We start from the raw sequence: 57,671 nt of genomic DNA, 5'->3' as shown, positions 1-57,671 counted from the left end.
TTCGGCATCATACGAGCTTTGTAATTTCTCTAAATCTGCTTGTGCTTGTTTGTACTGTGGCATTGAAGTTAACAATTCTTGAGTAGCAATATGAGCAACTTTAAGATCTTGAGCCTGCATAAATCCTGTTGTTCCTAAAATTAAAGCTATGGCTACAACTAGGGTTTTAACGTGTTTCATTTTAAGTGATATTAAGTGTTTAATTATTTAAGTTTTGAGGGGCCATTATTAAACCTAATGGCAAGGTATTATTTTTAATTAATTGAGTCTTTAATTTTTTTTCTAGATGCTAATATTGAATCTTTTCTGCGTTGTCTTTCTTCTAAAATTTGCTGTCTGCGTTGCTCAGGGGTTAATCCGTCTGCACTTTTAACTCCATTAGGAGGTAATCCCGGCGGGTTACCTGCATTTCTGGTACCGCTTCTGGCATCTCTAATAGAATCCTTTTTACGTTGACGCTCATCTAATAACTGCTGGCGGCGATTGTCAAATTCTTTTTGTTTTGCTGCCTGTACAGAATCACGTAGTGCTCTTCGTTCTTCAATTATGCGTTCGCGTTCAGATAACTTAGCAGCATCTTCTGCTTCTCTTGCTTCCCGCTCTCTTACTTCTTCTAGATCTAAAGACTCATCACGTGCTAATTGTTCTCTGTCTGCTTTAGAATTTACCTGACTGCGTTTTGAAGAACGTTTTATACTTAATAAGACCTGATCACTAATGTCGTTACGTTTATCTGCATACAACATTACTAAATCTGCAGATTTATCAAAAACAAAATCATACTGTCTATTAGCAGAAATTTCCTGAACCGCATTAAAAACCTGATCCTGTATAGGTTCAACTAAAACACTACGTTGTTTCATTAAGTCACCTTGGGGCCCAAATCTCTTTTGCTGATATTCTAAAACTTCGTTCTGAAGAAAACGTATTTCTTCTTCTCTTTCTTTTATAAGTTCTTGTGTTAATAGAACACGCTCATTTTCTAAAGCCGTCTTCATTAAATCAATTTCCTTATTGCGTTTTTCAATTTCATCTTTCCATCCTCCGACTTTAGAATCTAATTGGTTTTGAGCTTCTTGATATTCAGGAATATTCTCTAGAATGTAATTCATATCAACGTAACCTATGCGAATACTACGTTGTGCTTCTGCCAAGAATCCCGTAAATAATACGGTTAAGCTTAGTAAGATAACGTTGTTTCTCATAGTTAAGAGTATATTAGAAAATATCGTGCCAAATTAAAATTGTTGACCAATTATAAAGTGAGTTTCCCATCCGTTAGGGCCACCTACTGTTCCTGGTATAGGATCAAACCCATAACCGAAATCAATACCTAGAAGACCAAACGCTGGCATATAAATACGTACACCGGCACCGGCAGATCTATTCATTAAAAACGGATTGTAATCTTTAAAATTATCAAAAGATGATCCTGCTTCTCCAAACACTAAAGCATAAATAGATGCTGAAGGTTTTAAAGTTATCGGGTAACGCAATTCAAATTCAAATTTATTAAAAACGGTAGCACCATCACTTGCATCCAGGCTAGAATTATCTACACGGTCCTGAGGAAGTACAGATTGATTAGGATATCCACGTAATCTAATTACTTCCCTACCATCTAAGGCATAACCACCTAGACCATCACCACCTAAGAAAAATCGGTCAAAAGGAGGAATACCTCTGTCGTTATTATAGGCTCCTAAGAAACCAAATTCAACTTTAGAACTCAACACTAATTTACCTACCAAAGAAGTAAACCATTGTCCTTCAAATTTAATTTTATAGTACTCTAACCAGTTAAAACGCTCTTGGTCAATTTGTGATATTTCAGTTTGATCTGCAACAGGATCTAAAGAAGCACGTGTGTCGGCTAATTCTTTGTAATCTGTTCCATTCCAAAGCGAGTAAGGAGGTGTTAATTTTGCGGTTAAATTAAATTTAGATCCTGTACGTGGAAAAATAGGGTTAACATCACCTTCATTTCTAGAAATTCCTATTGTATATGCTAAATTTTCTGAAGAACCATTACCAAAGGTAAATAGACCTACATTATAATTTCTTAAATCAAAATGTTGAAAGCTTATAGCATGTGAAATCGTAAAGTAGTTATCAGGAACCTCAAGACGCTTAGCAAGCCCTATAGAACCACCGGTAATTAAGAATCTACTGTCCTTATCTGGTCGTGCATTATTACCACCATTAAAATTATAACGATACTGTATACTGTGCGAAAAGCTTAGTTGTAATTGTACCGGTTTTTTGCCACCTAACCACGGTTCAACAAGTGAAGCGCTATAAGTTTGATAGAAAGTACTGGCCTGAGCTCTTAAACTAAATTTTTGACCATCACCCATAGGTAAAGGTTGGTAGGCATCTTTATTAAATAAATTCTGAATAGAAAAGTTATTGAAAGAAAGACCTAAGGTACCTACAAAACCACCACCACCATAACCACCTTGTAATTCTATCTGGCTGGCTCCTTGCTCAACTAAAGCGTAGTTAATATCAATAGTGCCGTCGTAAGGGTTTGCATTTAAAAACTGAGGATTTAATTGCTCAGGATCAAAGAAACCGGTCTGGCCTAATTCTCTAGTTGTTTGTAAAACGGCTGCCTGGCTATAGCGTTGACCAGGTCTGGTACGTAAATTACGGTAGATAACACGATCTTTAGTCTTGTCATTTCCTGTGATTGTAATACGGTCAAAATAAGCGAGCTTACCTTCTGTAATACGTATTTCAAAATCTATAGTATCGTTTTCTACATTTACTTCTACGGGGTTAATAGAAGAAAATAAATATCCGCTGTTTTTATACAGATTAGAAAGGTCATCTGCATTAGGATCGCCGTCTTTTGCAATACGTTCCTTAAGTAATACACCATTGTAAACATCACCTTTCTCAAGACCCAACTGGCGGGCAAGTTCACGATCTGAATACACAGTATTTCCTAAGAAATCAATGTCTCCTATGTAATACTTGTCACCTTCTTCAAGACTTATTTTCAATGTGATTAAATCTTCGCCACTGTGAATTAGAGTATCTGTAACAATACGTGCATCTCTGAACCCGTTTTCTTTGTATTTATCAACAATTGCAACTTTGTCCTCGTCGTAGTTTTCAGAAATATATTTTGAACGTTTCCAGAAACGTATAAGGTTTTTCTGCTTCGTGTTTTTCATCTGCTTGCGCAGTTTAGCATCAGAAAGCTCCTCGTTTCCTATAAATTCAATGTCTTCAATTTTAACACGGTCACTAAGCTCTACGTTAACTAACATATCTACACGCTGTGACTCTGTAGAATCTTTAGTAGGCCTTGTTAGTATGGTTACTTTAGAATTTAAATATCCCTCTTTCTTATATTTATTTTCAATATAATACTTGGTTTTAGTTATTAAGTTTTCAGTAACCTTTGTTCCTTTATTAAGATCATTATCTTTTATAATGTCTTTTGTTTTCTTCTCTTTAATACCGGTTATGGTAACCTTATTAAGCTCGGGAACTTCTTCAATCTCAAATTTGAGATCTACTTTATCACCATTAATAGTGGCATATAGATTTATATCACTAAAAAGATCTAAATCCCATAGTTTTTTAATGACATTACTAATACGATCGCCGGGAAGATATACAAGGTCTCCGCTTTTGAGTCGCGTAAAGGCAATAACAGTTTGCTCGTTATATTGTTTTGCACCTACAACAGAGATAACCCCTATCTCGTATTGTTTACCATTAGAAACCGGTAAATCGTTTTGTGCTGTTGCTGTTGTAAAACTTATACAACTTAATAAGAAGGCCAAAATTAACCCTGTTTGTTTAGCCATCTGCTTAATTAATTTGCTCACTCGTCTTTCCAAATCGTCGTTCTCTTTTCTGATAATTATAAATTGCTTCGTACAGATGTTTTCTTGTGAAATCTGGCCAGAGCACTGGTGTAAAATAGAGCTCGGCGTAGGCTATCTGCCATAATAAAAAATTACTTATGCGTTGTTCACCGCTGGTGCGTATAAGTAAATCAACATCAGGCAAATCATGAGTGTACAAATGTTCCTTAATGACTGCCTCATTTATTAAATGTGGCGAAATTAGGTTATTTTTAACTTTAAGACTTATTTCCTGCACTGTTTTTATGAGTTCCTCCCTAGAGCCATAGCTGAGTGCAAGCGTTAATCGTAATCTTGAATTATTTTTAGTTTTTTCTATAACCTCGGTTAATTCACGTTGCGCTTTATCAGGTAAACTAGATAAATTTCCTATTGCGTGAAGAGATATGTTGTTGTCCTGAAGTGTTTTAATTTCCTTCTTTAAGGAGGAAACTAAAAGCTTCATCAAGGTGTCTACTTCGAGTTTTGGACGATTCCAGTTTTCTGTTGAGAAAGCATAGAGTGTTACGCAAGGAACACCAAGTTCTGCACAAGCCTCAATGGTTTCTTTAACCGCCTTTGTGCCTTTCTGGTGACCTTTAACACGTAATAATCCCTGGTTTTTAGCCCAACGACCATTACCATCCATAATCACAGCGATGTGATGGGGTAGTTTATCGTGATTTATTTCGTCTAAAAAATCCATTGTATATACTTAAAAGCCGCAATAACACGGCTGCCTTCCAAAGGTATAGGTTACTGTAAAACCTGTAAACATATACCAATCTTTATTATTTATGTTACCAAAATAATTAATGTTATCACCATCACCGGGATAGCTTCCATCTAAATTATCCGTAAATGTATAACGGGCTCCAATTTCTGCAGCAACTACTATAGATGTTGTCACTAATGCCTTAAACCCGATAACCATTGGGATTGCAATATTTCCTTCAGAACCTATATTAACCAGTGCATTTTGATCTGGGTCTAAGGCAAAATTGTCGTGGTAAAAGTAAGTAAAACCGCTATATAAATAAGGAGTAGCAGGTTTACTGAAACTTTTATGCATATCAAACTCCCAAAACGTGTATTCTATACCTAAAGAAGCTTCAATAAATGTAGAGTTAAATTTATAATCGCGCTGTTGCCTTCTTGCGTCATCACTATCGCTATCTGCAGCTTCTAAATTTGCAACCACGACACTGGCTCTAAATGCGTGACGCGGACTACGATTCCATTTTGCAATACCACCTATAAAAGGAGCGTTAGGAGCTATGTAATTTGATTTTCCTACATCACCTATAAAGTTAGTACCCCCGCCATACAAACCTATTTCATAGGTCTGGGCCTCAACAGCTAGGTGACAGAGCAAAGCAATTAGTAAAATTGATAAATTCCGCATAGGTTTTAAAAGTTTGCAAATATAGCAATATTGTTTACGCAGACTCAAAATGATTCTGTAGTCTTTTGGTAAACAAGATAAGAGCGTTTTTATTGCCTAGTTGCGCTTGTCTTCACCCCAAAGTAGTTTTTTTCTGAGGGTGGTTAAGAACGTGTCTTCTTCTAGAAGTACCAGCTTAATTTTGAATGGTGCTTTGGTAAGTGTGATTTCTGTTTCAATAGGGAGTGTGGCTATTCTCGAATCTAACGATACAAGATGCTCGTGTTCTCTACCACTTACTATTAATTTTATCTCTGTTTCGTCAGGAACTACAATGGGTCTTGCATTTAAATTGTGTGGTGCTATAGGTGTTATGATAAAACTAGAAGTCATAGGTGTAATTACCGGCCCACCGCAACTTAAAGAATAACCTGTAGAACCTGTAGGTGTAGAAATGATTAAACCGTCTGCCCAGTAATTTGTTAATTTCTCTCCGTTTAAATAAGTGTCTACAGAAATCATAGATGTTGAGTTCTTTCGGCTTACGGTTACTTCATTTAGAGCAAAGTTTAACTCTTCAAAGTTTTCATTAGGGCTGGCAGTTTTGATCGCTATTAGTGAGCGTTCAGAAATACTATAGTTATTTTTCAGTATTTCTTCAACAGAACTTACCAGTTTTTCTTTTTGAACAGTAGCTAGAAATCCTAATCGTCCTGTATTAATACCTACGATAGGTATGTTTAAATCGCGCACATAGGTGACGGTTTGCAGTATAGTACCATCACCCCCTATGCTAAAAAATAGATCATAACTTGTGTCTAATTCTTCAAAAGTGCTAAAGTGTGAATATGTTTTATTAATGTCGTCATTCTCGTGAATAAGACGTAGAAAGTTCTCTTCAATAATAACTTCGACACCTTTTTGATCAAGCAGATCGAGTAACTGTTGTACATAATGACCTGAATTCTCGTGGTAAAATTGACCGTAGATACCTACTTTCATATTGGGCAAGTTTAAACTTATATGTTTAGGTATTTTTCAAGGTATTGAGAGCGTTCCCTCAAATCTTTTATAAAGGCATCTTCCTGATGTTCTGAAATTACCACATAGCCATAGCGTCTAAATGCTTGAAGAATGGTATTAAAACTAGTATTGCCTCCTATCTTGATTGAGATTTGAGCAACCTCGTTTTTGATTTTTGAAATAAAAGCTCCTAATACTTTACCATCATTGCTTTCAACAATTTGGCTTATTTCGCTAAAACTATAATCGTGAATACCGTGTTCAATAACAAGAATGCTTCCGGGTTCATTAAGAAACGGAGTGTTATTAAAATAGGTCATCACATCTGCCAGTTCATAATATCCCAGATAAGCTCTCGTAGTTTCATCAAGAACAGGCATTAAATTTGTGTTATTTTGAGCAAAAGCTTCTAAGACATTAAGCCAGTTTGTATCTGTGCGCACAAAAAAGATTTCATACATATGTGCATTGTCTGCTATAACCCCATCAGCCTCGTGGCAATGTACATCATTTTCATTGAGGCATCCTACGTAAACACCTTCTCTAGTAATAGGTACGTGCGAATAGGTAGTTTGGCTAAAGAGTTCTTGCGCATCTCCCATAAGAAGGCGCTCATCTATAGGGTCTATATCTTTTATTATGAAGTCTGTTATTTTCATAGCTTAGGCTAAATGCAATTTAATTAAAAAAAAGTAAGGTGTTAGGCTGTGCTACTTCGTATTTTTGCAAGCAAAGTTACAATTATTGAAATGACAAAATTAAGTGTAAATGTTAATAAGATAGCCACTTTGCGTAACGCAAGAGGCGGTGATGTTCCTAACCTTATTAAAACCGTCAAAGATATAGAAGGCTTCGGCGCACAGGGTATTACGATTCACCCGCGGCCAGACGAGCGACACATACGGTATCAGGATGCTCGTGATTTAAAAAATGTGGTTACGACAGAACTTAATATTGAAGGAAACCCGGTAGAAAAGTTTATAAACCTAGTGTTAGAGGTGCGTCCAGATCAGGTAACACTTGTGCCAGATTCTGTAGATGCAATTACCTCAAATGCGGGTTGGGATACTGTAAAAAATAAGATTTTTCTGAAGGAAGTTATAGACGAATTTAGGCGTAACGGGATACGAACGTCGATATTTGTAGATCCTGTTCCTAAAATGATTGAAGGAGCAAAGCTTACAGGTACAGACCGCATAGAGTTGTATACTGAAGATTTTGCGACTCAATTTAAAAACGGACAGTTAAGCGCGGTTAAGCCTTATGTTGAGGCCGCTTTACTTGCTCAGGATTTAAATTTAGGTTTAAATGCGGGACACGATTTATCATTAGATAACATTCAGTTTTTTGCAGATAGTATACCAGATTTACTAGAGGTTTCTATAGGGCATGCACTAATTGCTGAAGCGCTTTATAATGGTTTAGAACAAACTATTAAATCCTATTTAAAAGCATTGTCATAAATGATTTTACACAGTAATATTTCTGGAGAAGGTAAGGCTTTTGTTATTCTACACGGTTTCTTGGGTATGGGCGATAATTGGAAAACACTAGCCGGTCAATTTGCAGATACCGGTTACGAGATGCATTTAGTTGACCAGCGCAATCACGGCAGAAGCTTTCACAGTACTGTTTTTAATTATGAAGCGCTTGCGGAAGACTTAAAAGCATACTGTGATTATAAAGGGTTGACAAAAATTATTCTTTTAGGGCATTCTATGGGCGGTAAAACTGCCATGTTGTTTGCTATGCGTTATCCAGAACTAATAGATAAATTAATAATTGCAGATATAGGTCCTAAAGAATACCCACAGCATCATCAACAAATTCTCGAAGGTTTACAGGCATTGTCAGCTAGTTCTGACGCTAGATCTTCACGTGGTAATGCAGATACTTTTTTAGAAGCCTATATTTCGGACTGGGGTACGCGCCAATTTTTACTGAAAAATTTATACTGGCAAAAAGATAAAACACTTGCTTTACGTGTAAATCTTCCGGTTTTAGTAAATGAAATAGAGGCAATAGGTGAAGCACTTCCTACGCAAACTATTTATGAAGGTGATACGCTGTTCTTAAAAGGAATGAAATCAAATTATATCACCGAAAGTGATGAGAATTTAATACACGCTCATTTTCCTAATGCTGAAATTATAGGTATTAAAGATGCCGGTCACTGGTTGCACGCAGAAAATCCCGAAGATTTTTACGACGCAGTTCTGAATTTTCTAAATTAGAAAGTTAGATACATAGAACGATTTTTTAATGGTGATTTGTTAATTTATTAAATAGTTAGGATTAATATTAGTCCTATTCTCAATGGTGTTTTGTAATTTTTAATTGAGAATGAAAATTTTATACGGTTAAGATTAATAAATTATTAAGAATAGTTATTACAACTCCCGAATTTTTCATAAAATTGCTTTCTCATATTTATTATGCATACATAATAAATATCGTGATAAACCTGCTTAAAATTTATAAGATTCCTAATTTTAAGCGTTCAAAATTTAGATTTTAATTTTTAAACCCCTTTAAAGCATGAAGAAAATTTTATTTACGTCTTTATTCTTGTTCTCTTTCGCGATAACGTTTGCGGGAGGCTATAGAGTAGGACTTCAAGGGCAAAGAGCTCTTGCGATGGGTCACACGGGTGTGGCTTATGTAAACAGTGCTGAGATTGCATTTTTCAATCCGGCAGGTTTAGTGTATTTAGAAAATAAGATAAATGTTTCAGCCGGTGGTTTTGGCGTTTTTTCTGATGTAGCTTGGCAAAACACAAGTACGGGTCAATATTCTAGTACAGATAGCCCGGCAGGTACTCCTTTTTACGTATATGGTTCGTATGCATTAAATGAAAGACTCAGTTTAGGTTTGGCAATTTATACACCTTACGGTAGTGGGGTAGAATGGCCTACAGACTGGGCGGGATCACATTTAGTTAATAATATTGATCTTGCTGCCATATACATTCAGCCTTTAGTTTCGTTTAAAATTAGTGATAAATTTAGTGTAGGTGGTGGTCCTATCTTTGTTACCGGTAGCGTTAACTTCAATAGAAATGCAGATAGAACATTAACAGATTTAGAAGGAAACCGATCTAATATCACTGTAGATGATTCTGGAGTTACAAACTGGGGCTGGTCTGTAGGAGCTATGTTTAATGTATCTGATAATTTTACGCTAGGTGCAAATTACCGTTCTGAAATCATATTAAAATCTACTGAAGGAACTGCAACATTTGCAAACTTCCCAGATTCTCCTTTAGTGCCTGCTAATGGTGATACAAGTTTCACAGCTTCGCTGCCACTTCCTGCAGAGTTAACAGTTGGTGCAACTTACGAGCGCGAAAAATGGGCGTTTAACGTAGATTATACTCGTACCTATTGGGATGTTTATGAAGATCTTGATATTGTTTTTGGTAATGGTCGCGAGTCTATAAATCCACGGAATTATAAAAATTCATCATTGTACAAATTTGGAGTAGCGTATGAAGCAAGCGAAAAATTCTCGTTAAGAGCTGGTTATTATTTTGATGAGTCACCAGTGCGTTCTGGTTATTTTGCTCCAGAAACTCCTCGTAATGATGGTAACGGATTTACTGCTGGGCTTTCTTATCAGGTTTCTAACAGCTTTGCAATTGATGCATCTTTCTTATACCTGCGTTTTAAAGAAATTGATGAATCCTATGATTATGTAAGTGATGGTTCTTCTTTTGGAGGTACTTATAAATCAAGTGCATTTGTTCCTGGGATTGGTTTAACGTATAAAATGTAAAAAATAGAAATGATGAGAAATTATATAAAATATATGGCGCTGTCTGCCGTGTTATTAACAGCGTGTGAGGCAGAGTTAGACAATCCTATCGAAGATGGTGGGGTTTATACAAGTGGTTCTGCAGACTTTTCAAATTTTGTTTCTGTAGGTAACTCATTAACTTCAGGTTATGCTGATGGTGCATTATATCTTACGGGACAACAAAATAGTTTTCCTAATATTCTTGCAGGTCAGTTTGCATTAGCCGGAGGTGGTGAATTTAAGCAGCCCCTGGTAAATGACAATCTAGGCGGGTTATTAGCGGGAGGTAATCAAATTACTGAAAATCGTTTTGTATTATCGGTAGGTGCCAGCGGTAATCCTGGTCCTGTACGCCTAAGCGGGTCACCAACTACAGATATCTCAAACGTACTTACAGGGCCGTTTAATAATATGGGTGTTCCTGGAGCTAAAAGCTTTCATTTAGTAGCGCCAGGTTATGGTAATATTGCCGGTGTTACTGCAGGAGCTTCAAACCCTTATTTTGTGCGTTTTGCTTCAAGTGCAAATGCAACTATTATCGCAGACGCTGCTGCTCAAAGTCCTACTTTCTTTTCGCTATGGATAGGAAATAACGATATACTTAGTTACGCAACCAGTGGTGGAGTAGGTGTAGATCAAAAAGGAAATTTAGATCCCTCTACTTATGGGGCAAATGATATTACAGATCCTCAGGTATTTGCAAGTGTTTATTCTCAGGAGTTAAACGCACTTACTGCAACAGCAACAGGAGGAGTAGTGTTTAATATTCCTGATGTAACTTCTATACCTTATTTTACAACTGTTCCTTATAATGCTATTCCTTTAGATGCTGCAACTGCAGCTGGAGTTAATCAGGCGTATGCACAATATAATGGTGGGATGGCACTTTATGCAGCAGGAGGAGCTATAACTGCAGCAGAACGTGATGCACGAACAATAAATTTTGTTGAAGGTCAAAATGCTGCTGTTATCTTAGACGAGAGTCTTACCAATTTACCAAACCCTGCAGCTCCAGGCACATTTTTACCAAAGCTTAGACAGGCAACGCCAGATGATCTATTCGTATTAACTGCCTCAAGCATATTAGGTACTCTTGCAAATCAAAATGATCCTAACAGTGTTATAGGTGTAGGCGCACCTGTAACTGATCAATATGTTCTAACTCCTTCAGAACAAGCATTAATATTTGCGGCTCAGGCATCTTATAATACTACAATTGCTGCTTTAGCTCAGGCTAATGGTTTAGCTTTTGTTGATGCTAAGGCAATTTTAAACCAGTTAGCGACAGGAGGTATTACATTTGATGGAGGGTCTTTAACATCAACATTTGCTACAGGTGGTGCTTTTTCTTTAGATGGTGTACATCCTACTCCTAGAGGTTATGCGTATCTGGCTAACCAGGCGATTCTGGCAATTAATGCAACCTATGGTTCAACAATTCCTACAGTAAATGTGGGTGATTATAATACAATTTCAGTAAGTCAAAGCAACTAAACTGTAATTATTTAAAATGCAATTTTGAAGAAATCGCTGCTCTAATGAGCGGCGATTTTTTATTTTAGGGTTAAATATTAAGATATTATGAAAACGCTTGTAAAATTAATTCTAACCGCTCTTGCAGTAATTTTTTTAGGGTATTTACTTCCGGGTGCCAGTGTAACTTCATTTATGACTGCGCTAATCGTGGCTATAGTAATTGCACTTTTGCGACTAATAGTAAAACCCATTCTCGTGGTTTTAACATTGCCTATAACCGTGTTAACATTTGGTATTTTTTTATTGGTTATCAATGCGGTTATTATACTACTTGCAGATTATTTTGTGAGCGGTTTTGCAGTAGATGGATTTTGGTGGGCGCTAATTTTCAGTCTTCTTTTGTCGCTCTTTCAATCGTTACTTTTTGCGTTAATTAAAGAAGAATAGAAGTCAACTGAACGCCAAAGCCTTAAAACTTTGTAAGGATGCAAAAAAGATGTACTTTTGCACTCCAAATTTTATAGGAAAATTCCACTAGAAGATGAATATTACACGAGAGAATATTGATGAGTTAAATGCAGTATTGAAGATAGATATTGCTAAAGAAGACTATAACGAGAAAGTACAAAAGGTACTTAAAGATTACCGTAAGTCTGCAAACATTCCTGGATTTAGAAAAGGTCACGTACCTATGGGGCTTGTTCAAAAGCAATATGGTAAGGCGATTTTAGTTGATGAAGTAAATAAGCTTTTACAAGATAGCTTACAGAAATATCTTACAGAGGAGAAGCTAGATGTTTTGGGCAATCCATTACCTAAAGATCAAGGAGATTTAAATTGGGATTCTGATGATTATTCATTTGAATTTGAGTTGGGCTTAGCTCCTAAGTTTGAAGTTGATCTTAAGCCAAAAAAGGCTATTAAAAATTATACAATAGTTGTTGATGAGGCAATGGTTGATAATCAGATAAAAACGATTCAGAAGCAATTCGGAAAACTTACAAGTAAGCAGGAAGTAGCTGCTACAGATGAGGTTACGGGTAGTTTTGTAAATGAAGAAGAAGGTTTTGATAAGAAAACCACTTTTGAAGTAGAAAAACTAAAGGGTAAAGCGAATACTTCAGCTTTTGTAGGAGCAAAAGTAGATGATGTTGTTACCGTTTTTACTAAGGGTCTATTTAAAGAAGCGGGTGATTACAGAACATTTTTAGGTTTATCTGAAGAAGAGGCTACAGAGAAAAACCTTGAAGTTTCTTTTAAGATTGAAGAAATCAATCACAGAGAAGCTGCAGACTTAGATCAGGAGCTTTTTGATAAATTATACGGTCCTGGTGTAATTAACAGCGTTACCGAATTAAAAGATAAAATTAAAGAAGAAGGAGAAGGTCAATTTAAACAACAGAGCGATCAGCAATTGCTTAATGATGTTACCGAAGCTTTAATTGAAAATACAAAATTTGATCTTCCGGCAGAATTTCTAAAAAAATGGATTCAGCGCAGTGGAGAGAAAGAACTTACTGCTGAGCAAGCTGAAGAAGAATATGCACGTTCTGAAAAGGGATTGCGTTACCAGCTTATAGAAGGCAAAGTTATTTCAGAAAACAAATTGCAAATCACCTTCGAAGAGATCAAAGCGTATGCTAAAGAAATGATCAAAGCCCAGATGGCTCAGTTTGGTCAAAATGATCCGGCAGATGAAGAGTTAGAAGGTATTGCGGCACGTATTTTAAGTAATCAGGATGAGGTTAAGCGTCTTTCTGAGCAGCTTATGAATAAGAAATTGCTTGATTTCTTCAAAGAAAATGTGAAGCTAGAAGAGAAGGAAGTGACCTTTGACGCATTTGTGAAAGAAGTTTACAACTAGTAATTCTCTGATATAAATAGTATATTTAGGCGTTTTAACTGTAAGGTTAAGACGCTTTTTTTTACTAAGGATATAAAGGTGTTACTCGCACCTTTTTTAATGAAATTTAATTTTAGGATTATAGTGAACCTAGAACTTTGAAAAGATAACTATGAATTACTCAGAAGAATTTAAAAAATACGCAGTTAAGGATCAGGGTATAAACAGCATGTATTATGATAAAATCATGAGCAGCATGTATCCTGTGGGGCTTACCCCAAATATTATAGAAGAGCGCCAGATGAATGCGGTTGCTATGGATGTGTTCTCACGTCTAATGATGGATCGTATTATATTTTTAGGTACAGGTATTAACGACCAGGTGGCAAACATTGTACAGGCACAATTATTATTCTTAGAGAGTACAGACGCTTCAAAAGATATTCAAATCTATATAAACTCACCGGGAGGTAGTGTTTATGCAGGACTTGGTATTTATGATACGATGCAATTTATAAAACCAGATGTAGCGACAATTTGTACAGGAATGGCAGCCTCTATGGGAGCTGTTTTACTGTGTGCAGGCGCAAAAGGTAAACGTAGTGGATTAACCCATTCACGAGTTATGATTCACCAGCCTATGGGTGGGGCACAGGGTCAGGCCAGTGATATAGAAATCACAGCAAAAGAAATACTAACCCTTAAGAAAGAGTTATACAATATTATAGCTAAGCACTCAGGACAGTCTTACGAAAAAGTCTATGAAGATAGCGATCGTGACTACTGGATGAAAGCAGATAAAGCACTTGAATACGGAATGATTGATGAGATTCTTGCAAGAGAATAACATTAGTTTAGTACTAGTTGAAGTGAATTAATACTGGTTTTTAAATAGGTATTTAAAAATCGAATTGAAGAATTATGGCGAAAGAAGAATTAGAATGTTCCTTTTGCGGCAGGAAAAAGCCGGAAACAAGTTTGCTTATTGCAGGACTTGATGCGCATATTTGCGATAGATGTATAGAACAGGCTCACGGAATCGTTCTGGAAGAAGCAAAAGACACTAATAAAAAAGGATTAAACAGCGATCTTACATTAAAGAAACCTAAAGAAATTAAAGAGTTTCTTGATGAGTATATAATAGGTCAGGACTTTACAAAAAAGGTCATGGCTGTTGCGGTTTACAATCATTATAAGCGGCTGCTGCAACCAGATTCTGATGATGATATTGAGATACAGAAGAGTAATATTGTTATGGTAGGTCAGACCGGTACCGGTAAGACGTTAATGGCTAAGACCATTGCAAGAATGCTCAATGTACCTTTGGCTATTGTTGATGCAACAGTATTAACTGAAGCAGGTTATGTAGGTGAAGACGTAGAAAGTATTTTAACACGACTATTACAGGCAGCAGATTATAATTTAGAAAAAGCAGAACGTGGTATCGTATTTATTGATGAGATTGATAAAATCGCTCGTAAGGGTGATAATCCTTCAATCACACGTGATGTAAGTGGTGAGGGTGTGCAACAGGCGCTTTTGAAACTTCTGGAAGGTACCGTAGTAAATGTGCCGCCAAAAGGGGGGCGTAAGCATCCAGATCAGAAATTTATTGAGGTTAATACAGAGCATATTTTGTTTATTGCAGGTGGTGCCTTTGATGGTATAGACCGTGTAATTAGTAAGCGTCTTAATATGCAGGCTGTAGGTTTCAGCGCAAGTAAGAGCGACGATGTTATAGAGCGTGATAATCTACTTAAATATATTATACCTAAAGATCTTAAAGACTTTGGACTAATACCTGAAATTATAGGAAGGTTACCTGTGTTAACACATATGGATCCTCTTGATGCTGCAACGCTTAGAGCAATTCTTACAGAGCCTAAAAATGCAATTATCAAGCAATATGAAAAGTTATTTCATATGGATGATATTGAATTTGAAATTACAACAGATGCCCTTAATTATATTGTTGAGAAGGCAATTGAGTATAAATTAGGTGCTCGGGGATTACGCTCTTTATGTGAAGCTATATTTACCGATGCAATGTTTGATCTGCCAAGTTCAGATATATCTTCTTTTAAAGTAGATAAAGAATACGCAGAATTTAAATTGGAAAAATCTACAATTAAAAAACTGAAAGCAGTTTCTTAATTTTAGATTGTAAATAAAAAAAAAAAGGGCTGTTACTCGAGTAACAGCCCTTTTTTTATGTGTTCTATTGATTACGGCTTCACCGAAAAACTATAAATATTCGGGTTTTTGCTCAATGCATTTTCGTTAGAGCTAAAATACCCAGTAGTTTCTGAGGTAGTAATAAAGCCAAATTCATCAAAAATGCTATTTATACTAGAGCCTAGATTTTTTGCTCTGCTATAGTTTCCAGAGCTTACATAACATTGAAACAAATCAAAACCTCCATAACTTTCTTTTCGGTTTGAGGCAAAATAGAGCTTGGTGTTGTTAACGTTTAATGTTGGGTAGTTTTCATCATGTTCACTATTAATAAAAGCTCCTAGATTTTCAGGTTTACCTACTATTCCATTTTTAAAAACTGTCACAGCATAAATATCATAACCACCGTAACCACCCGGCATATTACTCGCGAAATATAATTTTTTACCATCTGCACTTAACCAGGGATTTTCAATAGAGTATTTGCTATCTGCAAGAACAATTAATTTTTCATTTTGCCAGGATTTGGCAAATTTACTTGATCGTTCTGCAGTGTAGATTTGATAACTATTGGGTCGTTCGGGTGAAGTTTTTGTGAAAAAGACGCGGTTTTCATCTTTTGAAAAGGTGATTCCCCCGTGATTATCTGTTCCCATAAATGCATCTTTTAAAATATGCGGTTGTGACCAGTTATTATCATTTTTTGTAAATCCTATTAGCTTAAAATCACTTTGATCTAGTATGGTGGTGATGCCGCTTCTGGCTGATCCTATTTTGCGTTTTGACACTACAATAAGTTCATTCTGAAAAATACAACTAGCGTACTCAAAGGCAGCGGTGTTTAAAGAAAGCTCTTCGGTTTCAAAAGCAATATCTGCTTCAGCGTTATGGTTTATTTCGGGAGATGGGTTTGGTAGAATTGTATAAGCCAGATCGCCTTTTTTAGACTTACTTTGGCCCAGCAGTAACAAAGAGTGTAATGTTACTGCTAGCGTCAAAGTTGCTAACTTCTTAAAGTAAGCGTGATGTGAGTTATGATTTGTTAGGTTCAAGTTAGGAGAAGTTTAGAACGTAAAATAATTTTTTGGCTAAAGTGTTTTAATATTCGTTAAAAGTAATGGCCTATTAACCTAATGATGATAGGAGGAAGTGTTTAGCGTTAAGAGTTCGTCAACAAACTCTCTGGTGTTGCTTAACCGGGGTATTTTATGTTGACCTCCTAATTTGTTTTTAGACTTAAGCCAATCGTAAAAAAGATTTGTACGCGCATAATGTATAGTGGGTGGATTAAGAGTCATGTTGTTTTTGCGCTTTGCCTCATAATCACTATTAATTTCCTGAAGAGCGACGTCAAAAATGCGGTTAAATTGCTCCTTATCTTTTGGTTCAACTTTAAATTCTATAAACCACTCATGAGCTCCTTTTTCTTTATTAATCATAAAGATTGGGGCTGCGGTATAATCTATAATTTCAGATTGTGTTAATGCGGTGGCTTTCTTCAAAGCCATTTCTGCATTCTCAATGATTAACTCTTCTCCAAACGCATTAATATGATGTTTAGTGCGCCCACTCACGCGTATTCTATAGGGGTTAACCGAAGTAAAACGTACCGTATCGCCCACTTTATAGCGCCATAAACCCGAATTTGTGGTAATAACAATCGCATAGTTTTTACCTACTTCAACTTCAGAAAGCGGTATGATTTTTTCACCTGCCAGACCGTATTGATTCATAGGTATAAACTCGTAGAAAATACCGTAGTCAAGCATAAGCAGTAAATCATTAGAATCGTTTTGATCCTGAAGCGCAAAAAATCCTTCCGAAGCATTATAAATCTCGTAATATTTAAAATTAGGATTGGGAAAGAGCTTGTGATACTGTTGTCTATAGGGTTCAAAACTTACCCCACCATGAAAATAAACTTCCAGGTCTGGCCAAATTTCCATTAGCTGATTTTTACCTGTAGTTTCTAAAATATTATTTAACAATACCAGCATCCAGGAGGGTACACCGGCGAGGCTGGTTACTTTTTCTTCAATAGTTTCTTGTACGATGGCTTGCATCTTTACTTCCCAATCACTCATTAAAGAAACTTCATTGCCGGGAGTACTGCTAAATTCTGCCCAGAAGGGCATATTGTCTATAAGTATCGCAGAAAGGTCTCCATATGACGTGCCGTTGCTCTCATATAGGCGTTTGCTACCTCCTAATCGTAAACTTTTCCCTGTAAATAATTTTGAATCGGGATTGTTGTTGAGGTAAACACACAACAAATCTTTACTGGCAGCATAATGGCAATCCTCAAGAGACTCTGGGCTTACCGGGATGTATTTACTTTTTGCGTTTGTAGTACCACTACTTTGTGCAAACAGCTTAACAGGCGAGGGCCAGAAAATATTATTTTCGCCCTTGCGACCGCGTTCTATAAGGTCCTGAACGCCTTCATAATTGCGCACAGGTACTTGCTCTACAAAATCTGCATACGAGCGTATATCTTTAAAGCCATATTGTTTTCCTATTTCGGTGTTCCGGGCTTTTTGAATCAATTTATGTAATAGCTCAAGCTGAACATCGTGAGGATATTTGAGAAACAATTCCATCTGGTGGATGCGTTTTTTGAGAAACCAGCTGGCGATAGAATTGACTAAAGGTATGGGCATTTGTTAGTATATTTGAGCACTCATTCTTTGTAATTAGCGAAAAGCGCGACTAAAATTAAGTTTTTTTTAACTCAAACAAATCAAGTAAGATTATTTTTATGCAATATCAAGGAGTCCTCACAAAAATGCAAACCGAACTTGATAACCCTATTCAATATTATTTAGTTTTTGAAGATGATTTTATTCATGTAAATCAGCTCTTAGACAGGGAAATACGTATAGAATTTTTAAAGTATCAATGTTTGGCATGTGGGAAAAACAAAAAGATTTATCGACAGGGATATTGCTATGATGATTTTTATAAAGTGCCTCAGGCTGCAGACTGGATAATGCGCCCAGAATTGAGCAAAGCACATCTAGATGAAGAAGATCGTGATCTCGATTACGAGAAAAAAGTGCAATTGCAACCCCATATTGTTTACCTCGCAAACTCAAGTAATATCAAAGTAGGGGTAACCCGTAAATCGCAGGTGCCTACCCGATGGATTGATCAGGGAGCACACGAAGCAATTGAAATCGTAGAAGTGCCTAACCGCTATCTTGCGGGCATTACTGAAGTTGCCTTAAAGGAGTATATCGCAGATAAAACCAACTGGCGTAAAATGCTAAAGAATGAGATTGAAGATGAAGATCTTGTCGCTAAGCGTAATGCTTTAAAACAATACATACCTACAGAAGCGCTGGAGTATTATCTAGAAAACAATCAAGAGACGCATATAGAATTTCCGGTATTGCAATACCCTACAAAACTTAAAAGTCTCAACCTCGACAAAACTCCAGAGTATCAAGGGAAACTCAAGGGTATTAAAGGACAATACTTACTATTTGAAGACGGTACTGTTTTTAATGTGCGCAATTCAGAAGGTTATGTGGTAAGCATTTCTGTTTCTGCATAAATAAAATATACTTTTCTAAAGATCTAAGCTGATTTTGAATCGGCCTGGATAAACTTTTTTTAAATTTATACAACTAATTTGTTAGTTTAACTAAATAATTAGTTATATTTGAAGTGTTCAAGAACTACTAATCCCTAATTAGATACGTATTATGAAACAATTAACCAAGGCAGAAGAAGAAGTAATGCAGATCCTTTGGGATCTTAAAGAAAGTAACGTTGCAGCAATAATTGATGAAATGCCAGAGCCTAAACCGGCATATAACACAGTTTCTACCATTGTACGCATTCTAGAAACTAAAGAGTTTGTAGGATTTAAAAAGCAGGGTAGAGGTCATATTTATTTTCCGCTGGTAGCCAAGTCTGATTACAGTAGTGCTTCGATGTCAAAAATGGTAAACGATTATTTCAATGGGAGTTTTAAAAGCATGGTTTCGTTTTTCGTCAAGAAAAAAGAAATGAGTGCGGGTGAACTCGAAGCTATTTTAAAGGAAATTAATAAAGACGACTAATCATGATACGATATATACTTGAGGTTATTGTATTTCAGGCATTGTTTATTGCAGTGTATCAACTTTGGTTGCGCAAAGAGACGTTTTTTAATGTCAATCGCGCCTATTTGATAAGTACAGTGTTAGTTGCTTTTGCCTTACCGTTTATGCAGTTTGAGTTTTTTCAGAATCAAATTCCGCTACGCGAAAATTTGCAAATGCTCCCCGAAGTGTTTATTGGTAGGCAACCTTTAGAAAATAGTCCGTTGCTTGTAGCAGAACCCGGAATAGATTATGCGTTTATAAGTATCCTTATCTACGCAGCCGGGGCACTTTTTAGTGCAGGAATCTTGTTCAGAAAATATCAGGAGATCAAGAGGTATTTCCGCTTTAAAAGAAAATCTGACTCTAATGTGATCACCATTCCTAATAGCGATGCGGCATTTACCTTTCTGGGAACTATATTTCTAGGCGATAAAATTACTGCTGAAGCTAAAGCCCACATTTTGGCACACGAAGAAGTGCATTTAAAGCACAAACACGGGGTAGATCTCTTCTTATTTGAAGTTTTACGCGTTTTGTTCTGGTTCAATCCACTGGTATATATCTATCAAAATAAAGTAGCCGAATTGCACGAGTTCATCGCAGATGCCCACGCCACTAAGAAAACCGAAATCAAATCTTATTACAATCAGTTGCTCAATACCGCATTTGGTACGCAACATATTTCATTCATCAATACATTTTTCAATCATTCATTAATCAAAAAACGAATCATTATGTTACAAAAAAAATCAAGAAACAATGCAAAATGGAAATATCTGTTAGTGCTTCCTCTTATCGCCGGTATCTTAACCTATGTAGGTTGTACTGATGATAATGAAGACGCTCAGAATAATACGGCACTTACATTAGAAGAACAAGTTGCAGATTTGCAAGCCACCATAGATGCCAAAGAAGACCTTACAGAAGAAGAGAAAAAACTTCTACTGAAGGTTGGGATGGCAGGGTATATGAAAGGGAAGGGGATTGAAAAATCAGCAAGTACTAAGAAAACTTCCACTAATGAGGAAGAAGTCAATGACGTTCCATTTGCTGTAATTGAAGAAGTGCCCGTTTTTCCAGGCTGTGAGGGTTTAAGCAATGCAGAGCGTAAAGCTTGCATGTCTGAAAGTATTTCTGCATTAATCAATAAAAATTTCAATACCAATCTGGGTAAAGAACTAGGACTTACCGGCGTCAATCGTATTTATGTACGCTTTAAAATTGACACTCAGGGGAATATAGTTGATATAGCGTCAAGAGCACCTCATTTAAAGTTAGAAGAAGAAGCAAAACGTGTAATAAATCTTTTACCTCAAATGACTCCGGGCAAACAACGTGGTGAGGCTGTAAATGTTTTGTATTCTCTACCCATTGTATTTCAGGTGCAGTAACTCAACTTTATAAGTATCAATGAGCAGATTTTATCTATTTATTTTTTTACTAATTGCCAGCCAGGCCGAAGCTCAGGAAGTTTCGGCTTTGGCCGTTGCAGATAGTTTGTATGCAGTAGGAAATTACAGCGCGGCTATTGAAAATTATGAACGTATTCCGTCTAAAGAAGAATCTGTTTATTTAAAATTAGCACGTGCGCATCAGGCAAAAGGTACACTTGACGATGCGTTAATTAATTATGTAAAAGCTGCGAGTAGTACAGATGAAGTGATAGCAATGAATGAGTATGGTAAATTACTCATTACTAAAGGTAAGTTTAAAGAAGCAGATAGTGTTTTTACTAAATTGATTTCAGTATATAAAACTAATCCTGAATTTTATTACCAGCGTGGGCGTGCAAGCGAGAATATGCCCAGTGATATAAAGATTAACGCTTCAGATTCAACGCAAGAAAGAACTACGACCCTTTTTCCTTACCTGAAAGATTACCAAAAAGCAGTTGCACTTGACAGCACCCATCAAAAAGCACTTTCAGAACTGGCTACCTTTTATCTGAAGCGAAAAGATTTTAGAATGGTAGAAAAACTAGCTTTTAAAGCTCTGGAAAGTTACCCGACTAATGTAGAAATCATCGGCACACTGGCTCAAAGCTATTATTATAAAGGCTGGAATGAAGAAACCATAACCTGGTTTGAAAAATTGCTTGAACTCGGTCAAAGCACGCAGTTTATTCACGAGAAACTGGGCAATGCGTACTTTAAAGACCGTATGTATGAAAAGTCCATCGAGCAGTATTTAGAAGCTTTGGATTTTTCGCCTGAAGACTGGTATTTGCACAGTATCCTGAATAAACTGTACAATTACACCGAAGATGTTGATAAAGCCGAAATGCACGGCTTAGCAGCTTTAGAATTTAAAGATCTTCCTTTAAGTGACGAGCAATATACGTTGGCGCGTACCTACGAACTCAAAAAGGATTGGAAGAACGCGATGAAATACGTCAACTTTTCTCTGAAAGAAAATCCCAAAAATAAAAACGCCGAATACACCAAAGTTATCGTAGCCGATAATTATTATGAAGACCGGCGTGCAGTTTTAAAACTCTACGAAGATTTTATTAAGAAATACAGCGATAGTGAGTATGCAAAATACGACCCGGTACTGCGCCTCGCCCGCGAACGTCGCGACAAACTTACCCGCGAGATTTTTATGGCAGACGATGAGGAAGAATAACCTACTTGTCACATCGAGCGCAGTCGAGATGCCTTATTTCTTGTTTCAAATAATAATAACAATATCAATAATAATTGAAGCAGTTGTGTATTTTTAGCCATTCTAAAAAATTGGCTTTGAAAAACGTTCTATACCTATCTCTCATCTGTCTTTTTGCACTTTCCTGTAACTCTGAAAAGGGACTCAATTGTATTCAGGCAGAAGGTGACCGCATACTGAAAGAATTTACAGTAAGCGACTTTACTTCAATTATCGTTGAAGAGCGTTTGCAGCTTATTCTTAAAGAGGGGCCGGTTCAAAAAGTAGAGGTTGCAACTGGTGAAAATTTATTGAATGACATTGAAGTAAGTGTTACAGACGGTGTTTTAACGGTTTTAGATAATAATGGCTGTAATCTAGTTCGGGATTTTAACATCAGTCAGGTGTATGTAACATCTCCTAATATTGAGCAAATACGTAATGCTTCAGGATATGAAGTGCAAAGCGATGGTATACTCACGTATCCTTCATTGACCTTAATAAGTAATGACGGGGAGGAAGAAGATTTCTACCACAAAGACGGTGATTTTAGATTACAACTTAATGTGGGAGAATTAAATATTAGCGCAAACGGACTCAGTAATTTCTATATTTCCGGCGCAGTCGAGACTGCGAATATTGAATTTTTAGAAGGCGATATTCGTTTTGAAGGTGCTGATTTTAGAATACAGAACCTCAATATCTACCACCGCGGTACAAATAAAGTTATTGTAAATCCTATACAATCGCTACGCGGAAAAGTATTGAGTACCGGCGATCTCATCTCAGTAAATCGCCCACCTACTGTTGAGGTAGAAGAAACCTATACCGGCCGACTAATATTTCAATAGTATGAAGGTCTTTAGGGATTTCCGCTTAAACGTAAAACTCAAACGCTAATTTTTTAAACGTATCTTTGCAGCTTAAAACCTCAAAATACCATACGTTTGGAATCTCAAAATAACAATCCGTTAGCACCAGAATCACAAGAACCAAAATCGCATAAGGCCGGTTTTGTAAATATTATAGGTAACCCTAACGTGGGGAAATCTACGTTAATGAACGCTCTTGTAGGGGAGCGTCTTTCTATTATTACGTCAAAGGCACAAACTACGCGTCACCGTATTTTAGGTATTGTAAACGGGGAGGATTTTCAGGCGATTTTAAGTGACACTCCGGGTATTATTAAACCAGCTTATGAGTTGCAGGCTTCGATGATGGCTTTTGTAAAGTCGGCATTTGAAGACGCAGATGTATTAATTTACATGGTTGAATTGGGTGAAAAAGAATTGAAAGACGAAGCTTTTTTCAATAAAATAAGAAATACAGAGATCCCGGTTTTATTGTTGATTAATAAGATTGATCAGGGAAATGAAGAGCTTCTTGAAGCAAGTCGTACCCATTGGAAAGAACAGGTGCCTAATGCAGAGATTTTTGCAATTTCGGCTTTAGAGAACTTTGGAGTAGCTGAGGTTTTTAATCGCATATTAGAAGCTTTACCGGTATCACCGCCTTTTTATCCTAAAGATGCTTTAACCGATAAGCCAGAGCGTTTCTTCGTAAACGAAATCATACGCGAGAAGATTTTAATGCATTACAAAAAGGAGATTCCTTATTCTGTAGAAATAGATACCGAAGAGTTTTTTGAAGAAGACAACATTATTAGAATGCGTAGCATTATTATGGTAGAGCGCGAGAGCCAGAAAGGTATTATTATAGGCCACAAAGGTGCAGCCTTAAAGCGTGTAGGTATTGAAGCGCGTAAAGACCTGGAGGTTTTCTTCGGAAAAAAAGTACATATGGAATTGTATGTAAAAGTCAACAAAAACTGGAGAAGCAGCGAGCGTGAATTACGTCGCTTTGGGTATAATGGGAAATAGTGGCGGCGCCACACGTAATTAAATTAATATACAGCTCAACTGAGTGACGTGCTAAATTAAAAAGCCCCGCAATGCGGGGCTTTTTTTATTTGCTACTGGATGCCAGCCGGCGGTTAGCAGCAGCCACCACCATCGTAATGAAACGTGCTTTCACTAATAAAAATATCATCACGACCTAAAGAAGCCAGTGCACCTGCAGTCTTATCACAAACGGCCAATGGCTGATTTTTAACTAGCACGTGTCCTTTTTTGTCATCAAAATGATTTTCAGAACCGTAATAAATTGCCGCTTTACCGGTAAAGATACACGGGCCATCTTCAGGCATTGGATCTTTGATGGCAGCTACCTCAATAGATTCGATATAAATGAGTTCGTCTGTAGGATAATTTTTCGGATCCAGAATACGATAAGGTTTACGGGCACGAATTTCAATAGTACCAAAACCGGCATCAGTTAATGCTTTTACATATTCTTTGATAGGTAAACTTCCGCTGAGACAAAGTGCACGCAGCCGCTCGTCCTCGCGCAACGTTTCATTCATTTCTTGCTCACAGGTAGGATCGCTCATTACCAATCTACCTTGTGGTTTTAAAACACGGTACATTTCAGCAATAGCTTTCTTTAAATCTTCCGCCTTAAAAATATTGAACAGGCAGTTTTGAGCCGCTACGTCAATACTGTTATCTTCAACCGGAAGACTCAGTGCATCTCCTTTTTTAAGATCTACAAACTCACTTTTAAACCATGGATTTAGCGCTTCTGCTTCGATAAAATTTTTGCGAGAAGCTTCCAGCATTTCATCTACAACATCGACACCAATAACGCCGCTTTTTTGACGAGAGAAATAGGCGAACTGTAGCAGCTCCATTCCGCCGCCGGCACCAACGTATAAAATACGCGGATTGTTAGTGAGATCACGAGCATTTACTGTGCTTCCGCAGCCGTAATTCATCTCCTGCATAATCTTTGGGATTTTTAAACCCGGTAATTCCCAGATTGGGTTTGTGGTACAGCACAAGCCTACATCAGGCGTAAGTGCAGCATCACGATACACATTTTTGGTAGTTTCTAAATAGCTCATAAGTACATGTTTTTTTATGGAAACAGCTGAAGCCGTCGCCGGGTTAAAATCTTTATAATTGAATACCGAAACCCTGCAAACCGCTTTCATAAGGCGGCAGAATTTCGGTGTTGTCCCATATTCCTGTAATTAATGTACGCGCATATTCCTGCGGTAAAAAGTCATTTTGCATTTTGGCATTTGCCAGCTTGTAGTTGTAATCCATCGTATGATGCGAAAACCTCAACTCCCCATTTTGCTCTTCTAAAGTCGCGTACCAAACATTAGGAGTACCATCGTTTGCCGGCATCCCGATCACTCCGGGATTCAGCCAAAGCTTATCCTCGTTTTCATGATGAAATGGTAACCCGCAATGCCCTGCAATAATCACATCGGCCTGAGTGGTTTCAAAATTGGCTTGCTTGAGTTTCCAGTCGGTTGATTTGTAAACGAATTCTGATACATTAAAAAAATCGCCGTGAACAACGGTAATATCTTTTCCCGCAAAGTGGAAGTCGATATGATTAGGCAACGTTGCAATATAATCGAGTGAATTTTTACTGAGTTTACTTTGCGCATACGGAAACCACATTTGGGAGAAGCCATCACAGCGTGAACCTTTTCTGAAGTCGCAACCGCAATCTTCGGCACCATCTCGCAACTGAATTTCTACGTTGCCCAAAATACTGTGAGCGCCCCAAATTTTAAAGAGTTGCACGACTTCTTCCGGCTGTGCACAATAGCCCACAATATCGCCGGTACAGATACAATTTTCTGGTGGGATATTTTGAGATTCAGCAATCTGCTTCAGTTTTTCTAAAGCCTGAAGATTGCTGTACACGCCACCAAAAAGCAGTGCTTTTCCGCTTAGCGAACCTAAATTCACGCGATTATCGAGATGGGAATGCTTAGAGGCTTGCCCCGAAGTCAAAGGCTGTTTGCTTTGAGTTCCCTCCTGGCCTGACCTAAGCTGATTTACCACAGTTTTATCCATGCCGGAATCATATATAAAATTAAACATGAAAATATGCCCCAAATATTTACCCAAAGCAAATCTGCATAAGGGCCGGTGGTTAAAATCCACGATTTTGGGATGAGGTTAAAAATCAATAAAAATCCAAAGCCAATTCCACAAAAAATACTGAGGTAGAAACTGATTTTAGGCGCAGGTAATTTCCAGAAAAAGAAAATAGGAGTAAGGCCAATAACCATGGTTCCGGATATGGTGGTTGCCGATAAAATTTCAGCATCCAGAAATATCGGAATGGTTCCTAAAACCACCAGAATACACATGGCAATTCTACCCACCGAAATACTTTCGCCCAGTTTTAAATCAATCGCTGCCAGTTTAGAAAATGACGAAAACGTAGAGTCTAAAGTAGAAGCTGCTGAAGTGATCATTATAAAATTGATAATCAATAAAATAACCGTACCAAAAGCTTTACCCACTTCTACAGCAGCCTGACCCTGCATTCCCATTGACTTGGCGTAAATACCTATGATGCTAAAGAGAATGATACAAGCTCCGCCCAAAACGCTTGCCAGAAGAAAACTTCTTAGGGTAACTTTTGGCGAACTTAAAAAAGCACGGTCTGTTAAAACAGGATCGTGAAATGGATAACTGAAGGATTGTAACAGTGCGGCCAAAAGTAAATTTAAACCCATATCAAAGCTCCAAACACCGCTGTTTACGGTCTCACTTACCGTAAAATCTGTAGTTGAATAAATACTCGATAAAATCACAAAGAGCAAGATGCTGAATAATCCCATTTGAATTACATCGGTAAAAATTGAACTACTCAATCCCCCTTTTAACGAGTATGCCAGAGTAAGCAAGGTGAATACGATTATCGAAGCATAATAGGGCGTGCTGCCCATATCTCCAAAATAACTCCCTATTACCATTGTGTTACTCCAGACCTCGTTAAAAAGCCTTATAGCGATTAATATAGAAAACACACGCATGGCGTTTTTGCCAAATCGTGAGGTGAAAAATTCATGCAAACTTGTATATCCGCCCCGGGTGCGAATAGAGTAAATAAGAATACCTGCGATTGCAAAAGAGAGGTAATAGGCAGCATAGGCGACACCCCCTACTATACCAAACTCCAATCCCAGATTGGCTGCATTGGTAATACTCTTGGCAAAAATCCAGGAGATGATAAGGCTTCCGGTTAGCATAAACACATTAGGTGCTTTTTTGCGATGCGTAGCTTTAAAAAAGTCGTCTGTTGTTTTTGCCAATGGGGACAGGAAAAACAGTATCAAACTTGATACGATGATTAATCCCCATTGCCAGATTTCAATATTCAAATTGTTTATTTTTTATTTAAAGTTCTATTCATCCCACCAAACAGCTACGTCCAGACTGTTCCCATTAGTGGCTTGAGCGGCACTATTATAATTATCTGCATTTAAGGCTTCTTCCTCTGCGGGATACGGCATGCGCACAGGAATCAAACCGTCATTAAGACTTGCGGCAACCGGTTTAAAAGTAGGAAAACCGGTACGTCTCCATTCTACCCAGCCTTCATATCCATTTATAATATTGGCAATCCATTTTTGAGTGCTTATTTGCTGCAGCGGAGTCGTACCTGCTGCATTATAAGCAGCCGGTCCGGTTAAATAGTCTGCCGGTAAATCGGTTAGCCAATACTCAAAAGCTTGCTGTACACCTGTATTGTATAAAGTAGCTGCATCTGCCGTGATGTAGTTTTTAGCTGCTGCTTCTGCCAGAATAAACTGCGTTTCCCAACTCGTCATAAAATTGGCATTCAATTCTGAAGTGTTTTCTCTAAAAAGGGTTCCTGCACGGGAATAGTTCGCCGGTTCAATAGAGGTTTGTGAAGCGTTGATCCCGTTGATTAGTCCGTTAAAGGTTCCGGTAGTTGAGTTTGCAAACGGTCTAAAAAATACCTCGATACGATCGTCATTTAAATCGGTTAAGATTTCTTCCATAGTTTCAGAAAGGACGAAGTTGTTAAAATCTCCTGCACGCAGTTGCGCAAAGCGAAAACTATTAGGAGCACTGTTTGTAAAATCAAAAGTCGCATTGTCTGCATTGGTCATGATGTAGTTTCCTTCAGAAAAAATCGCTTCGATTTGTGAGGCTACATCTTCTTTACTAGAAATACGCATCAAAGCTTTCAGCTTTAGCGAGTTTGCAAATAGAACCCATTTATCCAGATTTCCGGAAAATAGAAGGTCGCCTTCTAGAGCCACTGCTCCCGTGTAAGCGTTTAAGGCTAAAATTCCCTTATCGAGATTATCCAGAATCCCACCTTCGGCTAGATAAATATCTTCCTGAGCATCGTAAGGAGCCGTAACGGTGCCATCAATCCCATTAAAGGCTTCAAAATACGGAACATCACCAAAAAGATCGGTAAGTCCCTGAGCCATATAGGCTTTTAAAATCAAAGCCGGACCTTCATAAACTTTAAAGGTTTCGTTGCTTTGGGCCTGTTTTAATAAAAGTTCGTTATCGCGCAGGTTGGTATAAAAAATCGGCCAGGGATTTCCTCCCAGCTGTGGTGATTTGAGTGCGTGGCGGTCAAATAAGTTAAAGTCTAACGCGGTGCGGTGTTGTGCTAGTAAATCACCGGCAGCAAAACCTTCGTAACTCATTTGTTCGCCAAAATCGTAGATCACCTGTCTCAATAAAAGACTGGGTTGCACGGTTACCGGTGCATTGGGATTGGTGTTTTTTTCTTCAAAATCTGCTGTACAGGCGGTGAAAAGTCCCAGACTTAGGATTAGAATTTTATAGAGTGTGTTTTTCATCTTTTAAACGTTTAGATAGCCTTTAAGGCTCTTAGAAATTAAATCCTGCTTTAAGGCCGATGCTTCTGGTTGTCGCATAACTCATATCTTCAACACCGCTCACAAAACCGGTACCTTGCACGGCAAGTTGCTCCGGGTCAAAATGTGGAATTTCAGAAATCGCAAAAAGGTTACGTCCTACTAAAGCGATATCAAGATCCACTCCTTCAGAAAGACCTAGAAAACCGTCTTTGAGTTTAAAAGTATATCCTACGGAAAATTGACGCAGTTTTAGAAAAGAAGCATCATACATGTTATTTTCCTCGTGGTTACGATCGTAAAATTGTCTGTAATAGGTTTCTGCGGAAACTGCTGTTGTATTAGGTACATATTGCGGATTGTCTGCTGTTCCCGTATTTATTACACCTTGAGGCACAATACCTTCTTCAGGGCGATTTGCAGTTTCTGCAAGTTGACCCCCTACCGTTCCTAAAGCACGCGTACGGGAAACGAGTTCGCCGCCTTGTCGCCAGTCAAATAGGAAGCTGAGGTTCCAGTTTTTGTAGGTAAAATTATTGTTCCAGCCCAGCATAAAGTCTGGCGTGTAATTCCCTATTTTCTTAAGATTGTTATCTGCAATATAGCTTCCATTAGCAGTTAAGATAAACTGACCGTCATCTGTTTTTTGATAACCGGTACCGTAAATGTCGCCTATTTGACCACCTTCTTCTACCTGAAACCAAACAGTCTGGTTGGCACTGTCGTAAATACGACTGAAAGCCAAGGTCAAACGCCCATCAGACTGCGGAAGACTTTCTACCCGAGAAGTACTGGTGCTAAAGTTGAAGGTAGTATTCCATTTAAATTCTGAAGTTAAAAGCGGTGTTGCAGCAAGAATAAGTTCTACTCCCTGCGTGCGTACTTCGCCGCCATTTACCACTTGCTGATTGTAACCCGAAGAAATAGCGATAGGCAATGAGATAATTTGGTCTCGTGTCAGGGCATTGTAATAGGTCGCATCCAGTTTGATACGATCTTTCAAAAATCGAATATCTGCACCCACTTCATACGAGGTGGTTTGCTCTGGTTTTAAGTTGGAATTCGGTATAAAATTTTGATTACTGAAGGTAGGCTGTCCTGCGTAAGGCGTTTGTGAAATAAATGCTCCCGAAGTCTGGTACGCCTGAGTGTCGTTACCCACCTGAGCCACACTGGCACGAAGTTGAACGTACGAGAATGTTTCCGGTAATTGAGCGACTTCAGAAAGAATAAAACTTGCTGATGCCGAAGGATAAAAGAACGAAGTCCCATCTACTGAAAATGGAGTTGCTAGGGCACTCGACCAATCGTTACGGCCGGTAATGTCTAAAAACAAGTAATCTTTGTAGCCCAGTTTTGCGATTCCGTAGAAGGAATTGATGCGTTTATTCGATTCAAACTGAAATACATCAATGGGTGACGCAGCATTATTCAGGTTGAAAATGCCCGGCTGTGCGAGGTTCACCGTTTGTGATTGCTTGGTCGAAGCTTTTTGATCCAGACGGTTTCCACCTAAAGAAACATCTAAAGAAACATCACCAATAATCTTGTTGTAATTCAATAGAAAATCAGTGTTGATCTCGCGGTAAAATACGTCGTGCTCTGCATACCCACCGTTTTTAAAACGGTTAGAACTAAAGGCTCTGCGCAATTGGCGGGTTTCTGAAGAATAATCCATCCCGGTGCGCACGGCTAAACTTAAATTATCTGTAAAATTGTGTTTGATAGACATATTTCCAAAAACACGATCCCGATTGAAGGAGTTTCGGTTTTCATACATCGTAAAAAATGGGTTGTCAAAATAAGTGTAGTTAAATGAATAATGCTGCACCCCTTCAAGTCCCGGTTGCCAGTAGTTGCGCAGGCTGTTCATATCTAAAGAACGCGGTCCCCAGGCAACCAATGAATAATTTACGTTTTCACTACCGTAGCCATTAGACGGGCGGTTGTCGCTACTTGAGTTGACATAACTAATCGAAGTATTAAAAGTGGTCTTCTCTGTGGGTTTAAAGTTAAGCTTGGTAGCCACTGTCTGTCGATCGAGATTCACTCCGGGAATGATAGATTCACTGCGTAAATCTGTAAATGAAATACGGTAGTTTCCTTTATCAAAACTACTGCCGATAGCCACATTGTTAATTGTGGTCACTCCGGTCTCGTAAAAATCTTTAAGATTATCGGGATGTGAGTTAAACGGAGTAGGGGTGATCGGTAACCCGCTGTATAATGAGGTATCTCCACCACGCACCACGCTTCCGTCAGGTAAGGTTACAGGAGAATCAAACTGTGCGATTAGTGTTCCCTGATCGAGACGAGGTCCCCAGGAATACGAGATAAGGTCATTAACGCCGCCACCCAGACCATCTACAAACGCAAACTGACCCGAGTTTCCCTGTCCGTATTTATTTTGAAATTCAGGAAGTTTAAAAGGCGTATCTACAAAAACCGAAGTGTTAATGCTAATTCCCAGTCCTTTGCTTTTGCTTCCATTTTTAGTTTCAATAATGATTACTCCGTTTGAAGCACGCGTTCCATAAAGAGCCGCAGCACTAGGGCCTTTAAGAACACTTACCGAAGCGATATCATCCGGGTTTACTTCCATCGCGCCGTTACCAAAATCAATTTCTTGAAAACCGGCAGCCGCTTCGTTAGTATTATTAAAAACCGTATTGTTATTAATGGGAGTACCATCTACAATAAACAACGGATTGTTATTAGAAAAAGAAGCTTCCCCACGAATGGTGATTTTAGAGGAAGAGCCCACGCCTGTTGCGCCTTGGGATATGGTAACCCCGGCAAGTTTACCGGCCAGGTTGTCTAAAAAGTTGGGTGCTTTTACCTCAGATACTTGTTCAGCTTGAATGGTTTGTACCACGTAACCCAGTTCTTTGGTTTCGCGTTCGAGACCTAAAGCAGTAATCACCACTTCATCAAGATTAGTAGTCGATTCCTGAAGAATTACATTGATTTGAGAACGTCCGTTTACCGTTTCGGTTTGTGTGATAAACCCTATCGCCGAGAAGCGAAGTTGTGTGGTTTTTTCGGGTATTGTAATGCTGTAATTTCCGTTTTCATCTGTAATGGTAGCGGCGTCTGCATTTACGGCAATAACATTTACAAATGGGATGGTAGTGCCATCAACGGCAGTAGTGACGGTTCCGTTAATTAAAGTTTGGCCTTGTACCCACGCGCATAGCATAAGCATAAGCCCCAAATAGAGGTGTTTCATTTTTTGTTTTTGGAATAATAAATAACTGCCGGTAGAGCGGCGTAGGATCGCAAAAGCGAAATAGATTTATGCGGAAAATAAAACCGGTGATCCTTTATTGAAGTAGTTACTTGCGTGAAAGGTTTCAACCCAAAAAGGCTGAATTAAAGGTAAGCTGAACGATTTTTCAAGAGCATTTAAAAGCAATTGACCTATCGTGTAATGTAACGATTTTTGTGACTGAAGCAATGCCTCAATATCTGCTACAGAATCGAGATCCTGAAGCCTGTCAAGTAGGATCGCTTCAATTTTTTTAGCGTGAACGAGCCTTAAAATACTTGAGGTTAAGGCTTCGGTTTGCCAGGGTAATTTTAAAAAAGAATCAGGATTAAAATGCGATTTTTTCAATCCCATCAGGTAAAAACCACCATCAGCTGAAGGTCCTAAAACAATAGGATTTTCTTTCAGGTGTTGATTGGCTTCGAGTATGTGGGTCGCCGTAAGATGCGGACTGTCATTACCAATGGTGATGATATTCTCAAAACCTAAGGCGTAGATTTCCTGAATTGCCTGTGTAAAACGCTCGCCAAAATTCGAACCGATTTGTTTTTCTTCGGAATAAATAAAATAAGGAAGTCCTGTTTTTTTGACCGTTTTGACAGCGTGCTTATTGAGCGCATCAAAAACCTGCACTCCATTACGGAAGCGTTTTTGCTTTGCATCTTGCTGCGCAGAACGCGCAAATAGTATTATGGCGGTTTTCTGGTCTATGGCCTTAAATATTAAGCAACAGTTCCCTGACAGCTACTCCCGGCACCGGCAGTACAACCATAGCAATGTTGCGAAATGATGATATTACGATCGTTAAGCAAATCTTCATTATAATCTGAAATATGCTTCACTTTACTATTTACTTTTAAGTCGAGCATCTGGTTAAAATCGCAATCATATAACCAGCCATCCCAGCTAATGGAAATCGTATTGGTACACATCACATTTTCTACAGCAGCAGGATTATACGCCTCAACCAATTGATACATATAATCTTCGTAGTTTTCTGAAGCAATCAGATAATCCAGAAAACGGGCGATAGGTAAATTGGTGATCGCAAAAAGGTTATGAAACTGAATATTGAAATCCTCGTACAATGCTTTTTTGAAATCTTTCTCCATCCCAGCCTGATCAGAAGGCAGATACGCACCATTAGGATTATAAACCAGATCTAGGCGTAAATCGCTATCTGGCATCCCGTAACCTACTGCATTTAACTCCTGCAATGCTTTAATAGAAAGGTCAAAAACACCTTCACCACGTTGTTTGTCTGTTTTACCGCGGGTCCAGTGCGGCATAGAGCTTACTACGTGAACGTTGTGCTTTTTGAAAAACTCAGGTAAGTCGTAGTATTTTTTATTGGCGCGAATGATCGTCAGGTTACTGCGCACGATAAAATCTTTGATTCCGGCTTTGCTGGCTTCTTCGACAAATCGTCTAAAATTAGGATTCATCTCAGGCGCACCACCGGTCAAATCAAGGGTATGTGCTCCTGTATTTTTAATCACTTCAAGACACTGCTCCATGGTTTCCCATGTCATTATTTCTTTACGGTCTGGACCGGCATCTACATGGCAGTGCTCGCACACCTGATTACACATATAGCCTACATTAATTTGTAGGATTTCGAGTTTTTTAGGTCGAAGCGGAAACTGATTAGTTTCCTTAATTTTTTCAGCAAAAGTAGGGAGTTCACCATCGGCAAAAATACCACCTGACAAAATCTCAAGTTGCTTATTAGCTTGAGCCAGGTCATCGTGACGTTTATGTAATGATTTTTTTGTTTTGGTAACAGACATAGAGGTTTTTTTTTCTTTTTCAGCAGGACTAAGATAGTATTAAGTTGATAGATATTGAATCTAACTTTTACATTTCTAGCTTATTCACTTTATTCATCATCATAGTGCCGTGCACTAAAGTAGCCCCGCTTTTAATTGCAGCGCCTACATGAATTGCTTCCATCATTTGTTCTTTAGTAACCCCACGTTGTAGTGTATCTTTAGTGTATGCATCTATGCAATAGGGGCACTGTTCTGTGTGTGCAACGGCAAGAGCAATCAATGCTTTCTCTCGGGCGGTAAGAGCGCCTTCTTCAAAAACTTTTCCGTAGTAATCAAAAAATTTAGTACCCAGTTCTTCACTCCATTCGGTGATTTTCCCAAATTTTCTAAGGTCTGCGGGATCATAATAATTGTTAGCTGCCATTTTAATGTTTTTTAAGTTATGAGTTTGCAATAACTACACAGTAGTTACGGTTTTTATTAGCTTTTGGTTTTAAAACCAAATTAAAATTTTAAACCCTCGTGGTTAAACCTGCGAGGGTTTGAACATTAGTAAATTAAAATTCTGGCGAGATGGTTTATAGTCTTTCTATAAGTTCTTTAAAAAGAACAACCATATCTGATTCTGCTTTACCTGCTGCAGCCATAATATCTGCGATATCTACAGGTTGTAAATTTTCAGGATCACACTCATCTGTAACTACACTTAGAGCTGCGACCGGCAAATCTAAATGGTTTGCGACAATTACTTCAGGAACAGTACTCATACCTACTGTGTCTGCCCCAATAATTTTTAAGTATCTATATTCTGCGCGTGTTTCTAATTGTGGACCAACGACCGCAACATAAACTCCCTCGTGTAAAGTAATGTCTTTTTCTGATGCGATTTGTTTTAAAATATCACGCATTGCAGTGTCATAAGGTGCGCTCATATCGGTAAATCGAGAACCTAATTGTTCTACACCTTTAAAGGCTAGTGGAGATCCTCCTTGCAGGTTGATATGGTCTTCAATGAGCATAATCTCTCCTTTTTTAAAATTGAGATTTATGGCTCCTGCCGCATTGCTAATTAATAATTTCTGAATACCCAATTCTTTCATCACGCGTACAGGGTAACTCACATCTCTTAGCGTATAACCCTCATAAATATGAAAACGGCCCTGCATAACAATTACTTTTTTACCGCCTAGTGTACCGTAAATGAGTTTTCCGGTATGAAATTCTACAGTAGCAGTGGGGAAATTAGGTATATGATTATAACTTACTGAACTTATAATGTCAACCTGATCTACAAACTGACCAAGACCAGTTCCTAAAATTATGCCCACTTCCGGAGCTTCAAATCCGCGACTTTTTAAAAACTGCGCAGACTCTTCTATAAATTTTTTCATTTTAAATATTATTTCAAGTGTTGTGGTAAAAATGGGAAAAATGCTTCAATACCTTTAATATCTTCGTAATAATCTACATCATTACGAGTAGGCAGCAATATAAAAGATTCTTCTTTTAAATTTGCAAGCGTGTCTTTAAGAACAGTTTCGATACCCCAGGTTTTATCCTGAAAAAGTTCAGGTTTTAAGAAGGTCATCCCGATTAAATAATAACCGCCGTCTTCTGCAGGGCCTACTACAAAGTCGTGATCATCAAGTAGAGCAAATGCTTTTTCCAGATCTTGTTGAGAGAGATCATACATATCACTTCCTATAATAATCGCTTTTTTATAGCCTGCTCTAAACGCTTGGGCGAAAGCCTTATTCATACGCTCGCCTAAGTCTTTACCGTGTTGCAGTTTTTTAGTGAATTTATCATCATCCCAAAAATCTCCGGAACGTATTTTTTCAGAATAAAAGACCTGTTTGTCTGCAGTTAAACCAGTTGTTATTGAGACGGTGTGCGCTAATAAAAATTTATAAATCTCTAGAGCAGCTTCATCACCTACGCCGCCAGCCAGGCGTGTTTTAACCTTGCCAAGTTCTGGATTACGAGTAAAAATTAATAAGGCACGGTCTGATGTGGGAAAATGAAATTCTGCCTCAAAGTCTTTGTTTTCGTCAGTATCTTTTTTGCTAAGTAAGCCCATTGATGTTTGTTAGTTGATTGTCTTCAAAATTAATGAACAGCAATGCCTGTTTTTAAATAATCTTCCCAATTTTTTGAAAAAGTATGAACCTTAATGGTTGGTTTGTTATTTGAATCTTTTAAATCGTAACCGGCATCTTTCCATGCAAAAATACCTCCGTAGAGATTATAGATGTTACCTCGCATTTCTTTATTAAGTATCTCACCATAATCTTCACTGCGTATACCCACCGTACAATAAACAACTATAGATTTTTTTGAGTTTATATAATCTTTAAGCAACTCTTTTTGAGGTTTTTCACCCACCCAAATTGCTTGAGGTAGATGGCTCACGTCAAACTCTTCTTTTTTTCGAGTGTCTAAAATTATATAGGTGTCTGATTTCATCTTCAATTCCTGAACAGAAATATAAGGTACACTTTGCGAATTGTAAGTTTGTAACAACTTATCTATAGATTTTTTCTGACCAAAAAATAAAATAGGAGTCAGGAGCAGAAATAAGGTAATTTTTAGAGTAGACATTCTGAAATTTAGGTAGCGTATAAGACTAATTTTATTATAAAAACTTACGAAGAAAAGGAAAGATTGGTTTAAAAAGGACGCAAGTATAGAATAAAAGCTTTATTAGAGCAGTAAACCGAAACAATTTAAACTTATCCTGAAGACTTATTGTGGCAATACATTTTTATATATTTATCCTTATAAAATAATATCTGTTGATTACAATACAACCTTTTGATAAAACACAAGACGGTCGCGCTGTCTTAAGTATACAGTTAAAAAATGCTTCTGGCATGGAGGCACACTTTCTCTCTTATGGAGCGATACTTCAAAAATTAATTGTTCCTACAAGTACCGGTTCTTTTGAAGATGTTGTTCTGGGATTTGAAGATCTAAAATCGTATGAAGAAGACACTTCGTTTATAGGTCAACTTGTGGGGCGTAATGCAAATCGTATAGCGCTTGGAGCGGTTGCCTTAGATGGTAAAAAAGTGTCGCTTTCGGCAAATGAGGGTAATAATCAATTGCATGGTGGTTTTGAATCCTTCGGAAAAAAGCTTTGGGAAGTTGAGAATCTTGGCGATGAGGTGGTTTTTAGTTACACGAGCATTGATGGTGAGGAGGGATTTCCCGGAAATCTGAAAACACAGTTTTTTGTTAAGCTTCAGGAAGATAATGAATTGGTAATGCGTTTTGAAGCAAAAACAGATAAAGAAACGATTGTAAATTTAACCCGGCACGAGTATTTTAACCTTGAAGCAGGGGATAGCGATTCTATTAAAAACCATTATTTAAAAATTAATGCGTCCCATTATTTGCCAAAAACACCAGCGAATGTTCCTTCGGGAGAACTAAGAGCTGTGGCAAATACAGCCTTTGATTTACAAAAAGAAACCCATTTAAAAGAAGCGATTGCGGCTATTGAAGGGGGCTATGACCACAATTATGTTTTAAATCAAAATCGAGGTCAGCAACCCGCAGCTATCTTAATGAGTTCTGATAAAAAGCTACAATTGCATTTACATTGTACACAACCCGGCTTGCAATTTTACAGTGCAAACGGGATGACAAATTTTAAAGGTAAGGGAGTTTCTTTAAAAGGACCTTCGGTGGCGTTGTGTTTAGAACCTCAGCATTTTCCAGATACGCCTAACCACGATAATTTTCCTACTACGGTACTAAAACCTAATGCCGTTTACGAGCATCAAATACGTTATAAATTTTACTATGAGTGATTCTTATATTATAGCATTTGACCAGGGCACCACAAGCACACGGGCAATTTTATTTGATCGTGAGGGTATTGAGGTTGCGATTTCTCAGAAGGAACTTAAACAATACTACCCGCAATCGGGGTGGGTTGAGCACGATCCATTAGATTTATATAATGATCAGAAAGCTGCTTTTGAAGAGGTTCTTTCTAAGGCAAATGTGCCTTTAGATGCAATAAAAGCAATAGGAATTACAAACCAAAGAGAGACCACAGTTGTTTGGGATAAGCATACGGGAGAACCGGTATATAATGCCATCGTCTGGCTCGATAAGCGTACCGAATCTATTTGCGAAATGCTGCGCGAACAGGATCTTGCGCGGTATATTTTAAAAAATACGGGTCTGGTTATAGATAGTTATTTTTCGGCAACCAAGATAAAATGGATTTTAGATAATGTTGAAGGTGCGCGGGCACGTGCAGAAGCCGGTGATTTGCTTTTTGGTACTGTTGATAGTTGGTTGATTTATAAATTCACGGGTAGACACCTTACAGATCATACCAATGCCAGCCGAACGATGCTTTTCAATATTAAAAACCTTGACTGGGATGAAGAGCTGTTAGAGGTCTTAGATATACCGCGTAGTATGCTTCCGCAGGTTCAGGCTTCCTCTTCAGACTTTGGTACATTAAAATTTAAGGAACATTCTTTTCCTATTTACGGAGTAGCAGGTGATCAACAGGCAGCACTTTTTGGGCAGGGAGGTTACAAGTCTGGTATGGCAAAAAGTACCTATGGTACGGGTTGTTTTATGTTACTCAATACGGGTAAGAAGCCTTCGTTTTCTAAAAACGGCTTAATAACAACATTGTGCTGTACGCTGGAAAACGAACCGCACAAATATGCTCTTGAGGGAAGTGTTTTCGTAGGCGGAGCATCGGTACAGTGGTTGCGGGATGCAGTAGGATTAATAGATAATGCTTTAGAAACTGAAGCGATCTGTAAAAGTATTCCGCCACTTAAAGATTTGTTTTTTGTGCCTGCATTTAATGGGATGGGGGCTCCTTACTGGGATAGTGATGCAAAAGGAAGTATACAGGGATTAACATTTAATACCGGTAAAAAGGAGCTTATAAAAGCTACCATAGAGGCGATGGCCTATCAGGTAAGCGATCTTCTTAATGCAATGATAGAAGATAGTGGCAAACAGCTTAAAGAATTAAAAGTTGATGGCGGTGCCTGTGTAAATAATTACCTAATGCAGTTTCAGGCAGATATCCTGGATACAAATGTAGATCGCCCTAAAATGCTTGAAGTTACTGCAATGGGAGCTGCTTTTCTGGCGGGAATTAAAGCCGGAATCTGGACAAAAAAGGACATTGCTTCAGTGCGTAATGTAGATACTATTTTTGAGCCAAATATGGATGTGCGTACGCGTAACCATAAAAAAGAAGGTTGGGAACTGGCTGTAGCACGCACACGTTCTGGCTACGCCGAAACTATTGAGAAAGAGAAGGCTCCGCTACGTTTTAGTATTATAGACCGTAAGCGCTATATCAAAAAAGCAAAATCTAAAAAGTTTGATGTTGTAATTATAGGCGGAGGTGTTACCGGTGCAGGTATCGCACTAGACGCAGCAACGCGAGGAATGAGCGTTTGTTTAATTGAAAAAAATGATTTTGCTTCAGGAACCAGCAATAAAAGTACAAAGTTGGTTCACGGCGGTTTACGCTACCTTAAACAAATGGAAATAGGTCTCGTAAAAGAATCGGGAACAGAGCGCGCTATTGTGCATAAATTAGCGCCACATCTTGTAATCCCAGAAAAAATGCTCCTGCCCCTTATTGAAGGTGGGCAGTATGGTAAGATTTTGACTTCTCTGGGGTTAAAAGTTTATGATTTACTGGCAAATGTAGAAGGTGATGACAAACGGCGTATGCTTACTAAAGAAGAGACGATAGCACGTGAACCTATGCTTGACGAATCTACATTGCTGGGAGGTGGCTATTATGCTGAGTATAGAACAGATGATGCCCGACTTACAATAGAGCTCATTAAAAAAGCAGCAGATTTTGGTGCGATTTGTCTCAATTATACAGAGATGATTGACTTTGTCTACGATCATAAAGGCAAAATCACCAGTGTAACATGTAAAGATCACAATACCTCAAATTTATTTGAAGTTGACGGTAGAACATTTGTTTCTGCAGCCGGACCCTGGGTTGATAAACTAAGGGTAAAGGATGAGTCGATGAATAATAAACACCTGCATCTTACTAAAGGGGTGCATCTTGTTTTTGCAAAAGAAAAGCTGCCGGTACACCAGTCACTTTATTTTGATGTGCCAGATGGCAGAATGATATTTGCTATCCCTCGTGGTAAAACCACCTATGTAGGAACTACAGATACTAACTATTCGGGTAGTTTAGATCGGGTTGTGGCTACACAAGCAGACATTAATTATTTGCTAGATGCAGTTAATCAAACATTTCCAGATATACATTTAGAGGAGTCTGATATCCAATCCAGTTGGGCAGGATTACGCCCACTTATTCACGAAGATGAAAAAGATCCTTCAGAATTGTCAAGAAAAGACGAGACATTTATAAGCCAAAGTGGTTTAATTTCAATAGCCGGCGGAAAGTTAACCGGATATCGTAAAATGGCAAAACGGGTTAGCGATACCGTACTAAAGCAGCTTAAAGACAAATACGCAGGGAAGTTTGAAGAATCGAGAACAGAGCATATAGCACTCACTTCGTATGCGATGCGCAATTCTAAAGAGGTTGCAAACTATCAGAAAAAATTAGCCGATACGCTAAATGTTATGGGCATTGATGATGCAGAGTACAAAGCCTGGTATTTAACTACTACCTACGGAAAGCAAGCGGACCTAATCAAAAACAAAATAAACTATTTTAGAAATCAAGATGCTAATGATCGTCTGTTACGCGCAGAATTATGGTACAGTGTCTATTATGAGATGACTAATAGTCTTGCAGATTTTTTTGTAAGACGTACAGGGAGACTCTACTTTAATATAGATACGGTTTCTCAATACCGCCAGATTGCAGTTGAAGATTTTGTGAATTATTTAGATTGGACAGAGTCACGAGTCGTTCTTGAAAACACAAAACTTGATGAGTTAATATATGATGCAACACACTTTTACGACACAGAATTTAAAGACTAATTTTTAGCGTATATGACTGTTAACTTTGTAATTAAAGGTTATTTTTACGCTTAAATCTACAACTAATGGATAAAGGATTTTTAATAGATATGGATGGGGTTATTTACAGTGGTAATGACTTGATTCCGGGAGCAGATACATTTATAAAAACATTACAGGATCGGGGGATTCCGTTTTTGTTTATGACTAATAATAGTCAACGCAGTCCAATAGACGTTGTCAATAAATTAATCCCAATGGGGATTAAAATTAAGGAAGAAAATGTATACACCAGCGCCATGGCAACAGCGTGGTTTCTGGGCTTTACAAAACCTAATGGTACAGCATATGTTTTAGGAGAAGGTGGGCTATTATCTAGCTTGCATCAAAATGGCTATTCACTTGTGACACAGGATCCCGATTATGTCGTAATTGGCGAGGGGCGCAATTTTACTTTAGAAATGGCAAATAAGGCCGTAGATATGATTCTTGGGGGTGCAAAACTTATTGCAACAAATTTAGATCCTTCACCTATGAAAATAGGCTGGTCTAACCTGGGTATCAAAGCGATTGTGAAGATGATAGAAGAGGCAACGGGAAGAAAGGCATTTTCGGTAGGAAAACCCAGTCCTGTAATGATGCGTGCAGCCAGAAAAAAATTAGGGCTTACCACAGATCAAACTATCGTAATAGGGGATACTATGGATACGGATATTCTAGGCTCTATACAAATGGGATACAAAACGATTCTTACTCTATCTGGTGTTTCTAAGGCTAAGCATATTAACAATTATGCATATGCGCCTGATATGATTATAGACTCTTTAAAAGATTTTAATATTGACGAAGCTTTAGAAAAGCTAAGCGTTGAAAATAACATTTCAGAATTTTGAAAATATTAGTGACAGGAGGTCTTGGTTTTATAGGTTCGCATACGGTTGTAGAGTTACAGAATGCAGGTTATGATGTAGTCATCATTGATGATTTATCAAATGCATCAGAATCTGTTCTAGACGGAATACAAAAAATTACAGGTACAAAACCAGACTTTGAAAAAATAGATCTTCGTGATCGTAATGCCGTTTCGACATTCTTTAAAAAACATTCAGATATATCTGGTGCTATTCACTTCGCAGCTTCTAAAGCTGTGGGAGAGAGTGTAAACAAACCGCTTTTGTATTATGAAAACAATTTGAGTTCATTAATATATCTATTGCAAGAGCTTACAAAAAAAGATACAGCTAATTTTATTTTTAGTTCTTCCTGTACTGTTTATGGGCAGGCAGATGAGTTACCTATAACAGAGAAAGCTCCTGTGAAACCTGCGGAATCTCCTTATGGTAATACCAAGCAAATAGGTGAAGAGATTATAAGAGATACGGCTAAAGTTTACGAAAATTTTAATGCTATTGCTCTGCGCTATTTTAATCCTATAGGTGCACATGAGAGTTGTGAAATAGGAGAGTTGCCTTTAGGGGTGCCGCAAAATTTAGTGCCTTTTATTACACAAACTGCTGCAGGATTACGCAAGGAGCTTTCAGTTTTTGGAAATGATTATCCTACAAATGATGGTACTTGTGTTAGAGATTATATTCACGTAGTAGATCTTGCAAAAGCACACGTTATGGCGTTAACGCGACTAGTTGACGGCAAAAATGAAACTAATTATGAAACTTTCAATCTAGGTACGGGTACCGGTAGTTCTGTACTTGAGGTAATACATACTTTTGAAGAAGTTTCTGGCGTTGATTTGTCATATAAAATTGTTGACCGAAGAGAAGGAGATGTAATAGCTGCTTACGCAGACACGGCAAAAGCTAACGAAGTTCTGGGTTGGAAATCGCAGCTTACATTGGCCGAAGCTTTAAAATCTGCCTGGAATTGGGAGAAAAAAGTTAGAGGAATTGTCTAACTAAAAAAAAGCCTTATTGATACAACAGTAAGGCTTTTTTTATATTCAGTAAAAAGTATAGATCGACTTTTAAACAGTAATTCTTCGGGTACTGTTTCTAACTACAAGTTCGGTTTCAATAACCTCTTGTGAGGGTGCTTTTGCTACTTTTCTATTGATATTTTCTATTGCGATTTGTATTGCTTTTGAACCCATAATTTCAGCTTGTTGCTTAACTGTGGTTACCGAGGGGAAATAGTTTCGTGCTAAATTACCGTCTGTAAAGCCTATAACACTTACATCATTAGGCACCATTAATCCATTTGTACGCAAAGTATTCATCGTATAAATTGCACTAGATTCATCTGTAGTTAAAATGCCATCTATAACGTTATCGCTAATAAATGTGCTGAGATCTTCTTCAAGATTAATAAGACTTGTATTAATTATTTTAGGTAAATTATTTCCGTTTGCTTTAATAGCATCTTCATATCCTGCAAGTCGTTTTTTGCCTACTGAGGTTTTACTTAAACACGACAAGAACGCCACATTTTTACAGCCTATTTCTAACAAATAAGAAGTAGCATCATAAGCCCCTTTATAGTCATTAATAACTACACTGTCACAATCTACTAAAGAACTCACACGGTCAAACATCACTAACGGAATATCATAATAAAGAATGTCATTGAGATGTTCTATTTCTTCAGTCTGCTGGGTTTCTGAAGTAAGACTTATAATAATGGCATCTACCGAAACATCACAAAGCATATTAAGACTTTGTCTTTCTTTTTCAAGCGATTCGTTAGATATACATGTAACTAAATTATAACCATTTTTTCGGGCTTCTTCCTCCATACCCATAAGCACTTTAGCAAAAAAGGTATGTAGTATATTAGGAATAACCACCCCTAGGGTCCTCGTATGGCTATTCTTTAATCCCCTGGCCATCGCATTAGGTCTATACTTTAACTGGCGTGCAGCATTTTTGACAACAATTTTTGTGGCCTCGCTAATTTCTTTACTATCTGCCAGTGCTTTTGATACGGTTGAGATCGAAAGATTTAAATGTTCAGCGATTGCTTTTAAAGTTGTCTTTGTTGCCATTGTTATAGGTTCGTATAATGTGTGTCTGCTAATTTACGTAAAGTTTCTGCAGCCATCTCAGCAGTTATATCTCTTTGTGGAGTTGCAAACATTTCATAGCCTACCATAAATTTTTTAACCGTTGCAGAGCGCAGTAACGGTGGGTAAAATGACATATGAAAATGCCAGGATTCCCAATCCTGACCGTCTGTAGGTGCTTGATGTATACCAGAGCTGTATGGAAAAGATATTTTGAAAAGATTATCGTATTTTATGGTAACAGCTTTAATAATTTTTGCATAATCTAAACGCTCCTTTGCATTAAGACTTAAAATATTACGATGTTGTTGCTTAGGAGCGATCATAACCTCATAAGGCCAAACTGCCCAATAGGGAACAAGTGCTATAAAATATTCGGTTTCAAAAATTATGCGTTCTTTTAACTCAAGTTCTTCTTTGATATAATCTCCTAAAAGACTGGAGTTATTATTTTGCCAGTACTCGCGTTGTTGTTTGTTTTTCTTAACAACCTCTTGTGGTATTGTGCGTTGTGCCCATATCTGACCGTGTGGGTGTGGATTACTACAGCCCATTATAGCACCTTTGTTTTCAAAAATCTGAATATGATTGATATCTGTTTTCTCACTAAGTTGTTTAAACTCGCGTTGCCATAATGCAATAACATCATCAATTGCTTCCACTTGCATAACGGGAAGTGTGAGCGAATGATCTGGTGAGAAACATACCACTTTACAAATACCGCTTTCAGACTCAGCTTTTAAAAGACCCGATTTAAACTTTTCTGCCGGAACATCATTTTTTAATGCTCCAAAATCATTAACAAAAGACCAGGGCTTTTTATACTTTTCATTTTTATGACCTCCTGCACGTTCGTTACCGGGGCATAAGTAACAATGGGGATCATAACTGGGTCGAACCTCGCTGGTTATTTCTTCTTCTTTTCCCTGCCAGGGGCGCTTTGTTCTATGCGGAGAAACAAGGACCCATTCTCCTGTAAGTATATTGTATCTTCTGTGTGAATTATCATTAAAATCTACCATGGGATTTATACTTTTTTATTTTAAACACGCTCTCCACCGTTTGAAGGCATTGCTGTGAAAGCAGTTAAATTAAGACTGAATTTTTTGTAATATGCTTCTTTTGCTGATGCCACGTATTCTTCAACCGCATCTTGATGAATGAGGTTAATAGTGCAACCACCAAAACCACCGCCCATCATTCGGCAACCTAAGATCGCCTCATTATCTTTAGAAAATTCAGTTAAAAAATCAAGTTCTTTACAACTCACTTCATATTTATTTTGAAGCCCGTCGTGCGAAGCGTACATCAGTTTTCCAAAAGTACATAAATCATTGTTTTCTAATGCGGTAGCAGCTTGAGTAACTCGTAGATTTTCTTCAACTACATATTCGCATCGCGCATAGATGGTAGCGTCAAATTCAGATTTATATTCTCTAAGTTGTTCTAGAGAAATATGGCGTAGCGAATCGATCTCGGGATACCATTTTTTAAGCAATGCAACTCCTTTTTCACACTCTTCTCTGCGTACATTATATTCGCTAGTAGAGAGACTATGCGAGACATTTGTGTTTAATAAAAGAAGTTTATAGGGTTCTATAGCAAAAGGTAACAACTCATATTCTAAGCTTTCGCAGTCGAGTTTTATAACATGGTTTTCTACACTCATTACAGATGCAAATTGATCCATAATACCACATTTTGTACCTACGTAGTTATGCTCAGCTAATTGAGAAAGTTTGACGATTTCTAATTTAGTCAGCTTGAGGTCAAAAAGCTCGTTAATACCCATAGCGAGGCCACACTCGAGTGCTGCAGAAGAACTTATGCCTGCTCCCATAGGTAGGTTACTTAACATTAAACAATCAAAACCTTCTAATGATTTGCCTAACTTTTTGATTTCTTCCACTACACCTATAATATAATGCGTCCACTCAGCATCATTAAGGTTAGTATTGTTTATGTCAAAATTATAAGTCGTGTTATAGTTTAAACTGCTGATGCTACAAAACGATTTTGAACCATTTTTTCTTAAATGAAATTGAATCGTTTTATCTATTGCTGTGGGCATTACAAAACCATTATTATAGTCTGTATGCTCACCTATAAGATTCACTCTGCCTGGAGAGTTAATCACAACATCTGCTTTAAATTGACCTATCTGGGCAAGGTATTCTGGAGATTGCGCCAGTGAATATTGATTTTGCAAAATATTTTTTTATTAGAGTTAAATAGAGTCAGAACAAAGATACATAACTTTAAGCGTATATTGTACATTTAAAGTTATTTCATACTATTTTATAGAAAATGGTGTAAAATGACGCTTAAGATACGGGATAGCGTATTTACTAATGATTTTAAGTGTTTAAATGAACACTTAAAAACGTGTAAATTTTATTATTCAAAGGGTCAATTTGTCACCTTAAATTCATGTAGCATTGCTCAAAATGCGTTACTTTACACCTCGATAAAATAATTACATCGTTTTCTTATAACTGTCTAAAAATGTGCGAAAACGATTTTTTAAATTCTAACCATGACTATAATTTCTTTTTTAGCATTTACAATTTTAGTGGCTCTGGTATCCTGGCTTGCGGTAAGAAAGCAAGACGAAAGTACTTCAGACGGATATTTTTTAGGCGGCAGAAGTTTAACTGCTGGTGTTATTGCGGGATCCTTATTACTTACAAACCTTTCGACAGAACAAATCGTAGGTCTTAATGGAAGTGCCTATAAAGACGGATTGTCTGTAATGGCCTGGGAAACGCTTGCTGCGATATCAATTGTGGTTACCGCTATTTTCTTACTTCCGCGGTATTTGAAAGGAGGTTTAACTACAGTTCCTCAATTTCTAGCGCAACGTTTTGACGTTTCTACAAAAACCATTACCTCTGTTTTGTTTCTATCTGGTTATGTGGTAGTGCTACTTCCGGTAATTTTATACTCGGGATCTGTAGCTTTAAGCGGAATGTTTAATGTGCCAGAACGTTTAGGCGTGTCTGATACCACGGCTTTAGTTATTTGTATCTGGGGAATTGGAATTATAGGTTCTATATATGCCGTTTTTGGAGGTTTGAAAGCAGTAGCCGTTTCTGATAGTATCAATGCAGTTGGTTTAATTATAGGAGGGGTTTTAATTCCGGTTTTTGGTTTGATGGCAATAGGTGACGGAAGCGTTATGAATGGTCTTACAGTATTAGTAGATTCTGACCCTGGTCGATTTGACTCTACCGGTGAACCTGGTCAGGAAGTGCCTTTTTCTACCATTTTTACAGGTATGATGCTTGTGCAATTATTTTACTGGGGTACAAACCAGCAAATCATTCAGCGAGGTCTGGGAGCAAAAAACCTTGCAGAAGGTCAAAAAGGACTTTTATTAGCTGCATTTTTAAAAATATTGGGGCCTATCATTTTAGTATTACCGGGTATGATTGCTTACTATTATTTTGAAGGAGGTCTTTCAAGTAGTGATTTAGCTTATCCTGAATTAGTGCGAGCGGTGTTGCCAAAACCATTAGTAGGTTTCTTTGCAGCTGTACTTTTTGGAGCGATATTAAGTTCATTTAACAGTGTGCTCAACAGTTCGGTTACCTTGTTTGGTATAGATATTTACAAGCAGCATGTTAATAAGGAGGCTCCTGAAGCAACCGTAGTGAAATACGGAAAAATATTTGGGGTGTGTCTTGCTTTAGCCGCGATGTTTATTGCACCATTTATAGCAAATGCAGGAAGTTTGTTTAGCTATCTGCAAGAGATAAACGGTATTTACAGTATTCCTATTTTTACAATAATCGTAGTAGGTTATTTAACGAAGAGAGTTCCTGCAATAGCAGCAAAAATTGGAATTATTAGTGGGTCATTAATGTATATAATTAGTCAGTTTGTATTAAAACCTAAATTGATAAATGATGCAGTCGAAGCAGCAAAGGCTAGCGGAATTACAGATGCAGAAGCTCTACATATGGTTGAGGTAGGTGCATACCCGCATTATCTGCACGTAATGGCTATGCTATTTATAGCAAACATTGTGATTATGCTCATAATAGGTAAATTATATCCTCGGAAAGAACCGTTTGTACTAGAGTATACGAAGCAGGTTTCTATAGAACCTTACAAGTATGTAAAACAGGTAGGTATTGTAATATGCTTAATTGTAGTAGGTATTTATATATATTTTGCGAAGTAAAAGAGTAAAAACCTATAAAAAAAGCCCCATTTCGGGGCTTTTTTTATAGGTTTAAGTCATTCATCAATAAAAAATTAGAAATATCATGTTTAGAAAAGTATTCGTCATTCAGGCGGTAATAGCCTTATTTGCTTTTTCCACAAATGCACAAACTACCCAGAATGTTTCCGTAGAAAAGTCTATTTGGGGTGTTCAAACCGGGTTACTAGGAATATGGGGAAATAATGAATCAAGACTTTCAGAAACTATCGCATTGCGCTCAGAATTAGGTTTGAATGGAGGTTTTGCCGCGGGTACTTTTGTAGAAGATGGTTTTCAGTGGGTGTTAGCGCCTACTCTAAATATTGAACCCAGGTGGTACTATAATATGAGAAAGCGGGCTGCTAAAGGGAAAATAACAGAAAAAAATACAGCTAATTTTTTCGGTTTAAAAACTGCCTATAATCCTGATTGGTTTTTAATAAGTAGTTCAGCAAATAATTCTGTAATAGAATCGCTAACGATTACCGCTCAATGGGGAATTGAGAGAACGCTCTGGCAACATTTCACGTATGAAGTAGGTCTCGGTTTGGGTTATGGAGTTGAATTTTGGAAGCAAAAGGGTTTTTCTGAAAATGAACACCTTATTGTAGGTAATTTACTTTTGCGCTTGGGATACACGTTTTAAAAATGCTTTTAAAATAAAAAAGACCCGATAAAGGGTCTTTTTTTAGTATTAACGTATAAATCTATTTAGAATCGAGTAACCCTCGAGAGATTACAATTTTCTGAATCTCTGAAGTACCTTCGTAAATCTGTGTGATTTTTGCATCACGCATAAGACGTTCTACGTGGTATTCTTTTACAAAGCCATTACCACCATGAACCTGTACCGCTTCTACAGAAACATCCATAGCAACTTGAGAGGCATATAACTTTGCTCTGGCGCTTGAGATATCATAGTTGTTGCCTTGATCTTTATCCCATGCAGCTTTCATAACCAGATGACGGGCAGCTTCAATAGAGACATCCATATCTGCAAGTTTAAATGCGATAGCCTGGTGGTTGCAGATTTCAGTACCAAAAGCTTTACGCACTTTAGAATAATCGCGTGCCAACTCATAAGCTCCTGCTGCGATACCTAGAGCCTGCGCAGCAATACCTATGCGACCACCACTAAGCGTTTTCATGGCAAACTTAAAGCCAAAGCCATCTTCACCTATTCTATTTTCTTTAGGCACTTTTACATCGTTAAAAATTAGAGAGTGTGTATCGCTTCCTCTAATTCCTAATTTTTGCTCTTTAGGGCCTATTTCAAAACCTTCCCAGCCTTTTTCAACAATAAAAGCATTTATTCCTCTGTGCTTCTTGTCTTTATCAGTTTGCGCTATTACCAGATAATAATCTGCAGAGCCGCCATTTGTGATCCAGTTTTTTGTACCATTTAAAATATAATGGTCTCCTTTATCGATTGCGGTAGTTTTTTGAGAAGTAGCATCACTACCGGCTTCGGGTTCACTTAAACAGAATGCGCCTAGTTTTTCTCCTGTAGTAAGTTGAGATAGGTATTTTTCTTTTTGAGCCTGAGTTCCATATTGTGAAAGCCCATAATTAACAAGGCTGTTATTTACAGAAACAATCACAGATGCAGAGGCATCTATTTTAGAAAGTTCTTCCATAACCAGTACATAAGAAATAGTATCCATACCGCCACCGCCAAACTCGGTAGGAGCCATCATACCTAAAAATCCCATATCGCCCATTTTTTTAATAAGCTCTTTAGGGAAATGTTGTTTTTCGTCGCGCTCTATAACGCCCGGTAACAATTCGTTTTGTGCAAATTCACGAGCTGCATCTCGTATCATTACGTGTTCTTCACTCAAGCTAAAATCCATAACCAATTTTTGATTAATAACTAATTTTTCCTTTATACCTTAGTCTGCAAAATAGTCTATTTACTATGCTTGCATAGTACTTTGCAAAATAAGTCAATTTTATTGTAGAAAATTCAATAAATAAAATTAAATATGGTGAAATTTACGATTTTAATAGAAAATATCTAATATATTAAGAATAGTTATAGTTAAAGAGCCTTGAATAGTACAAGATATACAGTTTTAGGAGTTATGAGTGGTACCTCGCTTGATGGGGTTGACCTTGCGTATATACGATTTACAAAGAAAGATAACTGGGAATATGAGTTACTTGATTGTGAGACAATCGCCTACGAGTCTTCCTGGGTGGTGCGATTGCGTGATGCGGTAAGTCAATCTCGAGATGCATTACAGGAGCTCGATTTGTTATACACAGAATATCTTGCAACACTTATAAATGATTTTAGAAAACGACACCCATTAAAAGATCTTGACATCATTGCTTCTCATGGGCATACCATTTTACATCAGCCAGATCAAGGTTATACCTATCAGATAGGTAATTTGCCACAGCTTGCGAAGCTTTGCAACATATTAGTGGTTTGCGATTTTAGAGTTGAAGATGTTGCATTAGGCGGTCAGGGGGCTCCTTTGGTTCCTATAGGGGATGCATTGCTTTTTAATAACTATGGAGCTTGTTTAAATATAGGTGGCTTTGCTAATATTTCTTTTTCAGAAAATAATACGCGTATCGCATATGATATTTGTGCAACAAATATTGTCCTAAATAGTTTAACTATTAAGTTGGGCTTTGATTTTGATAAAGATGGTGAGATTGCGGCATCGGGAACAATTGATCAGGCACTTTTAGATAAATTAAATACCCTTCCGTTTTATAAACAGAACTATCCAAAATCATTAGGTCTAGAATGGGTAAAAGCTACTGTCTTTCCTATTTTGGAGCAATCAGGATTAGCTATTGAAGATCGTATAGCAACTTATACAGAGCATATGGCTGTTCAACTAGCTCATGTTCTTAAAAACTGTAAAGCTATAACACCATCAAACGGAGTTTTGGTTACCGGTGGTGGTGCCTATAATGCGCATTTAATGCAGCGACTCGAAGAATTATCGGGCCTAAAAATTACAAGGGCAGCTCCTAAAATGGTAGAATTTAAAGAAGCGCTCATCTTTGGTTTTATGGGAGTTTTGCGATTGCGTAACACTATCAACGTGTTGCGTAGTGTGACAGGAGCTTCTAAAGATCACTGTGCAGGAAAGCTGTATTCACCTTAATTTAATACGAAAACTATAGGGAAAACCGCCTAAGTAGTTATATTTGTCAACCTTCTAAATTATTTAATGAAAGAATTACTAAAACGTTACGAAACTAAAGAACCAGAGATTGTTTTTCACTGGAATGACCCCGAGACCGAAGCAGAAGGCTGGACGGTGATCAATTCGTTACGCGGTGGTGCTGCCGGTGGTGGTACGCGCATGCGAAAAGGTCTTGATCGCAATGAAGTGCTTTCGCTTGCTAAAACTATGGAAGTTAAATTCACAGTTTCTGGCCCGGCAATAGGTGGTGCAAAAAGTGGAATTAACTTTGATCCTAACGACCCTCGTAAAAAAGGAGTTTTAGAGCGCTGGTACGCTGCAGTGTCGCCATTACTTAAAAGTTATTACGGTACCGGTGGCGATCTTAATGTAGATGAGATTCATGAGGTTATTCCCATTACGGAAGAAAGTGGTGTTTGGCATCCGCAGGAAGGTGTTTTTAATGGCCACTTTAGACCTACCGAAGCAGATAAAATTAACCGTATAGGTCAATTACGACAAGGTGTAATTAAAGTATTGGAGAATCAAAACTTTTCTCCAGATGTATCCAGAAAATATACTGTTGCAGATATGATCACCGGATATGGTGTTGCTGAAGCGGCTAAACATTTTTACGATATTTATGGTGGAAATATCGAAGGGAAAAGAGCTGTAATACAGGGTTTTGGTAATGTAGGTTCTGCCGCAGCTTACTACCTGGCGCAGCAAGGCGCTAAAATTGTGGGAATTATAGATGCCGCAGGCGGACTTATAAAAGAAGAAGGATTTTCTTTTGAGGAAATAAAAGAGCTTTTTCTAAATAAAAACGGAAATAAATTACACGCAGATAATTTGATTCCCTTTGATGAGGTGAATGAAAAGATCTGGACTATTAAAACGGAGATATTTGCACCTTGCGCAGCATCACGCCTGGTTAAAAAAGAGCAGATAGATGCGATGATCAAAGCTGGTCTTGAAGTGATTTCCTGTGGTGCAAACGTGCCATTTGCAGATAAAGAAATTTTCTTTGGTTCTATTATGGAACATACCGATGAGCAAGTTTCGGTTATACCAGATTTTATATCTAATTGTGGTATGGCACGTGTTTTTGCTTATTTTATGGAGCGTCGTGTACAAATGACCGATGAGGCCATTTTTAGCGACACCTCACAAACCATACGCGATGCCATTCAGAATACATACAATCACAACAGCAGTAATAAGAATATTAGCCGCACCGCATTTGAAATAGCATTGCAGCAGCTTATTTAAATAATCATTAACCAACAACTAAACACACATGTTAAAATATTTTTTGGGTAGCAGCCCACGCTGGTTTAAGTTAGCTATGGTAGCTTTCTTAGTTTTTAATGTTTTTGCTTACTTCACACTGGGACCTATGGTAACAGCCTGGATTTTTATAGGCGAATTCATCTTTACACTTGCAATGGCTTTGAAGTGTTATCCACTTCAGTCTGGAGGTATTCTTGCTTTAGAGGCTTTAATATTAGGACTTACCACCCCTGATGCCGCTTATGCAGAAGTTGCTCAAAACTTAGAAGTGGTATTGCTTTTAGTGTTTATGGTAGCGGGTATTTATTTTATGAAGCCGATGCTGATGTTTATTTTCAGTAAGGTGTTTACTAAAATAAAATCAAAAGCTGTTCTATCTATGCTATTTGTTTTCTTAGCAGCTTTGCTTTCAGCCTTCTTAGATGCTTTAACTGTAACTGCTGTATTAATAAGTGTTGCGGTAGGTTTTTATGGAGTTTATCACAAAATACATTCTAGCGCAACTGCAGATTATGATGAAGATTCTGTATTAGATAGAAAAGCTTTAAGTGGAGAGACTTTAGAGCAGTTTAGAGGTTTCTTACGTAGTTTGATTATGCATGGTGTTGTAGGTACTGCTCTAGGTGGTGTTTGTACACTGGTAGGAGAGCCTCAAAACTTATTAATAGGTGAGAAATTAGGTTGGGAATTTGTTGAATTTTTTCAGCGTATGGCACCTATCACGATACCTGTATTAATTTGCGGTTTATTAACAACTCTTATTCTTGAAAAGACTAAAACCTTTGGTTTTGGAGCAAAACTTCCTGATGTTGCCCGTACTATTATAGAAAAATATACCGAAGAGGAAGATGAGAAACGAACTCCAAAAGAAGCTTTTGGTCTATGGGTACAAGGAGTTTCAGCGATACTTTTAATATTAAGTTTAGCATTACACTTAGCTCCTGTAGGTTTTATAGGTTTATTCTTAATCGTAGTACAAACTGCATTTATGGGTATTACAGATGAGCACAGTTTAGGTAAAGCTTTTGAAGAAGCATTACCATTTACAGGTCTTTTAGTAGTATTCTTTGTAATTGTTGCGATGATTCACGATCAGCATCTATTTACACCTATTATAGATTATGTATTAAGCCTTCCTGTAGATGCACAGCCCTCTATGTTTTATTTAGCAAATGGGGTATTATCGATGATTAGTGATAACGTATTTGTTGCTACGGTTTACATTAATGAAGTTCAGGTTGCTTATGATGCAGGTAATATAACCAGAGAACAGTTTAATCACCTGGCAGTAGCAATTAATACAGGAACAAACCTTCCTAGTGTTGCAACGCCTAATGGTCAGGCAGCATTCTTATTTCTTCTAACTTCTTCACTGGCACCGTTAATTAACTTGTCTTATGGTAAGATGGTGAAGATGGCATTACCTTATACTATTGTTTTAGGAGGTGTAGGATTAGCAGGAGTTTATTTTCTACTTTAAGCATATAATTAAAATCTAATTTACTCGTTAACCATATAACTAATTAATAAAAACTATGCTTACACTCTTGTTGCAAGAAGGTGCAGATACGCTACCATCACTTGCTGCCGAAGAAGAACCGGTAGAAAAAACCCTTTCTCTTTTTGACTTGTTAATGAGCGGTGGCCTTCCCGGTCAGATCATTATCGTTGTTCTTTTTGTTTTACTTTTTGTAGCAATTTACATTTACTTTGAGCGTCTTTTTGCAATTAAAGCAGCTTCCCAGATGGATAGCAACTTTATGAATCAAATTAAAGATAACGTTGCTAATGGTAATATAGAGGCAGCAAAAATTTTATGTGCACAGCAAAACAGTCCGGTTTCAAGATTAACAGCAAAAGGCATTAGTCGTATTGGTAGTCCGTTAGAAGATATTAATACCGCTATAGAAAACTCTGGTAAGCTTGAGGTTTACAGACTAGAAAAAAACGTGAGTGTATTAGCCACGATTGCAGGAGTAGGACCTATGATAGGTTTTTTAGGTACTGTTATAGGTATGGTATTGGCATTTCACCAGTTAGCAACAAGCAGTGGTCAGGCAGAAATGGGTAACCTTGCAGAAGGTATTTACACAGCTATGACAACTACCGTCGCAGGTCTTATAGTGGGTATCATAGCATATATGGGATATAACCATCTAGTAGTGCGTACAGATAAAGTAGTACACCAGATGGAGGCTACAGCTGTTGACTTTTTAGACATGTTAAACGAGCCGGCATAATATGAATCTACGCGGAAGAAATAAAGTAAGCCCTGAGTTTAGTATGAGCTCCATGACAGATATTGTATTTCTGTTACTGGTTTTCTTTCTGCTAACGTCACCGGCAATTACGCCAGATGCATTAGATCTTATTTTACCAAAGGCTAAAGGAAAGACCAGTAACCAACAGAATCTATCGGTAAGTATTACTAAAGATCTTGATATTTATGTGAATAAGGAGCGTGTTACTCAAGCTAATCTTGAATCGTTTATAAATAGCGAATTAGTGGGGGTAGAAGATCCTACGATTATATTAAGGGCAGAAGAGGGAGTTCCTATAGAAGAGGCTGTAACCGTTATGGATATTGCAAACCGTAACAAGTATAAGATTGTTTTAGCAGTAAGGCCTAACTAATTATAGGGCGTTACGGCTAAGGCCGTCAGGCTTTCGGCTGTATCTTTTTTAATCTTTTTAATGATAAAAAAAGGATGCCGCCTCTATCCTTAACGCAAACAAGAGCAGCATTTATAACATAAATAATACCCTTAATAAATCGCCATATTGAGCTTTTTAAACACAAAATATAAACGTAAATCCTTTACCATAACAAGCATTTTGTATGCATTGTTATTGGTTGTTTTATTTTTTGCAGGATTAAAATATTTAGATCCACCACCAGAAAGTGGTATTGCTATTAATTTTGGCACTTCAGATGTAGGGTCTGGTACAATTCAGCCCACAGAGGCGATTCAATCTGCTCCTCGTAATGCAACGCCAGAACCTCAAACGCAGCAATCTACAGAGCTTAAAGAGGAAGTAGTTACCCAGGATGTTGAGGAAGCTCCCGTAATTAAAAACGAACCCAAAAAGGAAATCAAAAAACCGGTTACTGAGCAGCCTAAAAAGGTGGTGACAAAACCTGTTGAAGCTAAAAAACCAGATCCTAAACCAGATAAATCTACTACAGATGCGCTTTCAAGCATTCTTAACGGACCAAAAAGTAATGGTACCGCAAGTGGTGGTGAAGGTGATGATAATAAGGCAGGTGATAAGGGTGATCCTAACGGCGATCCTAATGCATCGAGTTACTACGGTACAGGAAAAGGACTTGATGGTGATGGTAATTACCAATTGGGAGGGCGTAAAGCCTTAAGCAAACCTAAACGTGTGCAAGAATGTAATGAGGCCGGTATTGTGGTTGTGAGCATAGAGGTTGATCGTAATGGGAATGTTATTAAAGCAACTCCAGGAGTACGAGGTACAACAAATAATAGTAGATGTTTATTAGACCCTGCGCGAGCTGCTGCAATGGCAACAAAATTTAATGGAGATACAGATGCTCCATCACGCCAAATAGGCAAAATCGTCTATAAGTTTAGCTTATCAGAATAATGAATTACGATGAAACGCTGCACTGGATGTTTGGGAGACTTCCCATGTTTCAGCGTCAGGGCGCTGCAGCTTATAAAAATAATCTCGATAATATTTTACTTCTAAGTGAGCACTTAGGAAATCCTCACAAGCATTTTAAGAGTATCCATATTGCCGGTACAAATGGCAAGGGCTCAACGAGTCATATGATTGCATCTGTATTGCAGGAAGCGGGCTATTCAACAGGGTTGTATACATCCCCTCACTTAAAAGATTTTAGAGAACGCATTCGGGTTAATGGCGTGATGGCAGAAGAGTCATTTGTAATTCAGTTTATAGAAAAGCATAAGCAGTTTCTCGAAGCGAATGAGCTGTCATTTTTTGAACTTACTGTAGGAATGGCTTTTCAATATTTTGCAGAAAGGCAGGTTGATATAGCTGTTGTAGAAGTAGGACTGGGTGGGCGGCTTGATGCAACAAATATTATAACGCCACTACTTTCAGTTATAACAAATATAGGCTTAGATCATACTGCCTTTTTGGGTACAACTTTATCGCAAATAGCCGGAGAAAAAGCAGGAATTATAAAAAATGGCATTCCGGTAGTTATAGGTGAGCGGCAAGACGATACAACAGCCGTTTTTAAAGCTAAAGCCTTACAAAATGAAGCTCCTTTATATTATACAGATGAGTCACATTATCCGGAATTAGAGAGTGAGTTAAAAGGTAGTTATCAGCAAAAGAATAAGCAAACTGTACAAAAAGCAATTGAAGTTTTAAATAACAACACAGATTTTAAAATTTCTCAAGTTGCATTAGAAACAGGTATAAAACGTGTAGTCACAAACACTGGTCTGTTAGGAAGATGGCAGGTTCTGCAAGAATTTGGTCCTAAAATTATTTGTGATACCGGTCATAACGCCGAAGGTTTGATGTATGTCACTGCGCAGCTAAAAGAGGAGCAATTTAATCAGCTTCATATTGTATTAGGAGTAGTGTCTGACAAAGAATTGAGTACTGTACTGCCGTTATTTCCTAAACACGCGCACTATTATTTTAGCAAACCGGAAGGGCCTCGTGGTCTTGATGAGTCAATTCTACAAGAAAAAGCTGCGCATTTTGATTTGCAAGGAAATAAATATGAAAATATTTCAGAAGCTTTTAAAGCGGCAAAACGTACTTCAAAACCTGATGATCTGATATTTATAGGCGGAAGTACATTTGTAGTTGCAGAAGTGATTTAATTATTTTTAGAAAAAGTGTTTGGTATATTTAAAAGTTGGTTTATATTTGCACCCGCTAAAGGGCAATTAGCTCAGTTGGTTCAGAGCACCTCGTTTACACCGAGGGGGTCGGGGGTTCGAATCCCTCATTGCCCAC

The 57,671-nt window shown here is 37.8% G+C and carries 51 protein-coding genes and 1 tRNA gene (1 of these 52 running past the window's edge); 28 read left to right on the top strand and 24 right to left on the bottom strand.

Features of this window, described 5'->3' with window-relative positions; translation table 11 throughout:
* From ACEN25_RS12910 to ACEN25_RS12880, 7 genes are all read right to left on the bottom strand, one after another.
* Positions 1 to 180, bottom strand: partial view of an OmpH family outer membrane protein gene (locus ACEN25_RS12910; RefSeq protein ID WP_028377476.1) — the 5' portion only. It extends 333 nt beyond the left edge of the window; the window shows 180 of its 513 coding nt (coding positions 1-180); its start codon is at positions 178 to 180; its stop codon lies beyond the left edge, outside the window.
* 74 nt (positions 181 to 254) lie between these two features.
* Entirely contained in the window at positions 255 to 1,205 is a 951-nt protein-coding gene (locus tag ACEN25_RS12905) for an OmpH family outer membrane protein (protein ID WP_441803281.1), read from the bottom strand.
* A gap of 33 nt (positions 1,206 to 1,238) precedes the next feature.
* The gene (locus ACEN25_RS12900) at positions 1,239 to 3,824 is read right to left on the bottom strand and encodes a BamA/OMP85 family outer membrane protein (protein ID WP_441803280.1); all 2,586 of its coding nucleotides are present in this window, start codon (positions 3,822 to 3,824) and stop codon (positions 1,239 to 1,241) included.
* A 4-nt stretch (positions 3,825 to 3,828) separates the two neighbouring features.
* On the bottom strand, positions 3,829 to 4,569 hold the full coding sequence (locus ACEN25_RS12895; RefSeq protein ID WP_441803279.1) for an isoprenyl transferase: 741 nt from the start codon (positions 4,567 to 4,569) through the stop codon (positions 3,829 to 3,831).
* Between the two features lie 9 nt (positions 4,570 to 4,578).
* A complete protein-coding gene (locus tag ACEN25_RS12890; RefSeq protein ID WP_441803278.1) occupies positions 4,579 to 5,268 on the bottom strand; it encodes a DUF6089 family protein in 690 nt (229 codons plus the stop codon).
* A 96-nt stretch (positions 5,269 to 5,364) separates the two neighbouring features.
* On the bottom strand, positions 5,365 to 6,249 hold the full coding sequence (locus ACEN25_RS12885; protein WP_028377481.1) for an NAD kinase: 885 nt from the start codon (positions 6,247 to 6,249) through the stop codon (positions 5,365 to 5,367).
* A 17-nt stretch (positions 6,250 to 6,266) separates the two neighbouring features.
* Positions 6,267 to 6,929 carry a CBS domain-containing protein gene (locus tag ACEN25_RS12880; RefSeq protein ID WP_028377482.1) on the bottom strand — a complete coding sequence of 221 codons (663 nt, stop codon included), beginning with the start codon at positions 6,927 to 6,929 and terminating at the stop codon, positions 6,267 to 6,269.
* Between the two features lie 90 nt (positions 6,930 to 7,019).
* On the opposite strand from ACEN25_RS12880, the gene ACEN25_RS12875 reads away from it, so the two are divergent.
* The 8 genes from ACEN25_RS12875 (at position 7,020) to clpX (ending at position 15,538) form a co-directional block, all read left to right on the top strand.
* Complete coding sequence (locus ACEN25_RS12875; protein ID WP_441803277.1) at positions 7,020 to 7,733, top strand: pyridoxine 5'-phosphate synthase; 714 nt, start codon at positions 7,020 to 7,022, stop codon at positions 7,731 to 7,733.
* Positions 7,734 to 8,504, top strand: a complete 771-nt coding sequence (locus ACEN25_RS12870) for an alpha/beta fold hydrolase (protein WP_441803276.1) — start codon at positions 7,734 to 7,736, stop codon at positions 8,502 to 8,504.
* A 304-nt stretch (positions 8,505 to 8,808) separates the two neighbouring features.
* Positions 8,809 to 10,044 carry an OmpP1/FadL family transporter gene (locus ACEN25_RS12865; protein ID WP_441803275.1) on the top strand — a complete coding sequence of 412 codons (1,236 nt, stop codon included), beginning with the start codon at positions 8,809 to 8,811 and terminating at the stop codon, positions 10,042 to 10,044.
* 12 nt (positions 10,045 to 10,056) lie between these two features.
* Positions 10,057 to 11,559, top strand: a complete 1,503-nt coding sequence (locus ACEN25_RS12860) for a G-D-S-L family lipolytic protein (RefSeq protein WP_441803274.1) — start codon at positions 10,057 to 10,059, stop codon at positions 11,557 to 11,559.
* 87 nt (positions 11,560 to 11,646) lie between these two features.
* Positions 11,647 to 11,988, top strand: a complete 342-nt coding sequence (locus tag ACEN25_RS12855) for a phage holin family protein (RefSeq protein WP_441803273.1) — start codon at positions 11,647 to 11,649, stop codon at positions 11,986 to 11,988.
* Between the two features lie 94 nt (positions 11,989 to 12,082).
* Entirely contained in the window at positions 12,083 to 13,405 is a 1,323-nt protein-coding gene (gene tig / locus ACEN25_RS12850) for a trigger factor (protein WP_441803272.1), read from the top strand.
* Between the two features lie 151 nt (positions 13,406 to 13,556).
* Positions 13,557 to 14,231: an ATP-dependent Clp endopeptidase proteolytic subunit ClpP gene (gene clpP, locus ACEN25_RS12845; RefSeq protein WP_028377489.1), complete on the top strand. Its 675-nt coding sequence runs from the start codon at positions 13,557 to 13,559 to the stop codon at positions 14,229 to 14,231.
* 74 nt (positions 14,232 to 14,305) lie between these two features.
* A complete protein-coding gene (gene clpX, locus ACEN25_RS12840; protein ID WP_028377490.1) occupies positions 14,306 to 15,538 on the top strand; it encodes an ATP-dependent Clp protease ATP-binding subunit ClpX in 1,233 nt (410 codons plus the stop codon).
* Positions 15,539 to 15,609: 71 nt separating this feature from the next.
* Here the strand turns inward: clpX and ACEN25_RS12835 are convergent, their stop codons facing one another.
* Both ACEN25_RS12835 and ACEN25_RS12830 read right to left on the bottom strand, forming a co-directional pair.
* On the bottom strand, positions 15,610 to 16,611 hold the full coding sequence (locus ACEN25_RS12835; protein WP_441803271.1) for a TolB family protein: 1,002 nt from the start codon (positions 16,609 to 16,611) through the stop codon (positions 15,610 to 15,612).
* A 78-nt stretch (positions 16,612 to 16,689) separates the two neighbouring features.
* Positions 16,690 to 18,219 (bottom strand): GH3 auxin-responsive promoter family protein, encoded by a 1,530-nt coding sequence (locus ACEN25_RS12830; RefSeq protein WP_441803270.1) that lies wholly within the window; start codon positions 18,217 to 18,219, stop codon positions 16,690 to 16,692.
* A 98-nt stretch (positions 18,220 to 18,317) separates the two neighbouring features.
* On the opposite strand from ACEN25_RS12830, the gene ACEN25_RS12825 reads away from it, so the two are divergent.
* The 6 genes from ACEN25_RS12825 to era all read left to right on the top strand — a co-directional run bounded on the left by ACEN25_RS12825 (position 18,318) and on the right by era (position 24,173).
* Positions 18,318 to 19,115, top strand: coding sequence for a DUF2797 domain-containing protein (locus ACEN25_RS12825; protein WP_441803269.1), 798 nt, complete (start codon positions 18,318 to 18,320; stop codon positions 19,113 to 19,115).
* Between the two features lie 151 nt (positions 19,116 to 19,266).
* Positions 19,267 to 19,626, top strand: coding sequence for a BlaI/MecI/CopY family transcriptional regulator (locus ACEN25_RS12820; RefSeq protein ID WP_441803268.1), 360 nt, complete (start codon positions 19,267 to 19,269; stop codon positions 19,624 to 19,626).
* Positions 19,627 to 19,628: 2 nt separating this feature from the next.
* Positions 19,629 to 21,041, top strand: a complete 1,413-nt coding sequence (locus ACEN25_RS12815) for a M56 family metallopeptidase (protein ID WP_441803267.1) — start codon at positions 19,629 to 19,631, stop codon at positions 21,039 to 21,041.
* Between the two features lie 19 nt (positions 21,042 to 21,060).
* Complete coding sequence (locus tag ACEN25_RS12810; RefSeq protein ID WP_441803266.1) at positions 21,061 to 22,275, top strand: tetratricopeptide repeat protein; 1,215 nt, start codon at positions 21,061 to 21,063, stop codon at positions 22,273 to 22,275.
* Between the two features lie 116 nt (positions 22,276 to 22,391).
* Entirely contained in the window at positions 22,392 to 23,144 is a 753-nt protein-coding gene (locus ACEN25_RS12805) for a head GIN domain-containing protein (protein WP_441803265.1), read from the top strand.
* 96 nt (positions 23,145 to 23,240) lie between these two features.
* Entirely contained in the window at positions 23,241 to 24,173 is a 933-nt protein-coding gene (gene era, locus ACEN25_RS12800; RefSeq protein ID WP_051621389.1) for a GTPase Era, read from the top strand.
* 113 nt (positions 24,174 to 24,286) lie between these two features.
* Here the strand turns inward: era and arsM are convergent, their stop codons facing one another.
* The 11 genes from arsM to ACEN25_RS12745 all read right to left on the bottom strand — a co-directional run bounded on the left by arsM (position 24,287) and on the right by ACEN25_RS12745 (position 36,673).
* Positions 24,287 to 25,255, bottom strand: coding sequence for an arsenosugar biosynthesis arsenite methyltransferase ArsM (arsM, locus tag ACEN25_RS12795; protein WP_441803264.1), 969 nt, complete (start codon positions 25,253 to 25,255; stop codon positions 24,287 to 24,289).
* Positions 25,256 to 25,307: 52 nt separating this feature from the next.
* Positions 25,308 to 26,228, bottom strand: a complete 921-nt coding sequence (locus ACEN25_RS12790) for a metallophosphoesterase family protein (protein ID WP_441803263.1) — start codon at positions 26,226 to 26,228, stop codon at positions 25,308 to 25,310.
* Positions 26,210 to 27,547 carry a sodium:solute symporter gene (locus tag ACEN25_RS12785; RefSeq protein ID WP_441803262.1) on the bottom strand — a complete coding sequence of 446 codons (1,338 nt, stop codon included), beginning with the start codon at positions 27,545 to 27,547 and terminating at the stop codon, positions 26,210 to 26,212. Before ACEN25_RS12785 ends, ACEN25_RS12790 begins: the two co-directional genes overlap by 19 nt.
* Before the next feature lie 24 nt (positions 27,548 to 27,571).
* A complete protein-coding gene (locus ACEN25_RS12780) occupies positions 27,572 to 29,014 on the bottom strand; it encodes a SusD/RagB family nutrient-binding outer membrane lipoprotein (RefSeq protein WP_441803261.1) in 1,443 nt (480 codons plus the stop codon).
* Positions 29,015 to 29,045: 31 nt separating this feature from the next.
* The gene (locus ACEN25_RS12775) at positions 29,046 to 32,261 is read right to left on the bottom strand and encodes a SusC/RagA family TonB-linked outer membrane protein (RefSeq protein WP_441803260.1); all 3,216 of its coding nucleotides are present in this window, start codon (positions 32,259 to 32,261) and stop codon (positions 29,046 to 29,048) included.
* 66 nt (positions 32,262 to 32,327) lie between these two features.
* Positions 32,328 to 32,933 carry a TIGR04282 family arsenosugar biosynthesis glycosyltransferase gene (locus tag ACEN25_RS12770; protein WP_441803259.1) on the bottom strand — a complete coding sequence of 202 codons (606 nt, stop codon included), beginning with the start codon at positions 32,931 to 32,933 and terminating at the stop codon, positions 32,328 to 32,330.
* A gap of 89 nt (positions 32,934 to 33,022) precedes the next feature.
* Positions 33,023 to 34,090: an arsenosugar biosynthesis radical SAM (seleno)protein ArsS gene (gene arsS / locus ACEN25_RS12765; RefSeq protein WP_441803258.1), complete on the bottom strand. Its 1,068-nt coding sequence runs from the start codon at positions 34,088 to 34,090 to the stop codon at positions 33,023 to 33,025.
* Positions 34,091 to 34,157: 67 nt separating this feature from the next.
* Positions 34,158 to 34,496, bottom strand: coding sequence for an arsenosugar biosynthesis-associated peroxidase-like protein (locus ACEN25_RS12760; RefSeq protein WP_028377507.1), 339 nt, complete (start codon positions 34,494 to 34,496; stop codon positions 34,158 to 34,160).
* A gap of 154 nt (positions 34,497 to 34,650) precedes the next feature.
* Positions 34,651 to 35,463, bottom strand: coding sequence for a purine-nucleoside phosphorylase (locus ACEN25_RS12755; RefSeq protein ID WP_441803257.1), 813 nt, complete (start codon positions 35,461 to 35,463; stop codon positions 34,651 to 34,653).
* A gap of 8 nt (positions 35,464 to 35,471) precedes the next feature.
* Positions 35,472 to 36,152 (bottom strand): TIGR04282 family arsenosugar biosynthesis glycosyltransferase, encoded by a 681-nt coding sequence (locus tag ACEN25_RS12750; RefSeq protein ID WP_441803256.1) that lies wholly within the window; start codon positions 36,150 to 36,152, stop codon positions 35,472 to 35,474.
* Between the two features lie 29 nt (positions 36,153 to 36,181).
* A complete protein-coding gene (locus ACEN25_RS12745; RefSeq protein ID WP_441803255.1) occupies positions 36,182 to 36,673 on the bottom strand; it encodes a rhodanese-like domain-containing protein in 492 nt (163 codons plus the stop codon).
* Positions 36,674 to 36,867: 194 nt separating this feature from the next.
* Between ACEN25_RS12745 and ACEN25_RS12740 the strand changes: the two genes are divergently transcribed.
* The 4 genes from ACEN25_RS12740 (at position 36,868) to galE (ending at position 42,947) form a co-directional block, all read left to right on the top strand.
* Positions 36,868 to 37,887: an aldose epimerase family protein gene (locus tag ACEN25_RS12740; RefSeq protein WP_441803254.1), complete on the top strand. Its 1,020-nt coding sequence runs from the start codon at positions 36,868 to 36,870 to the stop codon at positions 37,885 to 37,887.
* Positions 37,880 to 41,056, top strand: coding sequence for a glycerol kinase GlpK (gene glpK, locus ACEN25_RS12735; RefSeq protein WP_441803253.1), 3,177 nt, complete (start codon positions 37,880 to 37,882; stop codon positions 41,054 to 41,056). Before ACEN25_RS12740 ends, glpK begins: the two co-directional genes overlap by 8 nt.
* A gap of 65 nt (positions 41,057 to 41,121) precedes the next feature.
* On the top strand, positions 41,122 to 41,928 hold the full coding sequence (locus tag ACEN25_RS12730) for an HAD-IIA family hydrolase (protein WP_028377512.1): 807 nt from the start codon (positions 41,122 to 41,124) through the stop codon (positions 41,926 to 41,928).
* Positions 41,925 to 42,947: a UDP-glucose 4-epimerase GalE gene (gene galE, locus ACEN25_RS12725; RefSeq protein WP_441803252.1), complete on the top strand. Its 1,023-nt coding sequence runs from the start codon at positions 41,925 to 41,927 to the stop codon at positions 42,945 to 42,947. Before ACEN25_RS12730 ends, galE begins: the two co-directional genes overlap by 4 nt.
* A gap of 69 nt (positions 42,948 to 43,016) precedes the next feature.
* On the opposite strand, the gene ACEN25_RS12720 is transcribed toward galE, so the two are convergent.
* The 3 genes from ACEN25_RS12720 to galK are packed head-to-tail and all read right to left on the bottom strand — an operon-like array spanning position 43,017 to position 46,260.
* Positions 43,017 to 44,033, bottom strand: coding sequence for a LacI family DNA-binding transcriptional regulator (locus tag ACEN25_RS12720; RefSeq protein WP_441803251.1), 1,017 nt, complete (start codon positions 44,031 to 44,033; stop codon positions 43,017 to 43,019).
* Positions 44,034 to 44,035: 2 nt separating this feature from the next.
* Positions 44,036 to 45,073 carry a UDP-glucose--hexose-1-phosphate uridylyltransferase gene (locus ACEN25_RS12715; RefSeq protein WP_441803250.1) on the bottom strand — a complete coding sequence of 346 codons (1,038 nt, stop codon included), beginning with the start codon at positions 45,071 to 45,073 and terminating at the stop codon, positions 44,036 to 44,038.
* 20 nt (positions 45,074 to 45,093) lie between these two features.
* The gene (gene galK, locus ACEN25_RS12710; protein WP_441803249.1) at positions 45,094 to 46,260 is read right to left on the bottom strand and encodes a galactokinase; all 1,167 of its coding nucleotides are present in this window, start codon (positions 46,258 to 46,260) and stop codon (positions 45,094 to 45,096) included.
* 327 nt (positions 46,261 to 46,587) lie between these two features.
* Here galK and ACEN25_RS12705 point away from each other — a divergent pair, with 327 nt between their 5' ends.
* The gene (locus ACEN25_RS12705; RefSeq protein WP_441803248.1) at positions 46,588 to 48,237 is read left to right on the top strand and encodes a solute:sodium symporter family transporter; all 1,650 of its coding nucleotides are present in this window, start codon (positions 46,588 to 46,590) and stop codon (positions 48,235 to 48,237) included.
* An 85-nt stretch (positions 48,238 to 48,322) separates the two neighbouring features.
* The gene (locus ACEN25_RS12700) at positions 48,323 to 48,904 is read left to right on the top strand and encodes a hypothetical protein (protein WP_441803247.1); all 582 of its coding nucleotides are present in this window, start codon (positions 48,323 to 48,325) and stop codon (positions 48,902 to 48,904) included.
* Between the two features lie 61 nt (positions 48,905 to 48,965).
* On the opposite strand, the gene ACEN25_RS12695 is transcribed toward ACEN25_RS12700, so the two are convergent.
* Complete coding sequence (locus ACEN25_RS12695; RefSeq protein WP_441803246.1) at positions 48,966 to 50,111, bottom strand: acyl-CoA dehydrogenase; 1,146 nt, start codon at positions 50,109 to 50,111, stop codon at positions 48,966 to 48,968.
* 198 nt (positions 50,112 to 50,309) lie between these two features.
* Between ACEN25_RS12695 and ACEN25_RS12690 the strand changes: the two genes are divergently transcribed.
* The 8 genes from ACEN25_RS12690 (at position 50,310) to ACEN25_RS12655 (ending at position 57,670) form a co-directional block, all read left to right on the top strand.
* Positions 50,310 to 51,386 carry an anhydro-N-acetylmuramic acid kinase gene (locus ACEN25_RS12690; RefSeq protein WP_441803245.1) on the top strand — a complete coding sequence of 359 codons (1,077 nt, stop codon included), beginning with the start codon at positions 50,310 to 50,312 and terminating at the stop codon, positions 51,384 to 51,386.
* Between the two features lie 66 nt (positions 51,387 to 51,452).
* Positions 51,453 to 52,679: a Glu/Leu/Phe/Val dehydrogenase dimerization domain-containing protein gene (locus tag ACEN25_RS12685; RefSeq protein WP_028377521.1), complete on the top strand. Its 1,227-nt coding sequence runs from the start codon at positions 51,453 to 51,455 to the stop codon at positions 52,677 to 52,679.
* Between the two features lie 28 nt (positions 52,680 to 52,707).
* Entirely contained in the window at positions 52,708 to 54,180 is a 1,473-nt protein-coding gene (nhaB, locus tag ACEN25_RS12680; protein ID WP_441803244.1) for a sodium/proton antiporter NhaB, read from the top strand.
* Between the two features lie 55 nt (positions 54,181 to 54,235).
* Positions 54,236 to 54,940, top strand: coding sequence for a MotA/TolQ/ExbB proton channel family protein (locus ACEN25_RS12675; protein ID WP_028377523.1), 705 nt, complete (start codon positions 54,236 to 54,238; stop codon positions 54,938 to 54,940).
* Between the two features lies 1 nt (position 54,941).
* On the top strand, positions 54,942 to 55,334 hold the full coding sequence (locus tag ACEN25_RS12670) for an ExbD/TolR family protein (protein WP_028377524.1): 393 nt from the start codon (positions 54,942 to 54,944) through the stop codon (positions 55,332 to 55,334).
* A gap of 147 nt (positions 55,335 to 55,481) precedes the next feature.
* Positions 55,482 to 56,312: an energy transducer TonB gene (locus ACEN25_RS12665; protein WP_441803243.1), complete on the top strand. Its 831-nt coding sequence runs from the start codon at positions 55,482 to 55,484 to the stop codon at positions 56,310 to 56,312.
* Complete coding sequence (locus ACEN25_RS12660) at positions 56,312 to 57,535, top strand: bifunctional folylpolyglutamate synthase/dihydrofolate synthase (protein WP_441803242.1); 1,224 nt, start codon at positions 56,312 to 56,314, stop codon at positions 57,533 to 57,535. Before ACEN25_RS12665 ends, ACEN25_RS12660 begins: the two co-directional genes overlap by 1 nt.
* 60 nt (positions 57,536 to 57,595) lie before the next feature.
* A tRNA-Val gene (locus tag ACEN25_RS12655) sits at positions 57,596 to 57,670 on the top strand.
* Position 57,671 lies beyond the last annotated feature (1 nt).

The organism is Leeuwenhoekiella sp. W20_SRS_FM14, from assembly GCF_052119605.1.
In the GTDB taxonomy this organism is placed as follows: Bacteria; Bacteroidota; Bacteroidia; order Flavobacteriales; family Flavobacteriaceae; genus Leeuwenhoekiella.
Note: the sequence above shows the minus strand (reverse complement) of the source record. Positions and strands in the feature narration are given on the sequence as shown.

Coding starts and splice junctions, on each gene's coding strand:
- arsM (WP_441803264.1), bottom strand. CDS start 25,255: ATGAGCTATTTAGAAACTACCAAAAATGTGTATCGTGATGCTGCACTT.
- ACEN25_RS12900 (WP_441803280.1), bottom strand. CDS start 3,824: ATGGCTAAACAAACAGGGTTAATTTTGGCCTTCTTATTAAGTTGTATA.
- glpK (WP_441803253.1), top strand. CDS start 37,880: ATGAGTGATTCTTATATTATAGCATTTGACCAGGGCACCACAAGCACA.
- ACEN25_RS12705 (WP_441803248.1), top strand. CDS start 46,588: ATGACTATAATTTCTTTTTTAGCATTTACAATTTTAGTGGCTCTGGTA.
- ACEN25_RS12810 (WP_441803266.1), top strand. CDS start 21,061: ATGAGCAGATTTTATCTATTTATTTTTTTACTAATTGCCAGCCAGGCC.
- ACEN25_RS12890 (WP_441803278.1), bottom strand. CDS start 5,268: ATGCGGAATTTATCAATTTTACTAATTGCTTTGCTCTGTCACCTAGCT.
- ACEN25_RS12825 (WP_441803269.1), top strand. CDS start 18,318: ATGCAATATCAAGGAGTCCTCACAAAAATGCAAACCGAACTTGATAAC.
- nhaB (WP_441803244.1), top strand. CDS start 52,708: ATGTTAAAATATTTTTTGGGTAGCAGCCCACGCTGGTTTAAGTTAGCT.
- ACEN25_RS12855 (WP_441803273.1), top strand. CDS start 11,647: ATGAAAACGCTTGTAAAATTAATTCTAACCGCTCTTGCAGTAATTTTT.
- ACEN25_RS12745 (WP_441803255.1), bottom strand. CDS start 36,673: ATGTCTACTCTAAAAATTACCTTATTTCTGCTCCTGACTCCTATTTTA.
- ACEN25_RS12870 (WP_441803276.1), top strand. CDS start 7,734: ATGATTTTACACAGTAATATTTCTGGAGAAGGTAAGGCTTTTGTTATT.
- ACEN25_RS12700 (WP_441803247.1), top strand. CDS start 48,323: ATGTTTAGAAAAGTATTCGTCATTCAGGCGGTAATAGCCTTATTTGCT.
- ACEN25_RS12860 (WP_441803274.1), top strand. CDS start 10,057: ATGAGAAATTATATAAAATATATGGCGCTGTCTGCCGTGTTATTAACA.
- ACEN25_RS12730 (WP_028377512.1), top strand. CDS start 41,122: ATGGATAAAGGATTTTTAATAGATATGGATGGGGTTATTTACAGTGGT.
- ACEN25_RS12750 (WP_441803256.1), bottom strand. CDS start 36,152: ATGGGCTTACTTAGCAAAAAAGATACTGACGAAAACAAAGACTTTGAG.
- ACEN25_RS12780 (WP_441803261.1), bottom strand. CDS start 29,014: ATGAAAAACACACTCTATAAAATTCTAATCCTAAGTCTGGGACTTTTC.
- ACEN25_RS12715 (WP_441803250.1), bottom strand. CDS start 45,073: ATGGTAGATTTTAATGATAATTCACACAGAAGATACAATATACTTACA.
- ACEN25_RS12815 (WP_441803267.1), top strand. CDS start 19,629: ATGATACGATATATACTTGAGGTTATTGTATTTCAGGCATTGTTTATT.
- ACEN25_RS12775 (WP_441803260.1), bottom strand. CDS start 32,261: ATGAAACACCTCTATTTGGGGCTTATGCTTATGCTATGCGCGTGGGTA.
- ACEN25_RS12875 (WP_441803277.1), top strand. CDS start 7,020: ATGACAAAATTAAGTGTAAATGTTAATAAGATAGCCACTTTGCGTAAC.
- ACEN25_RS12895 (WP_441803279.1), bottom strand. CDS start 4,569: ATGGATTTTTTAGACGAAATAAATCACGATAAACTACCCCATCACATC.
- ACEN25_RS12660 (WP_441803242.1), top strand. CDS start 56,312: ATGAATTACGATGAAACGCTGCACTGGATGTTTGGGAGACTTCCCATG.
- ACEN25_RS12885 (WP_028377481.1), bottom strand. CDS start 6,249: ATGAAAGTAGGTATCTACGGTCAATTTTACCACGAGAATTCAGGTCAT.
- arsS (WP_441803258.1), bottom strand. CDS start 34,090: ATGTCTGTTACCAAAACAAAAAAATCATTACATAAACGTCACGATGAC.
- tig (WP_441803272.1), top strand. CDS start 12,083: ATGAATATTACACGAGAGAATATTGATGAGTTAAATGCAGTATTGAAG.
- ACEN25_RS12755 (WP_441803257.1), bottom strand. CDS start 35,463: ATGAAAAAATTTATAGAAGAGTCTGCGCAGTTTTTAAAAAGTCGCGGA.
- ACEN25_RS12695 (WP_441803246.1), bottom strand. CDS start 50,111: ATGGATTTTAGCTTGAGTGAAGAACACGTAATGATACGAGATGCAGCT.
- ACEN25_RS12865 (WP_441803275.1), top strand. CDS start 8,809: ATGAAGAAAATTTTATTTACGTCTTTATTCTTGTTCTCTTTCGCGATA.
- ACEN25_RS12685 (WP_028377521.1), top strand. CDS start 51,453: ATGAAAGAATTACTAAAACGTTACGAAACTAAAGAACCAGAGATTGTT.
- clpX (WP_028377490.1), top strand. CDS start 14,306: ATGGCGAAAGAAGAATTAGAATGTTCCTTTTGCGGCAGGAAAAAGCCG.
- clpP (WP_028377489.1), top strand. CDS start 13,557: ATGAATTACTCAGAAGAATTTAAAAAATACGCAGTTAAGGATCAGGGT.
- ACEN25_RS12880 (WP_028377482.1), bottom strand. CDS start 6,929: ATGAAAATAACAGACTTCATAATAAAAGATATAGACCCTATAGATGAG.
- ACEN25_RS12720 (WP_441803251.1), bottom strand. CDS start 44,033: ATGGCAACAAAGACAACTTTAAAAGCAATCGCTGAACATTTAAATCTT.
- ACEN25_RS12790 (WP_441803263.1), bottom strand. CDS start 26,228: ATGGATAAAACTGTGGTAAATCAGCTTAGGTCAGGCCAGGAGGGAACT.
- ACEN25_RS12820 (WP_441803268.1), top strand. CDS start 19,267: ATGAAACAATTAACCAAGGCAGAAGAAGAAGTAATGCAGATCCTTTGG.
- ACEN25_RS12905 (WP_441803281.1), bottom strand. CDS start 1,205: ATGAGAAACAACGTTATCTTACTAAGCTTAACCGTATTATTTACGGGA.
- ACEN25_RS12830 (WP_441803270.1), bottom strand. CDS start 18,219: ATGCCCATACCTTTAGTCAATTCTATCGCCAGCTGGTTTCTCAAAAAA.
- ACEN25_RS12675 (WP_028377523.1), top strand. CDS start 54,236: ATGCTTACACTCTTGTTGCAAGAAGGTGCAGATACGCTACCATCACTT.
- ACEN25_RS12760 (WP_028377507.1), bottom strand. CDS start 34,496: ATGGCAGCTAACAATTATTATGATCCCGCAGACCTTAGAAAATTTGGG.
- ACEN25_RS12670 (WP_028377524.1), top strand. CDS start 54,942: ATGAATCTACGCGGAAGAAATAAAGTAAGCCCTGAGTTTAGTATGAGC.